Genomic DNA, 45686 nt, shown 5'->3' on the forward strand with positions numbered 1-45686 from the left:
ACGCTCTGGAAACGATCAGCGGTATCGCACTAAGCGTTGGGATTCTGGCCGGGCTGGTATCGATCTGGCTGGCCCCGATCGCCATCAGCCTGGCCCTGGCCATACCGTTGTCCGCGCTTAGCGGCGTGTCCGCAGGAACGGCCCGGCGCATGGTCGGTATGCGCGAGGACTTCGCCGAACCCGCAATCACCCGTTCGGCCCGCCGCCACCGTGACGAACTGAAACGCCTGATTGAGGGCAAGGGGACGATGACCCCGGCGGAATGATCAGCTTCCGGGCAGGCCTTCGTACCAGTCCACCATCATGTCCGCCCACCCTTTGGGAACACCGTGACCACCGGGAAACAGCGCAAACTCCAGCGCGCTGTTTTCGGCGCAGCCCGTCCAGTTTCGGCGCATGAAATTGCCCGTGATCGAAAACCCGGATGGTTTGGTATCCGGGCATTCATTGGCTTCCCGCCAGATTTCAAACCCTGCAAAGATATCCCCCTGATGGAACCGCCCCCCACCCAGTATGCGCCCCTCCAACGGGACTACATTGTCTGCCCAGCCATGGGTGTGAAACAGCTTGACCGGCCCTGCGCAGCTTTCGGGATTTGGCCGCCAAAAGCCTCCTGATACGGGCACATAGGCCGAAAACGTCTCTGGTGCATCGCAGGCCAGATAGTTCACCATGAACCCGCCTGCGGAAAACCCGCCCAGCACGACCCGGTCACTATCGATGCCAAATCGGTCGGCTGCGTCCTGCACCACTTCGGTCAGAAAGGCGGTATCGTCCCGCCCCTCCCAGCCGGGATAGAAGTTCCAGCTTTTGCGCCCGTTGCTCATTGCCCCTTCGGGTGCCATCACCGCATAGCCACGCGCGAGCAGCGGATCGACCATATTGCGGTTCTTCATCGTACCGCTGCCGCTGCCGCCATAGCCATGCAGGAACACGACCAGCGGCGGGTTTTCGACCTTTGGCAATTCGATGTGGTATTCGCCGGACGGGGTCTCGCACGTACCTTCAGATTCGGCACAAGTGGCCAAAGCCGTTTGTCCGGCGAATGAAAGGCTCAGCGCCAGCCAGAATTTCGCTTTCATCAAATGTCCTCTTTGTAAGCTTCGACCGGCAGCCCTTCGCGCAGCCAACCCGGTCCGGCGGCCGAGCCCAGCATGCCTTCGGGGACGTCGATAATATTGGTAAAACCGGCAGCCGTCAGTTGATTGCTCAGCCGCGCCGACCGGACGCCACGGGCGCAGATCAGTGCAACAGGCGCAGACCGATCGCCATCTGCAAGCTGCGTGAGCGCCTGCACGAAGTCCTCGCGGCGCATATCAAGCGGATGCGCGCCCCTGCCAATCCCGGTTGCGCGCCATTCCCGGGGGGTGCGGATATCCACCAGCAGGATGTCCCCCGAAACTGCCTGTTGATACGCGCCGGCGACCTGAACCCGTCCACCGGAATAATCCTGTGGAATCAGACGGTACTGCCGTATCGCAAAGCCGGCGGCGATGGCGGCACCAACACCCAAAACTACCCGCCTTCGCGTTAGGTTCACTTTTTCTGCCACGCCGCGCTCCCATGCCGACAAATCGGTTTTATCACAGGGCGAAGCACATTGCCGCGTCGAATTGGCATCGGCCGGATCAAGTTCGCGTCATTTTCGCCCCAAAGGAAAATCCGCGCGCCCTTCACGCCGAAACGGGCGCATAATCTTGCAATCGCTGGACAGTCAGAGAATTATCCTTACAAAATCAATACCACTTTGACCGCCCAGACCGGAGTATCGCACTTGTCCCTATTCCTTATTGCGGCCCTTCCCTTCCTCGGAGCTGTGTTCCCAGCCCTTCTGATCCGGGCGGGACGAAACGCAGCGGCCTCGGCTGCCGGACTGACCACATTTCTGGCACTGATGGGGCTGCTGATCCACATTCCGTCCGTCATGCGCGGCGAGGTGGTGACGGCCAGGTTCGACTGGATACCGGGGCTGGGACTGAACGCGAATTTCATGCTGGACGGGCTGGGGTTTCTGTTTGCCCTGCTGATCCTGGGGATCGGTTTGCTGATCATCCTCTATGCGCGGTTCTACCTGTCCCGCGAAGACCCGATGGGGCAGTTCTATACCTATCTTCTTCTGTTCCAGGGCGCGATGGTGGGCATCGTTCTGTCCGACAACATTCTGCTTTTGTTGATTTTCTGGGAACTCACGTCGCTCAGTTCTTTCCTGTTGATCGGATACTGGCGGCACCTGCCCGAGGGGCGTCAGGGCGCGCGCATGGCGCTGGCTGTCACCGGATCAGGCGGGCTGGCGATGATCGCCGGGATGCTGATCCTTGGTAATATCGTGGGGTCCTACGACCTGAGCGTTATCCTCCAGAACAAGGAGCTGATCCAGTCGTCGCCCTACTACATGCCCGCGCTGATCCTGATCCTGCTGGGCTGTTTCACCAAGTCAGCGCAATTCCCGTTCCATTTCTGGCTGCCGCACGCGATGGCCGCACCAACACCGGTTTCGGCCTACCTGCACTCGGCCACGATGGTAAAGGCCGGGCTGTTCCTGATGGCGCGGATGTGGCCGGTTCTGGCTGGGACCGAGGCCTGGTTCTACATCGTGGCAACAACCGGTCTGGTGACGATGTTGATCGGTGCCTGCATTGCGCTGTTCAAGGATGACCTCAAGGCCTTGCTGGCGTTTTCGACCGTGTCGCATCTGGGTCTTGTGACCATGCTGCTGGGTTTTGGCACCAAGATTGCCGCCGTGGCCGCCATCTTCCACATCATCAACCACGCAACATTCAAGGCCGCCCTGTTCATGACCGCAGGGATCGTCGATCACGAGACCGGAACCCGTGACGTCAAACGGCTGGGCGGGTTGCGGCACCTGATGCCGATCACCTTCACCATCGGGACGATTGCAGCCCTGTCGATGGCTGGCCTGCCACCGCTGAACGGGTTCCTTTCCAAGGAAATGATGCTTGAGGAAACAGTCCATACAACATGGCTGAACTCGCATTATCTGGTGCCCGGGCTGGCCCTGTTGGCGGCGCTTTTCTCGGCGGCCTATTCCTTCCGCTTTGTGGGCCACGTTTTTCTGGGCCCCGAGCGGGACGATTACCCGGCACATCCGCATGATCCGCCCGTCGGGCTGTGGTTGGCCCCCGCATTTCTTGTGGTTCTGGTTGTGCTGATCGGTCTGTATTCCGCCGCCATCGTTGGCCCGCTGGTCGCCGTTGTCTCCAGCGCGGTGATCGGCGGAGAGAAGCTGCCCTACTATTCGCTCAAACTGTGGCATGGCTTTACTCCGGCGCTGTACATGTCCATCGTGGCAACGCTGGGAGGTTTTTTCCTGGTGTCGCTGCACAAGCGCGGAGAACAGGTCTGGAATGCGCTGCCCCGGCCCGAGGCAAAAGACATCTTCGACGCAGTGATCGGCGCGCTGACAAAGCTCAGCCAGTGGGTCACGGACGAACTGCACAATGGCGTCATCTCGCGTTATGCCATCATCATGATCGCCTTTACCGTGGGCATGGGTTTTTACGCCTATTCGACCGGAACGATCGGGCTTGAGACCCGGGTGCCGCTGCCCGCACCAATCATACCGATTATCGGCTGGATCTGTCTGGTGGGCGCTACGCTCGCGATCATGTGGTTCCACCGCAACCGCCTGTTGTCACTGGTGCTGATCGGTGTTGTGGGTCTGATCGTGTCAATGGCGTTCAACTACCTGTCCGCCCCGGATCTGGCGCTGACGCAGATTTCGGTCGAAGTGGTCACGATGATCCTGCTGTTGCTGTCGCTGAACTTTCTGCCAACCGAAACCCCACGGGACAGCAGCGCCCAGCGCCGCTGGCGGGATGCGGCGATCTCTGTCGTGGCGGGGATCGGCAGCGGCGCCTTGATCTATGCGCTGATGCTGCGCGATTTCGCTTTTCCGACGATATCGGATTTCCATCTGGCGAACTCGTACAAGGGCGGCGGCGGCACCAACGTGGTCAACGTCATTCTCGTCGACTTCCGGGGCTTTGATACTTTTGGCGAGATCATCGTTCTGGGCATTGCCGCGCTGATCATCTTTGCCCTGACCGAGGCGGTTCTGAGCACAAATGTCCGGGCCTATCTTCTGAACCGCAAACCGCACTGGCCGCAATCGGGCGACTCGCACCCGCTTATGATGGTGGTTGCAACCCGCGTGATGATGCCGATTGCCCTGATGGTGGGCGCCTACATCTTTTTCCGCGGCCACAACCAGCCCGGCGGCGGCTTTATCGCGGGTCTGATCGTCGCGATCGCCTACCTGATGCAATACATGGCCAGCGGATACACCTGGGCCATTGAACGGCAGAGGTTCTTTTACCACGGAACAATCGGCTGGGGCGTTCTGATAGCCGCTGCGACCGGACTGGGCGCGTGGTTCAATGAAAGGCCGTTCCTGACCAGCGATTTCGGCTACATTCACTGGCCGCCGCTGGAAGAGTTCGAATGGGCCACCGCCATCCTGTTCGACACCGGCGTATTCCTCGCCGTTCTGGGTGCTGTCATGCTGGCGCTGGACAGCCTGTCACGGTTTGCTTGGCAACCGGGCATGGCGCAGGAGTTCCCGATGGATATCAACCCGCTTCGGGATGATCCGCCAGAAGAAGACCAAGAGAAGGAGCAGGCCTGATGGAAGCGCTCGTAGCCTCTGCCGTAGGCGTCATGACCGCAGCCGGGATCTTCCTGATCCTGCGTCGCAGGACTTTCCCCGTCATTCTGGGCCTGTCTTTGCTGACCTATGCAGTTAATGTGTTCCTGTTTGCCACCGGGCGGCTGGCGCTGAATGCGCCGGCGGTTCTGAACAAGTACAAGGACGTGCCCTACACCGATCCGCTGCCGCAGGCACTCGTGCTGACGGCCATCGTGATCTCGTTCGGTATGACGGCGGTGATCGTGATGATCGCCCTGTCCGCCTATCTGTCGTCCATGGATGACCACATCGACATGAGCGCGCAGGACAGCGTGGACGGCGCAGGAGAAGACGCATGAATCACTGGATCGTTGCGCCGATCGTCCTGCCCGCGATCCTGGCCCCCTTCATCATCATGGTACTGCGATTCCATCTGGACCTGCAGCGCATCTTTTCGGTCGCCGGTGTCGTAGGCCTGCTGGGTATCGCCCTGACCATCACCGCAAAAGCATCGGGCGGCGACATTCAGGTCTATGAACTGGGCAACTGGCCCGCGCCATTCGGGATCGTGCTGGTGCTGGACAAACTGTCGGCCATGATGGTGCTGCTGACGGCATTTCTGGCCCTTCCCATCGTGCTGTATTCTATTGCCTCCGGCTGGGACGACAGGGGAAAGCACTTTCACGCCCTGTTCCACTTCCAGCTTATGGGTGTTTGTGGTGCCTTTCTGACCGGAGACGCATTCAACCTGTTCGTTTTCTTCGAAGTTCTGCTGATCGCCTCTTACGGCCTGATGACGCACGGAGGTGGTTCTGTACGGCTGAAAGCCGGGGTTCAGTACGTCACCTACAACCTGCTTGGTTCGACCCTGTTCCTGTTTGCACTTGGCACCATCTATTCCGTGACCGGCACTTTGAACATGGCCGATCTGGCGCTGCGAGTGGCCGAAATTCCACCCGAAGATACAGCTTTGCTGCGGGTCGGCGCGGTACTGCTGCTGCTGGTCTTCTGCATCAAGGCCGCCGTTCTGCCGCTGCATTTCTGGTTGCCCGCCAGCTATGCCAACGCGCCTTTGCCTGTGGCCGCGCTGTTTGCGATCATGACCAAGGTGGGCGCATACTCGATCCTGCGGGTCTATACCCTGGATTTTGGTCCCGACGTCGCAGTGACAGAAGGCCTGGTCGGAGCTTGGCTGCAACCGGCTGCATTGGTCACTCTGGCGGTCGGAGCAATCGGCATTCTGGGAGCACAGCACATCGCGCGCCTGGTCGCGTTCTGCGCGATTGCGTCGATGGGCACTTTGCTGATTGCGATTTCGCTGTTCTCGCCCGGCGCAACCGCTGCCGCGCTATATTACATTTTCCACTCGACACTGGCGACGGCGCTTTTGTTCCTTGTCGCCGACCTTGTGATGCAGCGGCGCGGCGGTGCCATCGAGCCCTGTACTCCGATGCCGCAAAGCGGGTTGATTTCGGCGCTGTTCTTCGTGGGCGCAATTGCGCTGGCCGGTATGCCGCCACTGTCCGGTTTTGTCGGTAAACTGCTGGTACTGGACGCCGCGCGGGATGCCCCGGACGCCAACGCAATCTGGGCGGTGATCCTGATCGGGTCTTTTGTGACCATCGTCGGACTGGCCCGGGCCGGTTCGCTGATCTTCTGGAAAAGCCACGACGCGCAGCTTAACACCACAGCAGAGACCGAAAATGAAGATGAAGATGAAGACGTCGTTCTGCCTGCGCCCGAACCTCAACCGGCGCTGGCATTCACGGCGGTATTCGGATTGGTCCTTGGCCTGATGCTGTTGACCTTGTTCGCTGGCCCGGCGCTGACCTACGCTGAAGGCACGGCAGGACAATTGTTCTCGCCCGAAAATTACATCTCGGCCGTCATGGGAGGTGAAGAATGATCAAACTGCTACACCGGATATTTCCGCACCCGCATCTGACCATTCTGCTGACGTTTGTGTGGATGTTGCTTGCCAACCAGCCCTCACTGAACTCGCTGGTGTTTGGTCTGATGCTGGGGATCATCATCCCGTTCATAACGCAGCCCTACTGGCCGGACCGTCCCGTACTGCGCAACTGGCCGATGATCGTGGAATACATGCTTGTCGTTCTGTGGGACATTGTGATGGCCAATATCGCCGTGGCCCGGATCATCCTGTTCAAACGCGACAGTGATCGGCAACCAAACTGGGTCTGCATTCCGCTTGAACTGCGCACGCCCGAAGCGATCACGGTACTGGCCGGCACGATCACCATGACGCCCGGAACAGTCAGCTGCGATCTGTCTGCGCAGGGGCACAATCTGTTGGTCCATTGCCTTGACGCCCCGAACCCTGACGAGGTTCGGGACCAGATCAAGCAACGCTATGAACGTCGCCTCAAGGAGATTTTCGAATGATCACCTATGCCATCTACTTTACTTTTGCCTGTTTTGGCGCGGCGATCATGATGTGTCTGTGGCGGATCGTAACGGCCGACGGTGTCGGCACGCGGGTACTGGCGCTGGATACCATGGTCATCAACACCATCGCGTTGATGATCCTTTACGGTCTCAGGCTGGGAACCGAGATCTTCTTTGAATCCGCCATGATCATCGCCATGCTGGGCTTTGTTTCAACGGTGGCTTACGCACGCTTCATGCTGCGTGGCAACATTATCGAGTGAGGGCGACATGGGTTTCGTTTTCGAATTTCTCATCGCTTTCTTCCTGATCGTCTCGGGCATATTTGGTTTCGTGGGATCGTTTGGCATGATCAAGCTGAAGGATCCGATGTCCCGGCTGCACGCGCCGACCAAGGCCACAACTCTGGGCGTGGGGGGCGTTCTGCTGGCGTCGATCTTTCATTCCGTCCTGCTAGAGGATCACACGTCGCTGCACGAGCTGCTGATAACGCTGTTTTTGTTCCTGACCGCGCCGATCACGGCCCTGTTCATTGCCAAATGGCACATTCATCGCCATGAATCGCCCGGCGATCTGCCGGATGCAGGCGAGGATGAGCTTTGGGCCACCCACGCGGTCGAGCAGGTCGAAGACGTCCCGGATCACACAGCGAACTGACCCTGATGCATACTCCTACGCTGCCTTTGACCCGCGATCTGGTTCTGATCGGCGGGGGCCACACGCACGCGCTTGTGCTGCGCAAATGGGGAATGAACCCCTTGCCCGGCGCGCGACTGACCATCATCAATCCCGGCCCGACCGCGCCTTACTCCGGCATGTTGCCGGGTTATGTGGCCGGGCATTACAGGCGGGACGAGCTGGACATCGATCTTATAAAGCTGGCGCGATTTGCCGGGGCGCGCATCATTCTGGGCGCGGTAAACGGCCTAGATCCGGCAAGCCGGGTTGTTCACGTATCAGGACACCTGCCTGTTTCGTTTGATGTTGCTTCGGTCAATGTGGGCATAACTTCTGACATGCCCGCCTTGCCCGGATTTGCAGAATACGCGGTGCCGGCGAAGCCTCTGGGCCTATTTGCGGCACGCTGGGCCGACTACCTGAAGACGCCCGGGCCCGCGTCAGTCGCGGTCATTGGCGGCGGTGTTGCCGGGGTCGAATTGGTCATGGCGATGGCGCATGCGTTGCGGGCGCAGAACCGTGACGCCCGGGTCGCTCTGATCGACAACGCTACGGCTTTGGCGGCCACAAGCCCCAAGGCCGGGGAAACCATCCGACAGGCGATGGAAAGCCTGGGGATCGCGATCTTCGAAAACGCTTCCATTCGCCAGATCGGCAAAGATTATGTTGAACTGGAGGATGGCCGCCACATCCCAGCCGCGTTCGTGACCGGAGCCGCAGGTGCGCGACCCTATGACTGGATCGCTGAAACAGGGTTGGAGGTGCAGGATGGCTACATCAGCGTCAACGCGCATTTGCAGTCCAGCGACCCCTTGATCTTTGCCGCCGGTGATTGCGCACACCTGTCCGACAACCCGCGCCCCAAGGCCGGTGTCTATGCGGTCCGTGAAGCGCCGGTTCTGTTTGACAATCTGCGCGCGGCATTGGGAGCGGGACGGATGCGGCGGTACGTGCCGCAGAAAGATTATCTGAAACTGATTTCGCTGGGCAGGAAGTCCGCCCTTGCGGAAAAGTTGGGAACGTCATTCAGCGGTCCGTTGATGTGGAACTGGAAAAACCACATCGACCAGAAATTCATGAACAGATTTCGCGACCTGCCGCAGATGGCAATACCTAAACTGCCCAGGCATCATGCGGACGGTTTGCGCGAAGCATTGGGTGACAAACCGATGTGCGGCGGTTGTGGTGCCAAGGTTGGGCGTGGCGCCTTGCAGCAAGCCTTGCAGACGTTGCCTGCGCCCGAACGCACGGATGTCACCCCCCTGCCCGGCGATGATGCGGCCCTGCTGACAACGGGTGGGGCGCGTCAGGTCATCACGTCGGATCACTTGCGCAGCTTCACCGCAGACCCCGTGTTGATGACGCGCATCGCGGCCGTGCACGCGCTTGGTGATATCTGGGCGATGGGTGCGGCGCCGCAGGCGGCGACTGCAACTGTGATCCTGCCCCGCATGTCCGCTACGTTGCAGCACCGCACGATGACGGAAATCATGACAACCGCCAGCGACGTTCTGCGGCAGGCTGGTGCCGAGATTGTTGGCGGCCACAGCTCTATGGGCGATGAGATGACCATCGGTTTCACCATCACCGGTCTTTGCGCCCAGGAACCTATTACTCTGGCCGGTGGTCTGCCGGGGGATGCACTGATCCTGACCAAACCTATTGGCAGCGGTGTTTTGATGGCCGCTGAAATGGCTGGTCAGGCCGATGGCGCGTGGGTCGCGGCCGCATTTCGCCACATGACCCACCCACAGGGCACAGCCGCCGAAATCCTCAGGCACGCGCATGCGATGACGGATGTCACGGGTTTTGGTCTGGCCGGCCACCTGAAGGGAATGTGCGAAGCTTCGGATTGCGGTGCAGCACTGGATCTTGAGGCCGTGCCTGCAATGGTCGGCGCTGAAGAGTTGTATTCGAACGGCATCCGGTCGAGCATTTTCGCTGACAACAGGGCAATTGCTCCGGAACTGCCTGCGGAAGGTAAAGCAGGCCTGTTATTCGACCCCCAAACCGCCGGAGGATTGCTGGCTGCGGTCGCCCCGGACCAGGCTCAGGACCTGTGCGCGGTACTTCGTGACGCGGGATATCCGGCAGCTATTGTCGGTCGGTTAACCGAGGCCCCGGGCTTGCGTCTTTAAAGCCGGGCCAGAACCTGTTCGATCCGGGCGGCGACATCGGCAAGACTGTCGGTGTCCAGCCGGTCGGCCTGAAGCTCCGCAATGACCTGAGCGCCCCTACCTTTCTGCGACTTGGCGTAGGCCGGATCATAGTGCTGATCCATCAGCGCCCGCGTCAAACCACGTTTATCTCCGGCCTCCATCAGGGACAGCCAGTTATCGACGACGTCATGGCCGCGATGAAAGCGCAGCGGTGACAGCCGGTCACGCATCCGCTCGTGATCTGAAAGAATGTCATCATAGGCAGCGACCAGATAATCTGCCCGCGCCGCAAGCGGGGCATCAATTCGGATACGTGGAGCCGCACGCAGCCCGTTCCAAAGGCTTGGCGGCAGGATCAGACTTCCGATTTTGGACGACTCGGCCTCGACGACCACTGGCCGACTGGCGTCCATCCGACAAAGCACGGCGGATAATGCGGACTCAAACCCTTTCTGGCTGGGTTGTCCTCCGGGCATTTCACCCAGCAACGAGCCGCGATGATTGGCCAGCGCCTCAAGGTCCAGAACCTGCACGCCTCGCTTTGCGAGATGCGCGAGCAATTCGGTTTTTGCCGTTCCTGTATATCCGTCCAGCGCCACAAAGCGGTGCGGCAGGACGTCATCGTACAGATAGCGGTTCACCAGCCGGCGGTAGGTGCGGTAGCCACCTTCAACCACGTCGGCACGCCACCCGATTTGCTGCAGCATCCAAGTAAACGACCCTGACCGCTGCCCTCCGCGCCAGCAGTAGACCAGAGGCCGCCATCCTCCCTCGTGATGGCTGAGGCTGTTTTCGATATGCGCGGCAGCATTGCGAAACACCAGAGCCGCGCCCAGCTTGCGGGCCAGAAACGGGCTTTCCTGAACGTAGATCGTGCCGACTTTCGCCCGTTCTTCATTGTCCAGAACCGGCAGATTGATGGCACCCGGCAAATGATCCTCTGCGTATTCTGCAGGGCTTCGCACATCGATCACGGTATCGAAGTCGTGTGTGTAGAGGTCAGGCAGGGTGGTGAATTTCAGAACCATATCTGCGGTCTATCTTGGGCTTGGCTGAAAGAAAAGCCAGCTCACTCCTCGACTGGTTCGATCAGTTCTGCGCCGCTGGCCCGGTTCGAGTTCACCGCAGGATCAACCCGATGATAGGTCAACACATCTTCCGCACCGGGACGCATCAGCCGGGCCGCCCCTTTACCCGCTTCACCCAGCCAAAGCGCCCAGTCGTCGGGTTCAAGGATCAATGGCATCCGATGATGGATCTTGCCCAGATTTCCGTTGGCCGCAGTGGTGACGATGGCGCAGGTGCTTTGGCGTTCACCTTCAGGACCCCAGTCCTGCCAGACACCGCCGAAGGCAATCGGTTCGTTGTTGCGGCGCGAGATATACCAAGGCAACCTCTGTCCTTGGTCGGATTTGGTCCATTCATAAAAACCTGTCGCCAAAATCAGGCAACGCCGCTCGCGGCAGGCCGCGCGGAACGCGGGTTTCTGGGCCAGTGTTTCAGCGCGCGCATTGATCAGCAACGGGCCATCATTTTGCGCCTTGTACCAATGCGGCAGAAACCCCCAACGCATCGGATCAAGCTGGCGGCCTCCTTCACCGGTCCGCACGACATGCACCTGATTGGTCGGGCACACATTGAAATTGGGAACGCCCGGAAGGCTGTTCGCCGGGCGCGCAGAAAACAGCTGCGCCATTGCGTCGTTGGGAAGAGTTATTGCAAACCGTCCGCACATAGGTAATGAACCACTGACATTTTTTTCTCCAGGCTCAAGTTCACACGAGGTCACATGGCAAATCAAACAGCTAAATCCCTGAAGGGCAAAGCGCTTGGTGATCTCGAGGCAGGTAAGTTGCCGCAGGCACTTAAAAAAGCGCAGTTGGGGATCAAGAAGTTTCCAAAGGATACGGACTTTCAAGCCATTGCGGGTTTTGTTTTCACCGAATTGAAACAGTACAAGAAGTCCATTCCCCATTTCGTCGAAGCCGCGCGTCGCAAACCCGATGACCCTCAGTTTGCTGAAAACCTTGCAAACGCTCTGATGCAGACAGGCCAGATCCCGCGCGCACTGGCTTATGCCGAGAAAATGCTGGAGCAGTTTCCCAACAACGCAGAGCTTGTTCGCGTTGTGGATGAGATCCAACTCAAAGGATCCAACTGGCGCGAGATTGTTGAGCATGCGACCGAAAAACTCAAAAAATCTCCGGACGATGTCACGCTGTTGACGACCCGAGCCCGCGCTTACGACAGAATTGGGTTCAGCGACAACTGCAGGCAGGACGCCTATCGCGCTTATGAACTGGCGCCAGACGACAACGCAGTCGCATTCCAAAAAGCATCGATTCTTCATCAGGAGGGCAAGAAAAAGGATGCCGCCGAGATTCTCGACCGGATCATCACCAATGATCCCGCTCATGTGGCGTCACTATTGCAGTTGTCCAACATGGCCGACGAGGACCGCGCGCGCGACCTGGAACCGCTTGTCGCTGCTGCCATCGAAAACAGCGATCATCCTGTCTCGCAGCTTGAGTTCGCCAAGGCGCAAATCACATCCGTTCTGCATGGGCTGACTGCTGCAATGCCCGGGTTCGCGCGGGCCAACGAACTGCAACACGAGTTGAATCCGTACAAATTCGGCGACGAAAGCCAGAAACTTCGGCGCATTGTGCAGTTGTTCCCCGAAATTGACACTCCGATCTCCTCCGAGGTGGTCGATGGGCCGACCCCGATTTTTGTCATCGGCCAACCGCGCTCCGGGACGACGCTCATGGAAATGATGCTGAGTTCGATTCCGGATGTCGCAGGGTGTGGGGAACTGACTGTAGGGCCGGACTTGTCCTACGACTTTATCCATGAAGGCAAAGCCTATGACGCGAAAGACGCGGAGGAGTTTGCCCGAGATTTCCGCCGCCTGATGCCACCGGTCCCGGAGACATCAATCGCGTTTGTCGACAAGTTGCCTCATAACTACCAGCAGGTAGGATTCTTACTTTCCGCATTCCCGAATGCGAAAGTTATCAATATGATGCGCGATCCGCGCGATGTCGGTTTGTCGAAATGGATCAGGCGCTTCCCGGCACCGGGTATGAGATATGCGTCCAATCTGGAAGCAATCGGGCATTCCGCAAACATTTACCGCAAGTACATCGCCCATTGGGAAACCATCTTCGGCGACCGGATTCTGACCGTGCCGTATGAAAAACTTGTCGCTGACCCCGAAACCTATAGCCGGCAGGTTGCGGACTTCCTTGGCCTCGAATGGCACGAGACGATGATGCACCCGGAAAAAAACAAAAAGCAGGTGCGCACCGCCAGCATCGATCAGGTTCGAAAGAAGATTTCGACCAAATCAATCGGCGGCTGGCGTCAGGTCGCAGACCATATCCAACCGATGCTGAGCGGCTTCGATCCCGAGCTTTGGCCGGAATACGATCTCAGCTGACACAAAACACACCGAATAGAAAAGGCCGCATCTGGGATGCGGCCTTTGTCATTGGTGCCGGGATGCTTACTTCTGCTTGATGCGTCCGTCCAGATAGGGCTGATACGGCGCGTTCGCGGCCAGATATTCAGCGGTGACATCCGCCAGATCCGGCCCGAAGTCATACGCTTTCTTGTCGTCGCCTTCGAACATGGAATAGCCGTCACCGCCGTTGCGGACATAGTTGTTGGTCACGACCAGATATGTCGCCGCCGGGTCAATCGGCACGAAGCCATCGCCTTCGGCCACCATCACCTCGGTTACGCGTCCCTCGTTCGGGGCAACCGACGGATCCCATGTGAAGGCCAGACCGGCCACTTGTGGGAAGCGGCCTTTGACTTCTTCAACCTGGCTCACGCCGTTTTCCAGGGCGTCGATGACCCCCTGACCGCTGATCTGGAATGTCGACAATGTGTTCTGGAACGGCAACACCGTCAGAACCTCGCCCATGGTCACCTCGCCCGGATCGATCGAGGCCCGCAAACCACCGGAATTGGCGATGGCGATCTGAACGCCCTGATCCGCCACACGGGCCAGCATTGCATCGGCAACCAGATTGCCCATCTGGCATTCCTGCACGCGGCAGATCGCGCGGTCGCCTTCAATCGCATCGGCAGCATTGGCCACAACCTTGTTGCGGATTTCATCCAGGGGAACCGCCAACTCAGCGATCCGGTCCAGCGCGGACTGATCCTCGGTCACGGTGTTGTCCATGATCAGCGGCTCACCAACGGCCTCGATCACATTTCCGTCGTCGTCGAATGTCACATTCAACTCGCCCAGGAATTTACCATAGGCGTAGGCCTGAACGATCTGAACGTCATTCACGACGGTCGGGTAAGGCCCGACGGCCCTGTCGGACACGTTCGACAGGTACGTGTTGGAATGCCCCCCTACGATCACGTCAACGCCGGTGGTTTCCTGCGCCACGCGCTGGTCCACACCATAGCCCGAGTGGCTTAGAACAACGATCTTGTTGACGCCTTCGCCGGTCAGCTTGTCCACTTCTCCCTGCACGGCCGGAACCGGGTCGGAAAATGTAACGTTTGGCCCGGGTGAGGCCAGTTCGTCCGTATCCTGAGGCGTCAGGCCGATCAGGCCGATCTTTTCACCGCCAACCTCGATAACCGTCGACTTCGCGATCTTGTCGGTCAGCAGTTCTTCGTCAGCAATGTTCGCGTTGGACATCAGAACCGGAAAATCGACGGAGTCGACGAAACCGCGCAGCACTTCGGGGCCGTCGTCAAATTCGTGGTTGCCCACGGTCATCGCGTCATAACCCAGCCGGTTCATGAACTCGGCCGCGACTTTGCCCTTGTAGTAGGTATAAAACAACGAACCCTGAAACTGATCTCCGCCATCCACCAGAATCGAATTCTCAGCGCGGCCGCGGGCTTCTTCCACTGCGGTCACAAGGCGCGCAGAACCGCCGAAACACTTGCCTTCGGCATTGTCTTCGGCGTCGCAGCCGCTGTCATATTTGTTGATCGGCTCAAACCGGGAATGGAAGTCATTGGTGTGCAGAATGGTCAGTTTGTAGTCGGCGGCCGCAACACCTGCGGTCAGGCCCACAATGGCAGTAGATGCCAGAAAACGGATCAACATTAATGAAACTCCCTGTCGTTGATTGCAGGGATCGTGCGCCGACTGAAACAAAGAGTCAAAGGGGGAAATCCGCCTTGATTCCCCACGCCGTGCAAGGCATCACCACCTCATGCTGATTTACAAGATTTTCAGGTCCGATGAATGGGCCACGCTGCAGGATCAGGGCGCGTCAGACGGCGCGCCGATTGACGTTACCGACGGATTTGTCCATTTCTCGACGTCCAAACAGGCCGCCGAAACCGCCGCCAAGCATTTTGCCGGAGTTGATGGCCTTGTCCTCTTGGCCTGCGATGCCGACGCCATGGGCGATGATCTGAGATGGGAAGTTTCGCGCGGGGGCGCCTTGTTTCCCCACCTTTACCGGCAGATCCGGATGACCGATGTGATCTGGACCCGCGCCCTGCCCTTTGACGGAGCGCTACACCAGTTCCCCAAGGAGATGGTATGATCGGCTTCATCGATCCTGATCGTGAGCAGTTCGAGGCGTTCAAGGCACTGGATCGCGATCAACCGATCGAGATGCTCAACCTGGTCAGGTTTCGCGCGCAGGCTGAATACCCTTCCGGACACGCGCTGGCAGATGCCGGCCTGACCGGCGCTGAGGCCTACCAGAACTACGGATTGGAAACCGCGCCCATTGTCGCCCGCATCGGAGCGTCCATTTTGTGGCGCGGTAGATTTGAAACCACTTTGATAGGCCCCGCCGACGAAATCTGGGATGCCGTGTTCATCGCCCGATATCCCAGCGCGCACGCCTTCCTTGAGATGGTAACCGACCCCGTTTATCGCACCGCCGTGGTGCATCGTCAGGCGGCTGTTTCGACCTCGCGGCTGATCCGTTGTTCGCCAGCACAGATCGGAGGGACCTTCGGATGAAACTGATCGAAAAGCTTGGGCTGTCAGCCCTGCACCGGCTGGACCCCGAAACTGCCCATGGGATGTCGATCCGGGCCTTGAAAGCCGGATTGGTCCCGGCTGCCGGCCCTGTCACGTCACCACGCCTGCGCACGCAAGTCGCCGGTCTGACGCTGGCCAATCCGGTCGGCCTGGCCGCTGGATTCGACAAGAATGGCGAGGTTCTGGGCCCTTTATCGCGGGCCGGGTTCGGATTTATTGAAGTCGGTGCGGTGACACCGCGTCCACAACCGGGCAACCCGAAACCGCGCCTGTTTCGCCTGACCGAAGACATGGCGGCCATCAACCGTTTCGGCTTCAACAACGAAGGAATGGACGTCATGGTTCGCCGTCTCGCGAGCCGTCCCAGCGATGCGGTTATCGGATTGAACCTTGGCGCCAACAAGGACAGCGACGACCGCCCCGGTGATTTTGCCAAAGTACTGGCCCATTGTGCCGCCCATCTGGATTTTGCCACGGTCAACGTGTCGTCCCCCAACACCGAGAAACTGCGGGACCTGCAGGGTAAGGCCGCGCTTGGCGCTTTGCTGGCGGGTGTTGTCAAAACGCGCGACGCGCTGCCGACACCGATTCCCGTATTCCTGAAAATTGCTCCGGACCTGACGGCACCAGAGATACAAGATATCGCCGATATCGCGCTGGAAACCGGAATTGACGCGGTCATTGCCACGAATACCACCCTGTCTCGCGACGGGCTGAGAAGCGCACACAAGGTTGAGGCTGGTGGCCTGTCTGGCGCGCCTTTGTTCGAAAAATCGACCCGCGTTCTTGCGCAGCTCAGCCAACTGACCGAAGGACGCATTCCCTTGATTGGCGTGGGCGGCATCAGCAGCGCGGAACAGGCCTATGCCAAGATTTGCGCCGGAGCCTCGGCCGTCCAGTTCTATACGGCCATGGTTTACGGCGGCATGTCGCTGGCATCGGAAATCGCCCGGGGTCTGGACGAACTTCTGGCCCGGGACGGGTTTGAAAATGTCGCACAGGCGGTTGGCAGCAAACGAGAGGATTGGGTGTGATGGAATACTGGCACAACCCGCGGTGTTCGAAATCGCGTTCGGGGCTTGCACTGCTTGAAGAAAACGGCGCAGAACCCCGTGTCCGAAAGTATCTGGAGGACGCACCGTCAGAAGACGAATTGCGGGCCGTGCAGGCGAAACTGGGCATTGCTGCAATCGACATGATGCGCACAGGTGAAAAGCGCTTCAGGGAACTGGGGCTGAACAAAGCGACGCCGGACGATACCTTGATCCGTGCCATGGCCGAAAACCCGATCCTGATCGAACGCCCCATTGCCATTCGCGGTGACAAGGCCGCAATCGGGCGTCCGCCCGAAAACCTGCTGACCCTGCTTTAAGCGACTTGCGCCTCTAGCTTCGGATAGCGCCATCCCAGCGTGACGCCACGCGCGATGTTCAGAACCATCAACGCGGCCCACAGCCCGTGATTGCCAAATGCAGGCACCAGAATGAACAGGGACAGGACGTAGATCCCTACCGAGTGGATCATCGCCTGGCGCATGTCCCGGGTCCAAGTCGCGCCGATGTAGATACCGTCGAACATCCAGCTGGCCACGCCAATCACCGGGGCAATCGCAGCCCAGATCAGAAATTCGCGCGCGGCCTCACGCACCTCGGGCGAGGTCGACATCACATCGATCAGCGCGGGTCCTGCCAGATAGAAAACCAGGCCCAGCGCGAAAGCGCCGCCTACGCCCCATTGTGACGCCATCACGGACGCACGCCGCACCTGAAAACGGTCCTTTGCCCCGACCGCCCCGCCGACCAGCGCCTCGGCCGAAAAAGCGAAGCCGTCCAGCGCAAAGGCTGTGATTTCCAGAAACTGCAGCAGAACCTGATTGGCGGCCAGATTGACGTCGCCGAGATCTGATCCGACAAAAAGAAAAGTGGTGAACGATCCGGTCAAAAGGACGGACCGCACCATAATGTTGCCGTTCACCTGCATCATCCGCCGCAGCCGTGCGCCGTCGAAAATACGCGGCCAGTCTCTCCACTGATTACCGGCAAATGCCTGACGGCAGAGCCATAGCCCAAGGGCCAACCCGGTCCATTCGGCGATCAGTGTCGCCAGCGCGACGCCCTCGACGCCCCATCCCAGCCCAAGCACAAACCACAGATCCAGCAGGATATTCAGGCCATTCATCCAGACCTGAAGCACAAATACACCCCGCGTCCGCTCGATCGCGATCAGCCAGCCTGTAACGGCATAAAGCGCAATTGTCGCCGGGGCACCCCAGATCCGGATTTCCAGGTATTGCCGGGTCAGCGCTTCGACTTCGGGGCTTGCGGGGGACAGGGCAAATGCCCCCCACAGCACCCAGACCTGCGTCAGAATGAAAAACAGCCCCGCAGCGCCGCCCAACAGCAAACCGCGCATCAGAAGCGCGCCGGTTTCCGCCGTGTCTCCGGCCCCGCGCGCCTGTGCAGCCAATCCCGTGGTGCCCATCCGCAAAAAGCCGAATATCCAGTAGATGGCCGACAGGATGACCGCGCCCATTCCGACAGCGCCGATCGGGGCGGCCAGCCCCATCTGCCCGACAACACCAGTATCCACCGCCCCCAGTATCGGGACAGTGGCATTGGACAGAACGATAGGTGCTGCGATCTTCAGCACCCGTCTGTGCGTGATGGGTGCCGAGGCATCCCGCATCCAAGGCTATCCTTCGTCCGAATCCGGTTGCGGCATCAGGAAATGCCCAGAAGCCTGCGCGAACAGGCGCGCATGGTTGTCCTGCCACGCCTCGACCCGGACCGAAGCATAACGCCGCCCGGAACGGCTGATGTAAGCGCGGGCGTAGGCATCGCGCGGCAAGCCCGAACGCAGGTAGTCGACCGTGAAATCGATGGTTTTCGGGTATCGGAGCAAACTGGCATCCCGAATGTCTTCGGCACTCATCTCTCCGCTTTCGATGCGGTGAAACACGGTCTCCCAGCACAGGGTGATCACGCCGGTCACCTCCAAAAACGCGGCAGTGACCCCACCGTGCAGCGCGGGCAGCAGCGGATTGCCAATCAGTTTTTCGTCAAAATTCAGAACACCCGTCAGTTCATCCCCACGCCGGTCGAAGGTGATGTTGAGAAACCGGATATACGGCACCCCATCGACCATGGCGTTCAGTGCGGCGTCCCGGCGGTTCTTGACCACCTGCATCGGCTCCGGTCGATTGCGCGCCATTTACCTGCCCTCCACGGTGAAAGACCCCGATGCGGTTGCGACAGGATGTTCCTGATCGTCATCCGTTGCGGTCGCACGCACGAAGGCCACATTGCGCGTGATGTGATAGCATTTGGCGCGCGTTGTAATGTTCTGCCCCGGCGTAGCCGCCCGCATGTAGTCTATGCGCAGGTCAATTGTCGCCGTGGCACCCGGCGCGGACGGATGGCTCATGACAGCCGCACCGCTACAAGTGTCCAGCAAAGCGAACACCGCCCCACCATGAATGACGCCGGTGCGCGGATCCCCGACAAGGTCCGCGTTGTACGGCATGGTGATCTCGGCTTCTCCGGCACCGATATACGTCAGTTCCATGCCCAATGCCCTGGCATGTGGAATCGCCTCGATGAACTGGCGCGCGAAACCCAATTTTTCTACCATTCGGTCTTTTCCTTCTTCCGCGCCCTTTATGATCGTCAGTTCAGCGAAAGGGCAAGCCCGACTGTTGCGCTTGCCGCTACGACTCCATAGGTTGCAGGCAAGGAGATGAGGAATGTCCGACACCCGTTTGTCATTCAAAGAAATGTGCGCCGAGTTCGACGTAACGCCCCGTACCCTGCGCTACTACGAATATATCGAGTTGCTGCAACCTGACCGCGAGGGCCGCTCCAGGTATTACGGCCCACGCGAGCGTGCACGCATGACGCTGATCATGCGCGGACGCAAGTTCGGGTTCCCGCTTGAAGAGATCCGGCAGTGGCTGCTGATCTATGAACATCAGGGCAACCAGGCTCAGATGGCAACATTTGTGGAAATGGCTGACCGGCAAATGGAGGAGTTGCGCCAGCAAAGGCAGCAACTGGACGAAGCTATGGACGCCCTCAAGCAACTGCGCGACCAGACCGCCAATTCTCTAGGCTGACAAACTTTCAAGCGTCATTTCGGTCGAAACTGAAGCTCCCGTGGTCCTGCCGCGGGATTTTTCTTGTGGAGAACGTCGATACACGCAGCGTGGAATCGCAGGACCGCCCCTTACCCAAGGGAAAGAAGATTACCGAAACACGGATTTACGCGAACGGATGTTACGTCAACTTTTTTGTGACGTAGCGTTCGCATTACGTAAACGTCATCTGCATGTTGTAAGAAGCCCATCAACTGCGCAAATCTTTTTCACGACGCCAGTGATGAGAGTTTGAACCATGACCGAAGACCTGATGACCATCCGCGAAATGTGCGAGACCTATGATGTCACACCACGTACCTTGCGGTTCTACGAGGCCAAGGAACTTTTGTTTCCTATCCGTGAAGGCCAGAAACGTCTGTTCACCAAACGCGATCGTGCCCGTCTGAAATTGATCCTGCGTGGCAAGCGCTTTGGCTTCAGCCTGGAAGAAATCCGGCAGCTTCTGGACCTGTATCACGTCGGTGATCAGCAACTGACACAGATGTCCCGCACCTACGAGATCGCGTGCGAACGTCTGGCAGACATGGAAGCACGCCGTGAAGAACTGACACAGGCCATCGACGATCTGAAAGAGCAGTTGCGCTGGGGCGAAAAGGTCATCGTCTCGATGAAACAGGAAAAGAAGGCGGCCGAATAATCTCGCCCGCCCCCGGACATCTGAATTAAGGGAGCTTCACATGCCCGTCTACAACGCGCCAATCAAAGACGCACAGTTCATTTTGCATGATGTACTGAAAGTCTCGACCTCGGACATTCCGGGATATTCCGATCTGGAGGCCGAGTTCACCGGCGCCGTGCTGGAGGAAGCGGGCAAGATCGCCACAAATGTTCTGCACCCGCTGAACGTGGTTGGCGATACCGAAGGATGTCGGCTGGAAAACGGTATCGTTTATACACCAAGCGGGTTCAAGGATGCCTTCGAGAAGATGAAGGAAGGCGGCTGGACGGGCCTCGACATGCCGGAAGAATATGGCGGTCAGAATATGCCCTATGTTCTCGGAACTGCCGTGGGCGAGATGTTCTCGGGCTCCAACCAGGCGTTCACCATGTATCAGGGCCTGACGCACGGCGCGGCGTCTGCGATCTTGGCGCACGGAACCGACGAGCAGAAGAACAAGTACCTGCCCAACATGGTCAGCTGTGAATGGACTGGCACCATGAACCTGACGGAACCGCATTGCGGCACCGATCTGGGTCTGATGCGCACCAAGGCGGAACCGCAGGGCGACGGCAGCTATAAAATCTCGGGTCAGAAGATCTTTATCTCGGCCGGCGATCACGACATGGCCGACAACATCATCCACCTGGTGCTGGCCAAAATCCCCGGCGGCCCCGAAGGGATCAAGGGCGTGTCGCTTTTCATCGTGCCCAAGTTCATCGTGAATGAAGACGGCACCCCGGGTGAGCGCAACGGCGTTTCGGTCGGCAAGATCGAAGAGAAGATGGGCATCCATGGCAACTCGACCTGCGTCATGAACTATGACGAGGCCACCGGCTGGCTGCTGGGAGATGAACACAAAGGCATGCGCGCCATGTTCACCATGATGAACGAAGCGCGTCTGGGTGTGGGCATGCAAGGCCTGTCTCAGGCCGAAGCTGCGTATCAGAATGCTGTCGAATATGCCAAAGACCGCCTGCAGGGCCGCGACGTAACAGGTGTGAAGAACCCGGACGGCCCCGCCGATCCGCTGATCGTGCACCCGGACATCCGCCGCAACCTGATGGATCAGAAAAGCTTCACCGAGGGTGCACGTGCGTTCATCCTGTGGGGCGCGACCATGATCGACAAGGCGCACCGCTCGGGTGACAAGGACGCAGACGGGCTGATCTCGCTGCTGACTCCGGTCATCAAGGGCTTCCTGACGGACGAAGGCTACGACATGACCGTTCAGGCCCAGCAAGTCTATGGCGGCCACGGCTACATCGAAGAATGGGGCATGTCGCAATACACCCGCGACGCCCGCATCGCGATGATCTACGAAGGTGCTAATGGCGTTCAAGCGCTCGACCTTGTAGGCCGCAAGCTGGCACAGGATGGCGGCAAGCATGTCATGGCCTTCTTTGAAATGGTCAAATCTTTCTGCAAGGAAAACGGTGGCAGGGACGAAGCTTATGACAAAGCCTTCATCGAACCGCTGAAAGCTGCGTCGAAAGACCTGCAAGCCGCTGGCATGTACTTCATGCAGGAGGGCATGAAGAATCCGAACAACGCGCTGTCCGGGTCATATGACTTCATGCACATGTTCGGCCATGTCTGCCTGGGCCTGATGTGGGCGAAAATGGCAAAGGTTGCACAGGAAACCCTAGACAGTGGCGCATCGGACAAGAACTTCTACGAGACAAAGATCAACACCGGTCGCTTCTATATGGCGCGCCGTCTGCCTGCCACATCCATGCATCTGGCCCGGATACAAACCGGCGCGGATACTGTAATGGCGCTGGACGCGGCAAATTTCTGAACTCAGTCTGGTTCCGGGTACTTTCGCCCGGAACCAGGTCCCCGGAGGACAAGACATGCCGAAACGCTTTCGCTTAACCCGCCGCTTTCCGGTTGCAATGACCGAAGACGGGTATCGCCGTCTCAAGGGTTTCGCCCGCGAAGCGGGGCTGGACGAGGGTGAAGCGCTGTCTTTTCTGTTCGAGAATTTCAACAGTGTCATAGATGAGGAGAACCTGACTCACCGGCTACGCATATTCAATTCCGAACTGGAAGCGCGAAAGCGGTGAGGCAATACGCCAATTCTTCGCCTGCGATCGCATCGAGGCCGGACGCCTCCGGCGGGAGTATTTTTGAAAAGATGAAGGCCTGATGCGCCCCTGCCACTGGGCGCACTCGCCATCAGGACAGGGACGACTTCACCTTTTGCGGTCATCGGCTCTCCAGCCTGTACCGCATGTTGATTGAAACAGACCAAGGTTGATCAATGGTAAATGTCGGCTCTTCATCTTTTCCAAAATACTCAATTCCAACCTGACCACATGCGCCTTGGGAGGGGTAATCGCATGACTATCAAACTGCATTGTTTCGGAGAAAGCGGGAACTCCTACAAAGCGGCGCTGGCCTTGGAGATGTCGGGGCTGGAGTGGGAGCCGGTCTTTGTCGATTTCTTCAATGGCGAGACCCGCACGCCAGAATTTCGCGCGGAGGCCAACGAAATGGGCGAAGCGCCCTTTCTGATCGATGGCGATTTCCGCACCAGTCAGTCCGGCGCCATTCAGGCGTATGTGACTGAGAAATCAGGGAAGTTCGGCGGCAGGAACCGGGAAGAGAACTACGAGATTTTCCGTTGGGTTTTGTGGGACAATCACAAACTCAGTTCAATGGCTGGCCTCACTCGATTTCTGATCAATTTCCTGCCGGAAAAGCACCGCAACCCGGATGTGATCGCGTTCAATCAAGGTCGGCTTAAGGCGGCATACGAGATTCTGAACCAGCATCTGGCCGGTCGTGACTGGATCGTCGGCGACGGCGTGACGAATGCAGATCTCAGTTGCTGCGGCTACCTGTATTATCCGGAACCATTCGGTTTCGACCGCGCCGACTGGCCAAATATCGACGCCTGGCTGACACGCCTCAGCAAACAGCCCGGCTGGAAACACCCCTATGACCTGATGCCCGGCAACCCGTCGGATCGAGCTTGAGGAGAAGACCCATGACCGAAGCCTATATCTATGACGCTCTGCGCACCCCGCGCGGCAAGGGCCGCAAGGATGGCAGCCTGCACGAGGTAACCTCGGTGCGCCTGTCCGCCCTGACCCTGAACGCGATGAAAGAGCGCAACAACCTCGAAGGCCACGCCGTAGAGGACGTGATCTGGGGCAATGTCACGCAGGTGATGGAACAGGGCGGCTGTCTGGCACGCTCGGCCGTGCTGGCGTCCGATCTGGATCAGTCGATCCCCGGCCTGGCGATCAACCGTTTCTGCGCCTCTGGCATGGAAGCGGTAAACCTGGCGGCGAACCAGGTGAAAGGCGGTGCTGGCGACGCGTACATCGCTGGCGGCGTCGAAATGATGGGTCGCGTGCCCATGGGCAGCGATGGCGCCGCCATCGCCGTTGATCCGTCTCTGGCGATGAGCACGTACTTCGTCCCACAGGGCATTTCGGCCGACATCATCGCGACGGAATATGGCTTCAGCCGGGATGATGCAGATTCGCTGGCGGTTGAATCGCAAAAGCGCGCAGCAGAAGCATGGGCAGACAACCGTTTCGAAAAGTCGGTAATCACCGTAAAGGACCAGAATGGGCTGACCATTCTAGACCGCGACGAATACATGCGCCCCGGCACGGACATGCAGAGCCTTGGCGCGCTGAACCCCTCATTTGCGATGATGGGTGAGCAGATGCCCGGCTTCGACAAGGTGGCCATGCTCAAATACCCGCATCTGGAAAAAATTAATCACATTCATCATGCGGGTAACAGCTCGGGCATTGTGGACGGTGCGGCCGCGGTTCTGATCGGCAACAAGGAATTTGGGGAGAAATACGGCCTGAAACCACGTGCGCGCATCAAGGCAACCGCGAAGATCGGCACCGACCCGACCATCATGCTGACCGGCCCGGTTCCGGTGACCGAAAAAATCCTGGCCGACAACGGCATGAAGATCAGCGATCTGGACCTGTTCGAAGTGAACGAAGCCTTTGCCTCAGTCGTGCTGCGCTTCCAGCAGGCGTTCGACGTCGACCCGGCGTTGGTCAACGTCAATGGCGGCTCGATCGCGATGGGTCACCCACTGGGTGCAACCGGCGCAATGATCATCGGCACGCTTCTGGATGAGCTGGAGCGTCAGGACAAGGAAACCGGTCTGGCAACGCTCTGCATTGCATCCGGCATGGGTGCGGCAACGATTATCGAGCGTGTCTGATGCCCAAGCTGGATCTCTCTCAAATCCCTTTCCGGGGCGGTTCGGGTTACCCCGGCAAGCTGGCCAAAGCTGGCGATGGCCGCTTTGTTCAACCGGTCGGAGATGCCGTCGGGCTGTCCCAATACGGGGTCAACATCGTGCGGCTTGAACCGCAGGGCATGTCCTCGCTGCGCCATTATCATATGGAGCAGGACGAGTTTGCCATCATGCTCACTGGCACCTGCGTGCTGATCGATGACGATGGCGAGCATGAGATGCAGCCCGGCGATTGCGCCGCTTGGCCCGCAGGTGAGGCCAATGGCCATCACCTTGTAAACAAAACCGATGCGCCCGCGACCTTTCTGGTGGTGGGCACGCGGACCCCGACCGAGACCGGGTATTATAGCGACATAGACATGATGGTGAAGTTCGATGCCCACGGCTTTCGCTTCACCCGCAAAGACGGCAGCCCGCTGACGGCTGACCAGATCGGAGACGAGACATGACTGATTTCACCATGAAAGTGGACGCCGACGGCGTTGCCATCATCACCTGGGACGTACCCGAGAAAAGCATGAACATCCTGCGCGTCGAGGCGCTGGCCCTGATCGAAGAGATGATCGATCAGGTTCTGTCAGATGACAACATCAAGGGTGCGGTCATCACCTCGGCCAAGGACAGTTTTGCCGCCGGTATGGACCTGAACGTGCTGGGATCGATCCGCGAGAAGTCGGGCGATGAACCGGCGCAGGCCATGTTCGATTTCACCATGAACGGACATCGCATTCTACGTAAGATCGAACTGGCGGGAATGGACCCGAAGACCAAAAAGGGCGGCAAACCGATTGCCGCCGCCCTGCCCGGCACCGCGCTTGGGATCGGGCTTGAGGTACCGCTGGCCTGCCATCGCATTTTCTGTGCCGACAACCCGAAGGCCAAGATCGGCCTGCCCGAAATCATGATCGGCATCTTCCCGGGCATGGGCGGGACCACCCGCATGGTCCGCAAGCTGGGTGCCGTTGGTGCGGCTCCGCTATTGCTGGAAGGCAAAACACTGGAGCCGAACAAGGCCAAGGGTGCAGGAATGGTCGATGAGGTCGTCGAAGACCCGCTGGCCGCCGCGAAGGAATGGGTGCTGAACGCCAGCGATGCGGATCTGGTCAAGCCTTGGGATGCAAAGGGGTACAAGATGCCCGGTGGCGCGCCGTACCATCCGGCTGGCTTCATGAACTACGTTGGCGCTTCGGCGATGGTCAACGGCAAGACACAAGGCGCGTTCCCGGCCGCTCAGGCCCTGCTGAGCGCGGTCTACGAGGGTGCTCTGGTCGATTTCGACACAGCCCTGAGGATCGAGGCGCGCTGGTTCACTTCGATCCTGATGAACCCGTCCTCGTCAGCGATGATCCGCAGCCTGTTCCTGAACAAGGAAGCGCTGGAGAAAGGCGCAGTGCGACCTCAGGGTGTGCCGGACCAGTCGGTCAAGAAGATCGGTGTTCTGGGCGCGGGCATGATGGGCGCGGGCATCGCGCTGGTGTCCGCTCAGGCCGGGATGGAAGTCGTTCTCATCGACCGCGATCAGGAGGCCGCCAACAAGGGTAAGGCCTATACCGAAGCGTACCTGAACAAAGGTATCAAGCGCGGCAAGGTCACGGCTGAAAAGAAAGAAGCCATGCTGGCTCGCATCACCGCGACGCCCGATCTGGAGCATCTGAAAGGCTGCGACCTGATAATTGAAGCGGTATTCGAAGACCCCGCAGTCAAGGCCGACATGACCAAAAAGGTCGAAGCGATCATTCCCGAAGATTGCATCTTTGCCTCCAACACCTCGACCCTGCCGATCACCGATCTGGCCAAGGCCAGCGTGAGGCCGGATCAGTTCATCGGCATCCATTTCTTTTCGCCGGTCGAGAAGATGTTCCTTGTCGAGATCATCAAAGGCAAGGAAACCGGGGATCGTGCGGTTGCCAAGGCGCTGGATTACGTGCGTCAGATCCGGAAGACACCGATCGTCGTCAACGACGCGCGGTTCTTCTACTGCAACCGCTGCATCATCCCGTACATCAACGAAGGTGCGCGCATGATTACCGAGGGCGTCAGCCCTGCATTGGTTGACAACGCCGCACGTCAACTGGGTTTCCCGGTCGGGCCGGTACAGCTGACCGATGAGACCTCGATTGATCTGGGCGCCAAGATTGCCCGCGCAACCAAGGCGGCGATGGGCGATGCCTATCCCGAAAGCCCCTCGGACGATCTGATCTTCTGGATGGAAGAACAGGGACGTCTGGGCCGCAAGGCAAATGCAGGCTTCTTCGACTATGACGAAAAGGGCAAGCGCGTCGGGTATTGGAAAGGTCTGCAGGACAAATACCCGCTGGCCGAAGATCAGCCCGACCTGATCGAGGTGCAGGAACGCCTGATGTTCGCACAGGTTCTGGAAGCGGTCCGCGCGCTGGAAGAAGGCGTTCTCGAGGATATCCGCGAAGGTGACGTGGGTGCCATTCTGGCGTGGGGTTTTGCCCCGTGGTCCGGTGGCCCACTAAGCTGGCTGGACATCATTGGCGCACCTTACGCCGCCGAACGCTGCGACCAGCTGGCAACGCAATACGGCGAACGGTTCGCCTGCCCGCCGCTGCTGCGTGAGATGGCCGATAAGGGCCAGACGTTCTATGGCCGCTTCGCGCCCGAGGCCAAGGCCGCCTGAACAAGTGATGCAGGCGCGTAATACGCGCCTGCATCGTTTTCTTAGTGTTTGGTTAGGTCTGCCATTCAGGCCGCAAGAACAGGGCTGGCACATTCGGCCTGCCGGGTCTTCCCGGGCGGCGCACTCCCAACTGTGGCCTGACGGGAAAAATCGGTTCTTGCGGGATGGGCGCGGGCAGCGCACCCAACGGGTTTGCAAGGGCTGATAGTTCGCCCTTGTATGCGATCAGATCGACAAGGTGGTCGGCGTCTTGCGCCTCGGCGATCTGGTATGAAGACTGATCCGAGGACCCGCGCGATCCAAAGCGACTTGCGGGGCAATAGGTCTGCAACCCGCCTTCAAGGAAGACCACCTCGTCACAATCGAAAAACAACGTGCTGACATCGAGGGTTGTGGACGGTGCTTGCGAGGTCATCCGGCACATCCCGCTGAGCATCCGGGCCGGGATCACAGACACGCCTTCGGTGCCCGGTTCAATCCGGCTTATGTCCAGCGCGACCCCCTGTTCTGGCATCAGCCAGACAGGACGTCCATTATATGCCGCACGCGACGGCACGTAGACAGGCAGATATTCTGCGCGCGTTTCACCCGTTGCGATGCTCACCCTGTCAGTCGCAATCCGGCGTACTTCCTTGAAACCATGGTCCAATGTTCGGACAAGATCACCTGCCGCGACGCGCTCCACCGGCTTCCAGCCTCGGGTCGTCGCAATCTTGGTGCCGTGGACAAACCCGCCCCGGCGCGACAACGTTGCATTGCGCGACAGGACGTCGTCCATCTTCCGCGCATGATCTGATAAATCAGTAACACTCACTACTTCAAACACGTGCCCAGCCCCCCTTGGCACAGATAAACATTGAAACGTGGGTATCATGTGATCCGGCGCGCTGTCTTAGTTTTGACATATTTTAGCCCGAATTGAGCCTGTTACGGCCCAATTGACCCACAATCAGCAAACAATGCGATTGTTTTTCACAGGCTTGCCGGAAATTCGGAAACGGTGACGGGATCAGGAGTGGAACCGGTAGTCGAATCTTGCGATATCTTCCGCGCAGGCATCCGCCACCGCATTTCGGGTTCGCGTGGAATAGTACTGCCGATAATCCACCTCTCTTTCGGACCCGTTGAGATGCGGAAGGGTCAGCCTGAAACCGAGATGCGCGAACAACGGTTCAGCATCCTCCTCGAACTTCTCAAGCCGAATAAAGGCTCGGCACTGCTCGTGCCCATCTGCCCGCGTCATGTAGCGCCGCGCGGGATGCGCCTGAATTGACCTAAGCGTGGCCGGGTTCAGCAAGAATTCTTCAAATGATGATACCTTTGCCAGCGACACTGCGGGGTGGTCAAATTTCTGGTCCCGCAGCCAGTGGTAGTAACTGACAAGCCGATCCCATGGATTGCGGACCAGTGTGAAGGTGAACATGCGTTCCAACGCCTCGGGCGAAACAAGTCCGTCGATATCCGCCAGGGTGGAGTGTTTCCACAACCGGCCCCTGGCCTGTAAGCCCTTTTGCCGTCGATGACGGTTCCGCGCCTTGGGCGTGTCTCCGATCAGGATGTCATCCTTCGTTGCCCTCTGTTCCAGCGCCGATGCAAGCGACGTGCCCCCCGTTTTGGGGATGTGGACAAACACATACGACCTGCGCCGGGAAACGATCACGCCACGGCCTGTTCCGCCGACGCGCGCATCGAACGCCAGCCCAGCAGGGCTCCGGCCAGCACGATCAGCCCGATGCCGACGATCTGGATGCCATCGATTGATTGGCCGAAGGCCGCCCACGCAAACGCAGGACCGAAGATCATCACAGAGTATTCGAAGATTGCGACATAGGATGGCTCACCAACCTGATACGCCTTGATCAGCATGAAAACAGCAATGGTTGACCCAACGGCCTGGACCACCACCCAAAGAAGCGAGGGTTGTATCTGCCAGACCACGCCCCGGGTCACAAACCCTTCCGGGCCCGGTTCCGCACCGACCGGAAAGATCGAAAACCCCGTCAGCCCCAGCGCGCCAGCAATACCAAGTGTAATTACCATCCCCCCCAGCATGACGACCGTACTTTCCTGCGCGCAGTGGGACCGTGTCAGGATCGCCCCAAGCGCATAGAAAAACCCGCCTGCGACCGGCAACAGGGTTCTGGCATCGAAATCCGCCGGATTGAGTTGCAGAACCAGAAGCAACCCCAGAAACCCGAGCAGCGCAGCCAGAATGCGCCAGGGCCCGATTTTCTGCCGCAGACCAAAGGCCGAAATCAGCAACACGAAAATCGGGGACGTAAACAACCCCGCCAACGCTTGTGCAACCGGCATCAAAGCAAGCGACGAGAAATAAAACAGCATGGCCAGCGTCATCAGGACGCTTCGCAAAAGAACAATGCCCGGGCGGATCGGGCGCAATCCGCCCAACCCAAGCAGTGACAACAGAAGCACCAGCGGCAGCATCAATAATGCGCGGCTCAGGTGGAATTGCCACAGGCCGATGGTCTCGGCCACCAGAACCACGACATTGTCGATCACCCCGATGATGGCCATTGCGCCGATCATGAGGCCAGAGGCCAAAACGGGTGAAGATGGGTTGCCTGCCTGCATTCTGTTCAATTTTCGCCTTCGCTGCCGGACCCGCGTATTTCCCCGTATCCGGGTACCGGGCGCAAGTGCCAAATACGGTTCAACAGGTTTGCGCCGCGTAAATTTATCATGCTAAGCTGGATCAAAATAATTTTGAGCAGACCTCGCCCCGATGACGGCCTTAAAACAGTACCAGCGGATCGAAGCCACCGGTCTGTGGCGGCCCTCGCCCGATATGCAGCGGCGCGAGGTGGTCGTCTCGATTGGCGAGGCCACGCTGACGATATCGGATTTCAATGACCGTGCGCTGACCCACTGGTCCCTGGCCGCGCTGGAGCGGCAAAATCCGGGCGGCTACCCGGCCATTTTCAACCCTGACGGCGATCCGGATGAAACGCTGGAACTGGCCGAATCCGAAACCACGATGATCGAAGCGATCGACAGGCTGCAACGTGCAATCGACCGGTCACGTCCGCACCCTGGCCGACTGCGCTGGCTGAGTGTCGGCGGGGTAGTCGCCGCCGTGGCGGCCCTGCTGTTGCTCTGGTTGCCGGTTGCCTTGCAAAGCCACGTTGTTTCAGTCGTTCCCAAGATCAAGCGGCAGGACATCGGCGATACCATCCTGCAACGCATCGAAAGGGTCTCCGGGCGCGCCTGTGCATCGGAAGACGCCAAGGCCGCGCTGGATATGCTGGCAAAAAGGACCGGTGTACGGCAGATCGTGATCCTGCCTGCCGGGGTACAGAACAGCCTCAGCCTGCCGGGCGGCACGGTGCTGCTGAGCCGAACGCTGGTCGAGGATCATGAAGACCCGGCCGTGGCGGCAGGATATGTCATCGCCGAACGTGCCCGGGCCGAGGCACATGACCCGCTTGACGACCTGCTGGACCGCACCGGCCCGACAACCGCATTCCGGTTGCTGACGACCGGTGAACTGACACCGCAAATCATCGACAGTTATACCGAGCAGGTCCTTTCGGAACCGCGTCCATCCCTGCCCGATCAGGAACTGCTGGCCGTGTTTGCTCAGGCGGCCCTGCCCTCGACACCTTACGCCTACGCGCGTGATATCACTGGCGAAACGGTTCTGGGCCTGATCGAGGCCGACCCGATGGCGGGCCGATCCCAGGAACAAGTTCTGCCGGACCGTGACTGGGTCCGGCTGCAAAACATCTGTGGTGAATAAAGCGTTCGGGATTTACCTGAACACTCTCCGACACGAATACCCCAAGAACGCCGTGGGCGTGGCAGGGAATTCGTGCCTCGCCTTACACCCGAAGCGCCGCAGACAGCTTACTTGGTGCCAAACATCCGGTCGCCGGCGTCGCCCAGTCCGGGCATGATATAGCCCTTGGAATTCAGTTCGCGATCCAGCGCGGCCGTCACGATATGCACATCCGGATGGGCCTCTTTCATTCGCGCGACGCCTTCGGGCGCGGCCAGCAGACAGAGGAAACGGATATCGGTCGCGCCTGCCTCTTTCAGCAGATCAATCGCGGCGGCCGAACTGTTGCCTGTGGCCAGCATCGGATCCACAGCAATGACCAGGCGGTCTTTCAGTCCTTCGGGCGCTTTGAAGTAATACTGAACCGGTTTCAGCGTTTCTTCATCGCGATACAATCCGACAAAGCCCACCCGCGCCGACGGGATCAATTCAAGCACACCGTCCAGCATCCCGTTGCCAGCACGCAGAATCGACACCAATGCCAGTTTCTTACCGGCCAGAATGGGCGCGTCCATCTCCTCCATCGGGGTTTCGATGTTGCGGGTCGTCAGCTTTAGTTCTCGCGTGACCTCATAGGCCAGCAAAAGGGTGATTTCCCGCAGCAACTGCCGGAAAACGGCGGTCGATGTGCCCTTGTCCCGCATGAGCGTCAATTTGTGCTGCACCAGCGGATGATCAACGACGGTCAGATGTTCGCTCATGTTTTCTCCAGTCTTTTTTGGACCCGCATAAGGGTGTCTTCATCACAGAAGGCCGCATTGAGGGCCGTGTCATTCATTGCGCTGAAATCCTCGGCCTGCCAGCCGAAAGCTGTGTTCAGCATCTCATATTCACGCCGCATGGTGGTATGAAAAAACGGCGGATCGTCGGTTGAGACGGTGACCTTGACGCCCGCATCGCGCAACTTTGCGATCGGATGGGCGCTGAAATCCGGATACAGGCCCAGCACCACATTGGACCCCGGACAAACCTCAAGCGTGATGTCCCGGTCGACCAGTTCATGCATCAGGTCGGGGTCTTCGATGGCGCGCACACCATGTCCGATCCGCTCGACCCCCAGGGCGCGCACCGCATCGCGCACGCTGTCCGGTCCGCCAAACTCACCCGCATGGGTGGTCAGCCGCAATCCTGCCTCGCGGGCGCAATCAAACGCCCACTTGAAATCGCCTTGCGCGCCGACCCCTTCGTTGCCGCCCATGCCGAAGCCCGTGATCCAATCGCCTGAGGTTTCGGCCGCGCAACGGGCGCTGAGTTTCGCCTTGTCCGGGCCAAAATGGCGAACACAAGTGACGACGCCGCGCAGGGTGATGTCGAACTTGCGCTCAGCCTCATCCGCGGCGTCCTGAATGGCATTCAGGTAATCGCGCCAGGCGTGCACATCACCACCGCCGCAGAAATCGGGGCTCAGGAAGGTTTCCGAATACACCACACCATTGGCAGCGCTTTCCTCCAGAATTGCCAGGGTCAGTCGACGGAAATCCTCGGGCGATTTCAGCACTTCGCAAGCGGCCTCATAAACGCTCAGGAAATGGGCGAAATCGCGGAAGTCATAGGAGCCGTCGGGCTTGAAAATACCGCTCAGATCAATGCGTTTTTCATACGCAAGCTGGCGAATGAAGGCGGGCGGAGCCGCGCCTTCGTGATGCAGATGCAACTCGATCTTAGGCAGGTCTGCGACAGTCATAGAAAACTCCGTCCCGGTCCATGTGCCGGAATGTTCAGGTGATGCGCGATGCTGGCGGCGACATCGGCGAAATTGACCGCACCGATCTGCCCTGCGCCCCGCCCTGCGATCAGCACCGGCACCTTTTCGCGTGTGTGGTCTGTGCCGGTCCAGCTAGGATCATTTCCATGATCGGCGGTCAGCACCATAAGGTCACCCGGGCGCAGTTTTATCAGGATCGCGCCGATTTCGCGGTCGAACCATTCCAGCGCGCGGGCATAGCCGCTGATGTCGCGGCGATGTCCATAGAGACTGTCAAACTCGACAAAATTGGCAAAGGTCAGACTGCCGTCTTCAGCTTCGTCCACCAGATCAGACAGGTGCCCCATCAGTTCGGAGTCCGAGCCCTTGCGCAAAGTATCAATCCCCTGCATCGAGAAAATGTCGCCGATCTTGCCCACAGCGTGAACGCGACGTCCGGCATCCTGCGCCCAGTTGGTCAAAACCGGCGCGGGCGGCAGAATGGAAAAATCCTTGCGGTTGGTGGTTCGGGTGAACCCGCCCTCGGGCGAGCCGATAAACGGGCGCGCGATAACGCGGCCGATCTTCATGTCATGCAGCATCGGGGCCAGCGTCCGGCACATCTGCAGCAGACGGTCGAGGCCAAAGCTTTCCTCATGCGCGGCAATCTGGAACACGCTGTCTGCCGAGGTGTAGCAGATCGGCCAGCCCGTCCGCATGTGTTCGGCTCCCAGTTCGGCAATGATTTTCGTGCCCGAGGCGTGGCAATCGCCCAGTATCCCGTCTGTTCCAGCTGCCTCTGCCGCCGCGCGGCTCAGATCAGCGGGGAATGCGGGCGTAGTGTCCGGGAAATAGTGCCAGTCCCACGGCACCGGCAGTCCGGCCAGTTCCCAGTGGCCCGAAGGCGTGTCCTTGCCCAGCGAATGTTCGTGCGCGCAGCCCCAGAGGCCGGTTGGTTCGACCTCGAGCCCCGGTGTTTCATCGCCCGAGGCCAGACGCACAGACGCTCCCAACCCCAGCGCGTCGAGGTTGGGCAGGTGCAGCGGACCCGATCGACCATCTTCGGCGCGCCCTTCCGCGCAGGCCTGCGCGATATGGGCCACGGTGTTGGCGCCCGTATCCGGGACCTCGCCGTTAAAAAACTGATCCGCATCCGGTGCGCCGCCAATACCGACAGAGTCCATGACGACAAGGAAAGCCCGTCTCATGCGGTAATCCTTTCATGGACGAGATCGGGGGCCGGTACGGGCGCTTCGCTGATCGTGATGGCCTGCAAAATCGCCTCTGCGGCTTGCCGGGCCGCGTCTTCGCGTGCGGCGTGCACCACGGCCAGTGGCTCGCGCTGTGATACCTGCTGCCCCAATCGCACGATGTCAGAAATGCCCACTGCCGGGTCAATGACGTCGGCTTCGACCTGCCGCCCGCCACCCAGCGCGACGACGGCCAGACCCAGCGCCTCGCCGTCTATGCTTGTGATATAGCCGCTGTGTTGGGCCGCAACTTCCTGAATGACATTCGCTTCGGGCAGAAAGCGTTCCCAGTTTTCGACAAGATGGACCGGACCGCCCACCGCCGCCATCATGCGGCCAAATCGATCCGCCGCCCGACCATCCCTGATCACATCGGCGATTTGCCTGCGCCCCTCGTCAATCGAGGCAAACATCCCTGCATCTTTAAGCAGCACACCGCCCAGTTCGGCGGAAAGCTCGGCAAGAGGCGTCGGTTGGCCGCTGGTCATCGCCTTCATCACCTCGGCTATTTCCAGCGCATTGCCCAGCGCCGAGGCCAGAGGCTGGTTCATATCGGTGATCACTGCCGAAGTGCGACAACCGGCGGCGTTTGCTGTTTCGGTCAAGGCCCGCGCCAGATTTCGGGCATCATCCAGCGTTTTCATGAACGCACCGGAACCGACCTTCACGTCCAGCACCAACGCATCCGGGCCCGCTGCCAGCTTTTTCGACAGGATCGACGCCGTGATCAGATCCAGGCTTTCAACTGTCGCCGTCACGTCGCGCACCGCGTAAAGGCGTTTGTCCGCAGGCGCAATCTGGCCGGTTGCGCCGACGATGGCCGCACCGGTTTCGCGCAATATCTGCTCCAACCGGTCCTGACTGATTTGGGTGCTGACCCCTGGAATGGCCTCAAGCTTGTCCAGTGTCCCGCCGGTATGGCCAAGGCCACGCCCCGAGATCATCGGAACATAGGCCCCGCATTCGGCCAGCGCCGGCGCCAGCACAAGGCTGACACAATCCCCGACCCCACCGGTCGAGTGCTTGTCGATCACCGGACCGTCCAGATCCCAGCTCAGCACCTCTCCACTGTCCCGCATCGCGACGGTCAGATCGGCGCGGCCCTGTGCGCCCAGACTGCCCATGCAAACTGCCATGGCAAACGCCCCGGCCTGCGCGTCACTGACGGCACCATCGGCCAAACCCTGGGCGAACCAGTTCAGCTCTGCACTGGTCGGAACGTCACCCCGGCGCAGTTTTGCGATGATCGAACGGGCGTCCATAGGTTCAGACATCCTCCATATGAGAGGCGTCGAACGCGCCGGGCAGAAGCTGTCCGATGGTTGTCTCAAGCTCAGTTCCGGTTGCTGTCGCAAGCGTCACTTTGACGTCCGGCTTGCCGAACTCCGCCAGCTTCTGACGGCATCCGCCACAAGGCGGTACCGGTTGCGGGCTCGAGGCGACAACATAAACCTCGGTCAGTTCCTGCTCACCCGCGGCCACCATCGCGGCAATCGCACCCGCTTCGGCACAGATGCCTTCCGGGTAGGCGACATTTTCCACGTTGCAGCCGGAAAAGATCACTCCGGACTTCGACCGGATCGCCGCGCCCACTTTGAACTTCGAATACGGCGCGTAAGCGTTTTCCCGGACGGACAGGGCGGCGTCTTTCAAAGGCATGGTGATTCCCGATTTTTGATCATCTGGTCAGAATGCCATACCCTAATGGAAAGAGCCGGGGGATTTGAAGCCCCCGGCGCATGTTTCCTGATCCGATCTTGGCTTAACCCAGCGTTGTATTGAAAGTCCCGGGCAATGTGACCTCTAACAGCTCGACATCATCGGACGGGTCCGCAAGACGCGTGCGCATCCCCGGCGGGATCACAAAGGCGTCGCCCTGTTCCAGCCGATAGGGCTCACGTCCTTCCCCTTCCAGTGTCACCCGACCGTTCATCACGAAGGTGAAGTGGATATCGGTATCATGGCTCGCCCAGACCGGCTCGCCCTGCCCCCGTTTTACCACCTGAACCCCGGCAACGCCCTTAGTGTTATCGGCAATCGTGGTGTCCCGGCAGATATATCCCGGCAAACGGAACTCCCCCCACTCGGCATCTTTGGCCTGATTGTACACAAACCGCTGCCCCTGCCATTCCCGCGCGGGCCGGTAATGAGGGGTGGGCAGATCCATGTCATGATCGATTTCCGTGACATGTTCCGCGGGTACACCGATCTCAATCACCTGCACATTGTCCGAGGCCTCAAGCACGCGGTGACGGATTTCCGGAGGCTGGATAAAGCAATCCCCCGCCGTCAGGCGCATCTTTTCGCCCTGATCCTCGTACACAACATCGACCCAGCCGTGGATGCAAAAGATCAGCTGAAACCCGACCTTGTGAAAGTGCACCATGTCGGGCACCGGGCCGCCATCGGGGATACGGATGTGGCTGGCGATGATCGACCCGCCCAGCCGATCAGGCACCAGATCGCGATAGTGCATACCCGCTCGCCCAATGATCCACGGCGCCTGGTCCTTTAGCCTGCGCACGACAAAGGAATGCACCGTTTCCGGCATCACCAGCGGCGGGTTGCGGTCGTCAATTTCTATGCGTGTTCCGTTAGGGGCGACCAGCACACGCTCGCCATCGGCAAACCGATCCGGATCCTCGGTCAGAATTCGCAAGGTCCCGGGCGCCTCGGGCGCGTCCTTTTCGATGCGCAATCGCAAGCCATGGCCCGAAAACACCGCGACACGGGGGTCATCGGCGGGATAGATCATATCCATCCGCATCCCCAGCGTTCTGGTATAAAATGGGATGTCGTCGCGCAGTTCGTTCGTGGGCAGACGGAATTCAGCGAGTGTCGGACTTTTGCTGCTGGTCATCAGGCTTCTCTTCAATATTCGATTTGGGCCATCCGATCAGAACAGAGGCCAAAATGCCAATCGAAAAGAACATCTCGAGCGTTTCTTCCAGCGCAAACAGACGGATCGCCATAATCGGGGACAGCGTCTCGTCAAAAAGTCCCGAGACCTCTTCCAGAAGCTGGGCCACCACAGCCGACAGCCCGGCAAGAACGAAGATCAGCAAAAACGGCGCGCGCTGTTTCAGCGCAAGCCGTGCGTTGGGCACCCCGTGCCAAATGGCACCGCCCAGTATGATGACTGCAAGCACGAACCGGATCAGCGTCATGTCCAGAATGTCATCCAGGCCGCTCAGTATCATAAACGGCACGGTTCCTTCGGAATAAATGTCTGCTTCCAGCTCTCGCTCGGCCAGAAGCAGGCAGGTCACACCGATGTACAGACGTTTCAATCCGGGAAACCGCACCAGTGCCGCCAGCCCGGCAGCAAGCAGCGCGGCGGCCGAAATCGTTTCGAACGGCCCCCCTTCCTGGTTGAGCTGCTCGGCCTGCAGGGGCCAAATCACAACGGCGCACAGGATCAGGGCCATCAGCGCGATTGCCACGCGGAATCCGGACTTTTCCATTCCAAATGAAGATTGGTTGCCTGAAACGGCCTTCTCCGGCCGTGTGTTGTCTTTTATGCTCATGCCTGATTTTGCGCTTCGCTGCAGTGAAAGTCCACTCCGTGTAAAAGAACCACGAACAATTTCAACCAGCCTGTCACTCTCGGCCAATTCCGGCCTACGCATTAGACCGCATAGCCAAGTCAGAAAATATAGTTTAACACTAAACCAAATTTCGGGAAGGAGCTTGTTCACCGATGTCCGACACACCCAGCCTGCGGCAGGCCGCGCTTGACTATCACGCCCACCCGAAGCCCGGAAAACTTGAGATAAAAGCGACCAAACCGCTGGCCAATGGCCGCGATCTGGCGCGTGCCTATTCGCCCGGTGTGGCCGAGGCCAGCCTTGAGATCAAATCGGATGCCGCCAATGCCGAGCTTTACACATCGCGCGGGAACCTGGTGGGTGTCGTGTCAAACGGCACCGCGGTTCTGGGTCTTGGCAATATCGGCGCACTGGCCTCAAAACCGGTGATGGAAGGCAAGGCGGTTCTGTTCAAGAAATTCGCTGGTATCGACTGTTTCGATATCGAAGTGGACCAGCCCGACCCGGAAAAGCTGGCGGATATCGTCTGCGCACTGGAACCGACCTTTGGCGCCATCAATCTGGAGGACATCAAGGCACCGGATTGTTTTGTTGTCGAAAAACTGTGCCGTGAGCGAATGAACATCCCGGTATTTCACGATGACCAACACGGAACGGCCATCGTCGTTGGCGCCGCGGCCAAGAACGCCCTGCACGTTGCCGGTAAGAAGTTCGGAGACATCAAGGTGGTGTCAACTGGCGGCGGTGCAGCGGGTATTGCCTGTCTGATGATGCTGGTCAAACTGGGGGTCAAGCGTGAGAACATCTGGCTGTGCGATATTCACGGGCTGGTCTACGAAGGCCGGGCCGAAGATATGAACCCGCACAAAGATCAGTTCGCGCAGAAATCGGACCTGCGCACACTGGATGATGTAATTGGCGATGCAGATCTGTTTCTGGGACTCAGCGGCCCGAATGTCCTGAAGCCCGAGATGGTCGCAAAGATGGCCAAGCGCCCGATCATTTTTGCCCTGGCCAATCCGACCCCTGAGATACTGCCGGATGCCGCCCGAGAGGTTGCTCCGGACGCGATCATCGCAACGGGCCGCAGCGATTTTCCCAACCAGGTCAACAACGTGCTGTGCTTTCCCTTCATTTTTCGCGGTGCCCTGGACGTCGGCGCGACCGAGATCAACGATGACATGCAGATTGCCTGCGTCGATGGCATCGCCGAACTCGCCCGCGCCACCACCAGCGCCGAGGCCGCAGCCGCCTATCAGGGAGAACAACTGACGTTCGGGCCGGATTATCTGATTCCGAAACCATTCGATCCGCGTCTGGTGGGCGTTGTATCGTCATCGGTTGCCAAGGCGGCAATGGCCAGTGGCGTGGCCAAACGGCCGATCTCGGATATCGAGGCTTATAAGGAAAGCCTGAACCAGACCGTTTTCAAATCGGCCCTGCTGATGCGTCCGGTTTTCGAGGCCGCAGCCGCAGCGTCGCGCAGAATTGTCTTTGCCGAAGGCGAAGACGAACGGGTTCTGCGCGCGGCACAGGCGATCCTGGAAGAAACTACGGAAACTCCGATCTTGATTGGCCGACCCGAGGTGATCGATGCACGCTGCGAAAAGCTGGGCCTGACTGTCCGGCCGGGGCAGGATTTTCAGATCGTGAACCCGGAAAACGACCCGCGTTACTACGATTACTGGAACTCTTACCATCAGGTCATGCAGCGCCGGGGCGTTACACCGGATCTGGCCAAGGCGATCATGCGCACCAACACGACCGCGATTGCCGCCATCATGGTCCAGCGTGAAGAAGCCGACAGCATGATCTGTGGCACCTTTGGCGAATACCGCTGGCATCTGAACTATGTCGAACAGGTTCTGGACGACGGAAATCTTCGTGCGCAGGGCGCGCTGTCCCTGATGATTCTGGAAGACGGTCCCCTTTTCATTGCCGACACACATGTTCGGCAACTGCCCACACCTGAAGAACTTGCCGAAACGACAATCGGGGCGGCCCGCCACGTGCGGCGGTTCGGGCTTGAGCCGAAAATCGCGTTCTGCTCGCAATCTCAATTCGGCAATCAGGCCGAAGGTTCTGGCAAGCGTCTGCGCGCCGCGCTGGATATTCTGGACTCCAAACCTCGGGACTTCACCTATGAAGGTGAAATGAACCTGGATGTTGCGCTGGACCCCGAGCTTCGCTCGCGTATCTTCCCAAATTCGCGCCTTCAGGGCGCCGCCAACGTATTGATCTTTGCCCACGCGGATGCCGCCAGCGGGGTGCGAAACATTCTGAAGATGAAAGCGGACGGAATCGAGGTCGGCCCCATTCTGATGGGCATGGGCAACAAGGCGCATATCGTGACGCCCTCGATCACGGCGCGCGGCTTGTTGAACATGGCGGCCATTGCCGGAACTCCGGTTGCGCATTACGGTTAATGGGGTGGCTCTGACATAGGCCGCCGTTTTCGGGAGGGGGCACCATGAAGGGGCATTGTCACTGCAAGGCCGTTCGTTGGGAAAGTGACGGCAACATAGCGTGGAGTTGCTATTGCCACTGCACAGATTGCCGCCGCAACTGCGCCGCCCCTGTTACCGCATTTTTCGGATTGCCGCATGAATCGGTGACCTGGTCTGGCGATCCACCTGCGGTCTATCGTTCATCTCCGGATGTCGAGCGGCTGTTCTGCGCGGCCTGTGGAACTCAGATGGCGTACCGCAATGCAGGGGACACGGTGAACATCCACCTTTACATCGCGACGCTGGAAAACCCGGAAACAGTTTCGCCCCGGTTTCACGTGTTCCATACAGATCACCTGCCGTGGCTGGATATTCAGGACAGCTTGCCCCGATACGCCAAGACCGGAAACTGAACGCTCCGTGATTCCGCGGCCATTTGCAACTAATAATTTGCAGTTTTGCAAAACAAAGGCTTTGTTGCGAATTCACCTTGATCGGGAAGGCGATTTGCAAAACTTTGCAGCCCATTTTCCCGGTATCTGCAAATAATTCGCGGTAAACTGACGCGTCGTCATTTCAGCCGCTTGTCCGACAGGCGGCAGATGCCTAACACACTGGCAAGGGATTTTGAGGAGGACGATGCCGTGGCTTATCAGGACATCTATGAGAGTTGGAAATCCGATCCGGAGGCGTTCTGGATGGACGCCGCCAAGGGGATCGACTGGGTACAGCCGCCAAGCAAAGCGCTGTTTGACGACAATGCCCCGCTCTATGAATGGTTCTGTGACGCCAAGGTCAACACCTGCTGGAATGCGGTGGACCGGCATGTCGAAAACGGTCGGGGTGAGCAGACGGCCATAATCTACGACAGCCCGATCACCCATACGAAACGCGAAATCTCATATGTCGAACTGCGCAACCGCGTTGCAACGCTGGCCGGGGCGCTGCGGGCCAAGGGGATCGAGAAAGGCGACCGGGTCATCATTTACATGCCCATGATCCCCGAAGCGCTTGAGGCGATGCTGGCCTGCGCGCGGTTGGGGGCTGTTCACTCGGTCGTGTTTGGCGGTTTTGCCAGCAATGAACTGGCCGTTCGGATCGACGACGCGAAACCAAAGGCGATCATTGCGGCGTCTTGCGGGCTGGAACCCGGTCGGGTGGTGCACTACAAGCCGCTACTGGACGGCGCCATCGAGATGGCGAGTCACAAGCCCGAATTCTGCGTCATCTTCCAGCGCGAACAGGAAGTGGCGCAGCTGATCGAAGGGCGCGATTTCAACTGGCATGGCTTCCAATACGGCGTTGAACCGGCGGAATGTGTGCCGGTTGATGGCAACGATCCAGCCTATATCCTTTACACCTCGGGGACGACCGGCGCGCCCAAAGGTGTTGTGCGCCCTACCGCAGGGCATCTTGTAGCGCTGAACTGGTCGATGAAGAACATCTACAACGTTGATCCGGGCGATGTGTTCTGGGCCGCCTCGGACGTGGGCTGGGTCGTCGGTCATTCTTATATCTGTTACGCGCCGCTGATCCACGGCAACACGACGATCGTGTTCGAAGGTAAACCGGTCGGCACCCCGGATGCGGGCACTTTCTGGCGGGTGATTTCTGAACACAACGTGCGCAGCTTCTTCACCGCCCCAACGGCCATCCGCGCTGTTAAGCGCGAAGACCCTTCGGGCGACATGCTTAAGAATTACGACCTGTCCTGCCTGAGGGCACTGTTCCTGGCAGGTGAACGTGCAGACCCGGACACGATCACATGGGCGCAGAACGCACTGAAAGTTCCGGTGATCGACCATTGGTGGCAGACCGAAACGGGCTGGACCATTGCCGGCAACCCGCTGGGGATCGAGGAACTGCCGGTCAAGCTGGGATCACCCGCCAAGCCGATGCCAGGATATGACGTGCAGATTCTGGATGAGGCAGGCCACCCGGTTCAGGCGGGCGAGCTTGGGGCCATCGCGGTCAAACTCCCCCTGCCGCCCGGCACTCTGCCGACCCTTTGGAACGCCGAGGACCGGTTCCGCAAATCCTATTTGGATCAGTTCCCCGGTTATTACGAAACCGGTGACGCGGGGATGATCGACGAGGACGGCTATCTCTATATCATGGCGCGCACCGACGACGTGATCAACGTGGCCGGCCACCGCCTGTCCACAGGCGGGATGGAAGAGGTCCTGGCCGCCCATCCAGACGTCGCTGAATGCGCGGTCATCGGCGTCTCGGACCAGCTGAAAGGGCAGATGCCAGTTGGCTTTTTGTGCCTGAACGCCGGCTGCGACAAAGATCACGCCGAGGTCGTGCAGGATGTCGTCAAAATGGTGCGCGATAAGATCGGGCCTGTTGCGGCGTTCAAGCTTGCTGTCGTGGTCGACCGCTTGCCCAAGACGCGGTCGGGCAAGATCCTTAGGGGTACCATGGTCTCGATTGCAGATGGCAAGGACTACAAGATGCCCGCAACCATCGACGATCCGGCCATTCTGGATGAGATCGCCGAGGCCCTGAAAACCATCGGTTACGCTCAGTAACCCAGAAACGGGCGACAAACCGTCGCCCGCTTTTCGCCTTTCGCTTGCAACCTGTTACCGGCCCCCTACTGTCACTCTGAGACAGAGAGGGCCCATGACAGATCAAGAACTCTGGCGACTAACCGCCACCGAATTGTCCAGCCAAACCCGCAGCGGCGCACTGAGCGCCGAGGCCGCCGTGCAAGGCGCGCTGGACCGGATGCACGAGATCAACCCGGACCTGAATGCGGTCGTAGACGACCTGAGTGTGCAAGCCCTTGAACGCGCACGAGAACTGGACAAGGCGCGCGCCAAAGGCGCGTCTGCAGGCCCGCTGCACGGTGTTCCCGTAACCATCAAGGTCAATGTGGACCAGAAGTACCACGCGACAACAAACGGCGTTTCTGCCCTGAAGGATGTTATCGCACCCGACGACGCCCCGGTGGTTGCCAATCTGTTGAAGGCAGGCGCGGTCGTGATCGGCCGGACGAATACACCTGAATTCTCGTTCCGCGCGGACACCGACAATCCGCTTTATGGTCGCACGCACAACCCCTGGGGCAGGCACATCTCGCCCGGCGGGTCGTCTGGCGGTGCAGGCGCTGCAGTGATGGCCGGTATAGGCGCACTGGGCCATGGCAACGACATCGGTGGCAGCCTGAGATTTCCGGCCGCTGCCAACGGCGCGGTGACTGTCAAACCCGGTCTGGGCCGGGTACCAGCCTGGAACCCCAGTCAACAGGCGGAACGCGGGTTACTGGCACAGTCCATGTCGGTGCAGGGGCTGATCGCACGTTCTGCTGCCGACCTGCACCTGTCCATGCCTTGTCTGATTACCCCTGACCCGCGGGATCCGTTCCACGTTCCCCTGCCCTGGCGGACCGAGAACCCGGATACCCCGATCAGGGTTGCATTTACGAAGAACACATACGGCTACGACCTGCACCCCGAAGTTGAAAAGGCGCTGGAAACCGCACGCGATGCGCTGACGGACGCGGGCTATCAGGTAGACGAAGTCGAAACGCCGGATGTGTTCGACTGCGGACGCAATGGGTATCGCGCACTGATGGGCGAGGTTCTGACCCTGATGAAAAGCGACATCGAAGCGGTCGGGTCGCAGACCATCCGGGATGTCTTTGAAGTGTATTTCCAGGAATTTCCGCCGATCGTGGGAACCGAGTTGATCCGCATGCTGGCGGAACGCAGCCACTATGCAAGGCAATGGTCACTGTTCATGGAGGACTATGCGCTGGTTCTGTCCCCATTTCTGCCGCAACCCTTCTTTGGACCCGATCGTGACACAGAGGGGGCCGAAGGTGTTCACGAGGTTCTCGGCTGCGCCGTCTACTCGTACGCGATGAACTTTCTGGGTCTGCCGGCCGCATGCGTTCCCGCCCGGCTTGCCAGCCTGCCTAAAGGCCCTCAGCCGATCAATGTGCAGATCGCTGCGCGGCGGTGGCGTGAAGACCTGGCGGTTGATGCCGCGGCCGCGATCGAAGCCCGCGTCGGGCAGATGTGTTTTCCGCTGTGGGACAGAATGGAATCAGGGGCACGCTGAGCCTCGGCCTAAACCCTGACAACGCAGCTGACAAAAATAGACCCCGGGTTTTTGTGCCCGGGGTCCGCGTACTAAAATATGCCCGAATTTCTGATGACGAGCGTAGCACCACCCACCCTCGCCAGCGCGAAAACTGCGCAATCATTTCGAATACGCTGTTGGCGGCCACTCACTCCCGCCTTAGCGTGTTCTCCGGGCAAGTTCAGATTAACGAATGATAAAGCACTTTCCTGTGAACTGGTTCACACAAACCGAAAAAATGTTCAAACTGGACAGCTTAGGTAAACTGCTCAGAAATCAGACGCTCCTCAAGACCATGGCCGGGATCGAACAGAATTCGGTGTGTGATTGACGGCTCGGACCGGATTTCAACCCAATCTATGTCAGGGAATGAGTTCGAATCCGCATCCGCCATGACCGGGCGTTTATCCGCTTCGATCACATCAAACCTGACATGCGCGATCTTGGGCAACAGAGCGCCGCGCCAGCGGCGCGGGCGAAATGCGGCAATCGCGGTCAGCGCCAGAACATCCGACCCGATCGGCAGAATCGGGCCGTGGGCCGAGTAGTTGTAGGCGGTAGATCCGGCAGGCGTGGACAACAATGCACCGTCGCACATGAGTTCAGCCATGCGAACCCTGCCATCCACGCTGATCTTCAGACGCGCGGCCTGCGGTCCGGCGCGCAGCAACGACACTTCGTTGATTGCAAGCGCTTCGTGCATCTTGCCGGACTGATCCATGGCGCGCATGGCCAGCGGGTTGATTACCTCCTCCTCGGCGGCGGCCAGCCGCTCCATCAGGTCACCTTCACTGAACTCGTTCATCAGAAAGCCGATGGTTCCGCGGTTCATGCCATAAACCGGCGTATCCAGATGTTGCATGTTGTGCAGGGTGTGCAACATGAACCCGTCGCCCCCAAGCGCGACCACAACATCTGCGTCCCGAGGCGCGGCATTGCCGTATCGGGCGACCAGCGCATCCCGCGCAATCTGGGCCACCTTGGCGTCGCTGGCAAGAAAGGCGATTCTCTGAATCATGTAAACGGGTTTCCGGTGCTGCACATTTGGTTCCGAAACAAACATACCTTTCCCCGATAGGCCAGACTTGACGCCATAACGGGCCAATTCGTCGCTTTACGACTTTTGCATGTATGTCGTTTCCGATAGGAAATCCGCAAGATTATTCCCAGCCATGTGGAGCCCCCATGAACGCCAATCTTCGTGACACCGGTTTTTTCACCCAGTCTCTTTCGGATCGTGATCCTGAGCTTTTCGGCTCGATCCGGTCCGAGTTGGGCCGCCAGCGCGACGAGATCGAGC

The 45686-nt window shown here is 59.2% G+C and carries 45 protein-coding genes (1 of these 45 only partly in view); 26 read left to right on the forward strand and 19 right to left on the reverse strand.

All coding sequences use genetic code 11. The features are described 5' to 3' along the window. Positions 1–266, forward strand: partial view of a glucans biosynthesis glucosyltransferase MdoH gene (mdoH, locus tag ACR1XU_RS19645; RefSeq protein ID WP_480908133.1) — the 3' portion only. The gene continues 1606 nt to the left of window position 1, outside the view; 266 of the gene's 1872 nt are visible here — the last part of the coding sequence; its start codon lies beyond the left edge, outside the window; it ends in the stop codon at positions 264–266. Here mdoH and ACR1XU_RS19650 read toward each other — a convergent pair whose 3' ends face one another. Next, positions 267–1082 carry a CE1 family esterase gene (locus tag ACR1XU_RS19650; protein WP_480908131.1) on the reverse strand — a complete coding sequence of 272 codons (816 nt, stop codon included), beginning with the start codon at positions 1080–1082 and terminating at the stop codon, positions 267–269. It lies immediately after the preceding gene. Further along, the gene (locus ACR1XU_RS19655) at positions 1082–1552 is read right to left on the reverse strand and encodes a rhodanese-like domain-containing protein (protein ID WP_480811991.1); all 471 of its coding nucleotides are present in this window, start codon (positions 1550–1552) and stop codon (positions 1082–1084) included. The genes ACR1XU_RS19650 and ACR1XU_RS19655 overlap by 1 nt, the downstream gene beginning before the upstream one ends. A gap of 222 nt (positions 1553–1774) precedes the next feature. On the opposite strand from ACR1XU_RS19655, the gene ACR1XU_RS19660 reads away from it, so the two are divergent. Genes ACR1XU_RS19660 through selD form a run of 7 tightly spaced genes read left to right on the forward strand, consistent with a single transcriptional unit; the run spans position 1775 to position 9867 of the window. Next, complete coding sequence (locus ACR1XU_RS19660) at positions 1775–4645, forward strand: monovalent cation/H+ antiporter subunit A (protein WP_170609580.1); 2871 nt, start codon at positions 1775–1777, stop codon at positions 4643–4645. Beyond that, entirely contained in the window at positions 4645–5004 is a 360-nt protein-coding gene (locus ACR1XU_RS19665) for a Na+/H+ antiporter subunit C (protein ID WP_170609578.1), read from the forward strand. Before ACR1XU_RS19660 ends, ACR1XU_RS19665 begins: the two co-directional genes overlap by 1 nt. Continuing rightward, positions 5001–6551 (forward strand): monovalent cation/H+ antiporter subunit D, encoded by a 1551-nt coding sequence (locus tag ACR1XU_RS19670; protein WP_480908129.1) that lies wholly within the window; start codon positions 5001–5003, stop codon positions 6549–6551. Before ACR1XU_RS19665 ends, ACR1XU_RS19670 begins: the two co-directional genes overlap by 4 nt. Further along, positions 6551–7048, forward strand: a complete 498-nt coding sequence (locus ACR1XU_RS19675; RefSeq protein ID WP_480908174.1) for a Na+/H+ antiporter subunit E — start codon at positions 6551–6553, stop codon at positions 7046–7048. The genes ACR1XU_RS19670 and ACR1XU_RS19675 overlap by 1 nt, the downstream gene beginning before the upstream one ends. Continuing rightward, entirely contained in the window at positions 7045–7314 is a 270-nt protein-coding gene (locus tag ACR1XU_RS19680; RefSeq protein WP_170609575.1) for a K+/H+ antiporter subunit F, read from the forward strand. The genes ACR1XU_RS19675 and ACR1XU_RS19680 overlap by 4 nt, the downstream gene beginning before the upstream one ends. Before the next feature lie 7 nt (positions 7315–7321). Further along, positions 7322–7708, forward strand: coding sequence for a Na+/H+ antiporter subunit G (locus tag ACR1XU_RS19685; protein ID WP_480908127.1), 387 nt, complete (start codon positions 7322–7324; stop codon positions 7706–7708). Between the two features lie 5 nt (positions 7709–7713). Beyond that, the gene (gene selD / locus ACR1XU_RS19690; protein WP_480908125.1) at positions 7714–9867 is read left to right on the forward strand and encodes a selenide, water dikinase SelD; all 2154 of its coding nucleotides are present in this window, start codon (positions 7714–7716) and stop codon (positions 9865–9867) included. Here selD and mnmH read toward each other — a convergent pair. Both mnmH and ACR1XU_RS19700 read right to left on the reverse strand, forming a co-directional pair. Then, positions 9864–10916, reverse strand: coding sequence for a tRNA 2-selenouridine(34) synthase MnmH (mnmH, locus tag ACR1XU_RS19695; protein WP_480908123.1), 1053 nt, complete (start codon positions 10914–10916; stop codon positions 9864–9866). The two genes, selD and mnmH, sit on opposite strands and share 4 nt — an antisense overlap. A 41-nt stretch (positions 10917–10957) precedes the next feature. Next, positions 10958–11623 carry an SOS response-associated peptidase gene (locus ACR1XU_RS19700; protein WP_170825344.1) on the reverse strand — a complete coding sequence of 222 codons (666 nt, stop codon included), beginning with the start codon at positions 11621–11623 and terminating at the stop codon, positions 10958–10960. Between the two features lie 54 nt (positions 11624–11677). On the opposite strand from ACR1XU_RS19700, the gene ACR1XU_RS19705 reads away from it, so the two are divergent. Next, positions 11678–13330 (forward strand): tetratricopeptide repeat-containing sulfotransferase family protein, encoded by a 1653-nt coding sequence (locus ACR1XU_RS19705; RefSeq protein WP_480908121.1) that lies wholly within the window; start codon positions 11678–11680, stop codon positions 13328–13330. A gap of 66 nt (positions 13331–13396) precedes the next feature. On the opposite strand, the gene ACR1XU_RS19710 is transcribed toward ACR1XU_RS19705, so the two are convergent. Continuing rightward, positions 13397–14974, reverse strand: coding sequence for a bifunctional metallophosphatase/5'-nucleotidase (locus tag ACR1XU_RS19710; RefSeq protein WP_480811998.1), 1578 nt, complete (start codon positions 14972–14974; stop codon positions 13397–13399). A gap of 109 nt (positions 14975–15083) precedes the next feature. Here ACR1XU_RS19710 and ACR1XU_RS19715 point away from each other — a divergent pair, with 109 nt between their 5' ends. Genes ACR1XU_RS19715 through arsC form a run of 4 tightly spaced genes read left to right on the forward strand, consistent with a single transcriptional unit; the run spans position 15084 to position 17243 of the window. Further along, positions 15084–15422, forward strand: coding sequence for a DUF952 domain-containing protein (locus tag ACR1XU_RS19715; RefSeq protein ID WP_480908117.1), 339 nt, complete (start codon positions 15084–15086; stop codon positions 15420–15422). After that, complete coding sequence (locus ACR1XU_RS19720) at positions 15419–15850, forward strand: DUF1330 domain-containing protein (protein ID WP_480908115.1); 432 nt, start codon at positions 15419–15421, stop codon at positions 15848–15850. Before ACR1XU_RS19715 ends, ACR1XU_RS19720 begins: the two co-directional genes overlap by 4 nt. Then, positions 15847–16905, forward strand: coding sequence for a quinone-dependent dihydroorotate dehydrogenase (locus ACR1XU_RS19725; RefSeq protein ID WP_480908113.1), 1059 nt, complete (start codon positions 15847–15849; stop codon positions 16903–16905). The genes ACR1XU_RS19720 and ACR1XU_RS19725 overlap by 4 nt, the downstream gene beginning before the upstream one ends. Further along, positions 16902–17243, forward strand: coding sequence for an arsenate reductase (glutaredoxin) (arsC, locus tag ACR1XU_RS19730; protein ID WP_170609562.1), 342 nt, complete (start codon positions 16902–16904; stop codon positions 17241–17243). The genes ACR1XU_RS19725 and arsC overlap by 4 nt, the downstream gene beginning before the upstream one ends. Here the strand turns inward: arsC and ACR1XU_RS19735 are convergent. From ACR1XU_RS19735 to ACR1XU_RS19745, 3 genes are read right to left on the reverse strand one after another with little or no spacing between them, the layout of a single operon-like run. Continuing rightward, on the reverse strand, positions 17240–18556 hold the full coding sequence (locus ACR1XU_RS19735; RefSeq protein ID WP_480908111.1) for an MATE family efflux transporter: 1317 nt from the start codon (positions 18554–18556) through the stop codon (positions 17240–17242). The genes arsC and ACR1XU_RS19735 overlap by 4 nt on opposite strands. Positions 18557–18562: 6 nt before the next feature. After that, complete coding sequence (locus tag ACR1XU_RS19740; protein WP_480812003.1) at positions 18563–19081, reverse strand: PaaI family thioesterase; 519 nt, start codon at positions 19079–19081, stop codon at positions 18563–18565. Further along, a complete protein-coding gene (locus ACR1XU_RS19745; RefSeq protein ID WP_170808242.1) occupies positions 19082–19501 on the reverse strand; it encodes a PaaI family thioesterase in 420 nt (139 codons plus the stop codon). Between the two features lie 112 nt (positions 19502–19613). On the opposite strand from ACR1XU_RS19745, the gene ACR1XU_RS19750 reads away from it, so the two are divergent. The 8 genes from ACR1XU_RS19750 (at position 19614) to ACR1XU_RS19785 (ending at position 27569) form a co-directional block, all read left to right on the forward strand. Continuing rightward, a complete protein-coding gene (locus ACR1XU_RS19750) occupies positions 19614–19982 on the forward strand; it encodes a MerR family transcriptional regulator (RefSeq protein WP_170619491.1) in 369 nt (122 codons plus the stop codon). Between the two features lie 277 nt (positions 19983–20259). Continuing rightward, on the forward strand, positions 20260–20661 hold the full coding sequence (locus ACR1XU_RS19755; protein ID WP_170609557.1) for a MerR family transcriptional regulator: 402 nt from the start codon (positions 20260–20262) through the stop codon (positions 20659–20661). A 40-nt stretch (positions 20662–20701) separates the two neighbouring features. Next, on the forward strand, positions 20702–22483 hold the full coding sequence (locus ACR1XU_RS19760) for an acyl-CoA dehydrogenase C-terminal domain-containing protein (protein ID WP_480908108.1): 1782 nt from the start codon (positions 20702–20704) through the stop codon (positions 22481–22483). A gap of 55 nt (positions 22484–22538) precedes the next feature. Next, complete coding sequence (locus ACR1XU_RS19765) at positions 22539–22751, forward strand: hypothetical protein (RefSeq protein WP_170609554.1); 213 nt, start codon at positions 22539–22541, stop codon at positions 22749–22751. A 276-nt stretch (positions 22752–23027) separates the two neighbouring features. After that, entirely contained in the window at positions 23028–23666 is a 639-nt protein-coding gene (locus tag ACR1XU_RS19770; protein WP_480908106.1) for a glutathione S-transferase family protein, read from the forward strand. 11 nt (positions 23667–23677) lie between these two features. Next, a complete protein-coding gene (locus ACR1XU_RS19775; protein ID WP_480526949.1) occupies positions 23678–24889 on the forward strand; it encodes an acetyl-CoA C-acetyltransferase in 1212 nt (403 codons plus the stop codon). Beyond that, on the forward strand, positions 24889–25374 hold the full coding sequence (locus ACR1XU_RS19780; RefSeq protein ID WP_480908104.1) for a cupin domain-containing protein: 486 nt from the start codon (positions 24889–24891) through the stop codon (positions 25372–25374). Before ACR1XU_RS19775 ends, ACR1XU_RS19780 begins: the two co-directional genes overlap by 1 nt. Further along, complete coding sequence (locus ACR1XU_RS19785; protein ID WP_480908102.1) at positions 25371–27569, forward strand: 3-hydroxyacyl-CoA dehydrogenase NAD-binding domain-containing protein; 2199 nt, start codon at positions 25371–25373, stop codon at positions 27567–27569. The genes ACR1XU_RS19780 and ACR1XU_RS19785 overlap by 4 nt, the downstream gene beginning before the upstream one ends. 52 nt (positions 27570–27621) lie before the next feature. Here ACR1XU_RS19785 and ACR1XU_RS19790 read toward each other — a convergent pair whose 3' ends face one another. The 3 genes from ACR1XU_RS19790 to ACR1XU_RS19800 form a co-directional block, all read right to left on the reverse strand. After that, positions 27622–28347, reverse strand: a complete 726-nt coding sequence (locus ACR1XU_RS19790) for a Hint domain-containing protein (protein ID WP_480908100.1) — start codon at positions 28345–28347, stop codon at positions 27622–27624. A gap of 231 nt (positions 28348–28578) precedes the next feature. Further along, a complete protein-coding gene (locus tag ACR1XU_RS19795; RefSeq protein WP_480908098.1) occupies positions 28579–29229 on the reverse strand; it encodes a sulfotransferase family 2 domain-containing protein in 651 nt (216 codons plus the stop codon). Next, the gene (locus tag ACR1XU_RS19800; protein WP_480526957.1) at positions 29226–30161 is read right to left on the reverse strand and encodes a DMT family transporter; all 936 of its coding nucleotides are present in this window, start codon (positions 30159–30161) and stop codon (positions 29226–29228) included. Before ACR1XU_RS19800 ends, ACR1XU_RS19795 begins: the two co-directional genes overlap by 4 nt. 151 nt (positions 30162–30312) lie before the next feature. On the opposite strand from ACR1XU_RS19800, the gene ACR1XU_RS19805 reads away from it, so the two are divergent. Beyond that, positions 30313–31326, forward strand: a complete 1014-nt coding sequence (locus ACR1XU_RS19805) for a hypothetical protein (protein ID WP_321251776.1) — start codon at positions 30313–30315, stop codon at positions 31324–31326. A gap of 107 nt (positions 31327–31433) precedes the next feature. Here the strand turns inward: ACR1XU_RS19805 and upp are convergent, their stop codons facing one another. From upp to ACR1XU_RS19840, 7 genes are all read right to left on the reverse strand, one after another. Beyond that, positions 31434–32066 (reverse strand): uracil phosphoribosyltransferase, encoded by a 633-nt coding sequence (gene upp / locus ACR1XU_RS19810; protein ID WP_170682358.1) that lies wholly within the window; start codon positions 32064–32066, stop codon positions 31434–31436. Beyond that, positions 32063–33049: an adenosine deaminase gene (locus tag ACR1XU_RS19815; RefSeq protein WP_480909382.1), complete on the reverse strand. Its 987-nt coding sequence runs from the start codon at positions 33047–33049 to the stop codon at positions 32063–32065. The genes upp and ACR1XU_RS19815 overlap by 4 nt, the downstream gene beginning before the upstream one ends. Further along, complete coding sequence (locus ACR1XU_RS19820; protein ID WP_480909379.1) at positions 33046–34257, reverse strand: phosphopentomutase; 1212 nt, start codon at positions 34255–34257, stop codon at positions 33046–33048. Before ACR1XU_RS19820 ends, ACR1XU_RS19815 begins: the two co-directional genes overlap by 4 nt. Beyond that, positions 34254–35561: a thymidine phosphorylase gene (locus ACR1XU_RS19825; RefSeq protein WP_170815567.1), complete on the reverse strand. Its 1308-nt coding sequence runs from the start codon at positions 35559–35561 to the stop codon at positions 34254–34256. Before ACR1XU_RS19825 ends, ACR1XU_RS19820 begins: the two co-directional genes overlap by 4 nt. Positions 35562–35565: 4 nt before the next feature. Continuing rightward, a complete protein-coding gene (locus ACR1XU_RS19830) occupies positions 35566–35958 on the reverse strand; it encodes a cytidine deaminase (protein ID WP_480909376.1) in 393 nt (130 codons plus the stop codon). A gap of 103 nt (positions 35959–36061) precedes the next feature. After that, a complete protein-coding gene (locus ACR1XU_RS19835) occupies positions 36062–37159 on the reverse strand; it encodes a cupin domain-containing protein (protein ID WP_480909374.1) in 1098 nt (365 codons plus the stop codon). Beyond that, on the reverse strand, positions 37128–37826 hold the full coding sequence (locus ACR1XU_RS19840; protein ID WP_170808226.1) for a hypothetical protein: 699 nt from the start codon (positions 37824–37826) through the stop codon (positions 37128–37130). Before ACR1XU_RS19840 ends, ACR1XU_RS19835 begins: the two co-directional genes overlap by 32 nt. A 173-nt stretch (positions 37827–37999) precedes the next feature. Here ACR1XU_RS19840 and ACR1XU_RS19845 point away from each other — a divergent pair, with 173 nt between their 5' ends. From ACR1XU_RS19845 to ACR1XU_RS19860, 4 genes are all read left to right on the forward strand, one after another. Beyond that, entirely contained in the window at positions 38000–40273 is a 2274-nt protein-coding gene (locus tag ACR1XU_RS19845) for an NADP-dependent malic enzyme (RefSeq protein ID WP_170825339.1), read from the forward strand. A 44-nt stretch (positions 40274–40317) separates the two neighbouring features. Beyond that, positions 40318–40707: a GFA family protein gene (locus ACR1XU_RS19850; protein ID WP_170609522.1), complete on the forward strand. Its 390-nt coding sequence runs from the start codon at positions 40318–40320 to the stop codon at positions 40705–40707. Positions 40708–40938: 231 nt separating this feature from the next. Further along, on the forward strand, positions 40939–42828 hold the full coding sequence (gene prpE / locus ACR1XU_RS19855; RefSeq protein WP_480909385.1) for a propionate-CoA ligase PrpE: 1890 nt from the start codon (positions 40939–40941) through the stop codon (positions 42826–42828). A 94-nt stretch (positions 42829–42922) separates the two neighbouring features. Beyond that, positions 42923–44365: an amidase family protein gene (locus tag ACR1XU_RS19860; protein ID WP_480909371.1), complete on the forward strand. Its 1443-nt coding sequence runs from the start codon at positions 42923–42925 to the stop codon at positions 44363–44365. Positions 44366–44642: 277 nt separating this feature from the next. Here ACR1XU_RS19860 and ACR1XU_RS19865 read toward each other — a convergent pair whose 3' ends face one another. Next, positions 44643–45404 (reverse strand): NAD kinase, encoded by a 762-nt coding sequence (locus ACR1XU_RS19865; protein ID WP_170609519.1) that lies wholly within the window; start codon positions 45402–45404, stop codon positions 44643–44645. Positions 45405–45686 lie beyond the last annotated feature (282 nt).

The sequence above is a fragment of the Ruegeria sp. D1(2025) genome, from assembly GCF_056536425.1.

What these genes read in the sequence shown, in the direction of transcription:
- ACR1XU_RS19650 (WP_480908131.1), bottom strand. Translation starts at nt 1,082, where the DNA reads ATGAAAGCGAAATTCTGGCTGGCGCTGAGCCTTTCATTCGCCGGACAA.
- ACR1XU_RS19665 (WP_170609578.1), top strand. Translation starts at nt 4,645, where the DNA reads ATGGAAGCGCTCGTAGCCTCTGCCGTAGGCGTCATGACCGCAGCCGGG.
- ACR1XU_RS19670 (WP_480908129.1), top strand. Translation starts at nt 5,001, where the DNA reads ATGAATCACTGGATCGTTGCGCCGATCGTCCTGCCCGCGATCCTGGCC.
- ACR1XU_RS19680 (WP_170609575.1), top strand. Translation starts at nt 7,045, where the DNA reads ATGATCACCTATGCCATCTACTTTACTTTTGCCTGTTTTGGCGCGGCG.
- ACR1XU_RS19685 (WP_480908127.1), top strand. Translation starts at nt 7,322, where the DNA reads ATGGGTTTCGTTTTCGAATTTCTCATCGCTTTCTTCCTGATCGTCTCG.
- selD (WP_480908125.1), top strand. Translation starts at nt 7,714, where the DNA reads ATGCATACTCCTACGCTGCCTTTGACCCGCGATCTGGTTCTGATCGGC.
- mnmH (WP_480908123.1), bottom strand. Translation starts at nt 10,916, where the DNA reads ATGGTTCTGAAATTCACCACCCTGCCTGACCTCTACACACACGACTTC.
- ACR1XU_RS19700 (WP_170825344.1), bottom strand. Translation starts at nt 11,623, where the DNA reads ATGTGCGGACGGTTTGCAATAACTCTTCCCAACGACGCAATGGCGCAG.
- ACR1XU_RS19705 (WP_480908121.1), top strand. Translation starts at nt 11,678, where the DNA reads ATGGCAAATCAAACAGCTAAATCCCTGAAGGGCAAAGCGCTTGGTGAT.
- ACR1XU_RS19710 (WP_480811998.1), bottom strand. Translation starts at nt 14,974, where the DNA reads ATGTTGATCCGTTTTCTGGCATCTACTGCCATTGTGGGCCTGACCGCA.
- ACR1XU_RS19715 (WP_480908117.1), top strand. Translation starts at nt 15,084, where the DNA reads ATGCTGATTTACAAGATTTTCAGGTCCGATGAATGGGCCACGCTGCAG.
- ACR1XU_RS19720 (WP_480908115.1), top strand. Translation starts at nt 15,419, where the DNA reads ATGATCGGCTTCATCGATCCTGATCGTGAGCAGTTCGAGGCGTTCAAG.
- ACR1XU_RS19725 (WP_480908113.1), top strand. Translation starts at nt 15,847, where the DNA reads ATGAAACTGATCGAAAAGCTTGGGCTGTCAGCCCTGCACCGGCTGGAC.
- ACR1XU_RS19735 (WP_480908111.1), bottom strand. Translation starts at nt 18,556, where the DNA reads ATGCGGGATGCCTCGGCACCCATCACGCACAGACGGGTGCTGAAGATC.
- ACR1XU_RS19740 (WP_480812003.1), bottom strand. Translation starts at nt 19,081, where the DNA reads ATGGCGCGCAATCGACCGGAGCCGATGCAGGTGGTCAAGAACCGCCGG.
- ACR1XU_RS19745 (WP_170808242.1), bottom strand. Translation starts at nt 19,501, where the DNA reads ATGGTAGAAAAATTGGGTTTCGCGCGCCAGTTCATCGAGGCGATTCCA.
- ACR1XU_RS19750 (WP_170619491.1), top strand. Translation starts at nt 19,614, where the DNA reads ATGTCCGACACCCGTTTGTCATTCAAAGAAATGTGCGCCGAGTTCGAC.
- ACR1XU_RS19755 (WP_170609557.1), top strand. Translation starts at nt 20,260, where the DNA reads ATGACCGAAGACCTGATGACCATCCGCGAAATGTGCGAGACCTATGAT.
- ACR1XU_RS19760 (WP_480908108.1), top strand. Translation starts at nt 20,702, where the DNA reads ATGCCCGTCTACAACGCGCCAATCAAAGACGCACAGTTCATTTTGCAT.
- ACR1XU_RS19765 (WP_170609554.1), top strand. Translation starts at nt 22,539, where the DNA reads ATGCCGAAACGCTTTCGCTTAACCCGCCGCTTTCCGGTTGCAATGACC.
- ACR1XU_RS19770 (WP_480908106.1), top strand. Translation starts at nt 23,028, where the DNA reads ATGACTATCAAACTGCATTGTTTCGGAGAAAGCGGGAACTCCTACAAA.
- ACR1XU_RS19775 (WP_480526949.1), top strand. Translation starts at nt 23,678, where the DNA reads ATGACCGAAGCCTATATCTATGACGCTCTGCGCACCCCGCGCGGCAAG.
- ACR1XU_RS19780 (WP_480908104.1), top strand. Translation starts at nt 24,889, where the DNA reads ATGCCCAAGCTGGATCTCTCTCAAATCCCTTTCCGGGGCGGTTCGGGT.
- ACR1XU_RS19785 (WP_480908102.1), top strand. Translation starts at nt 25,371, where the DNA reads ATGACTGATTTCACCATGAAAGTGGACGCCGACGGCGTTGCCATCATC.
- ACR1XU_RS19790 (WP_480908100.1), bottom strand. Translation starts at nt 28,347, where the DNA reads ATGGACGACGTCCTGTCGCGCAATGCAACGTTGTCGCGCCGGGGCGGG.
- ACR1XU_RS19800 (WP_480526957.1), bottom strand. Translation starts at nt 30,161, where the DNA reads ATGCAGGCAGGCAACCCATCTTCACCCGTTTTGGCCTCTGGCCTCATG.
- ACR1XU_RS19805 (WP_321251776.1), top strand. Translation starts at nt 30,313, where the DNA reads ATGACGGCCTTAAAACAGTACCAGCGGATCGAAGCCACCGGTCTGTGG.
- upp (WP_170682358.1), bottom strand. Translation starts at nt 32,066, where the DNA reads ATGAGCGAACATCTGACCGTCGTTGATCATCCGCTGGTGCAGCACAAA.
- ACR1XU_RS19815 (WP_480909382.1), bottom strand. Translation starts at nt 33,049, where the DNA reads ATGACTGTCGCAGACCTGCCTAAGATCGAGTTGCATCTGCATCACGAA.
- ACR1XU_RS19820 (WP_480909379.1), bottom strand. Translation starts at nt 34,257, where the DNA reads ATGAGACGGGCTTTCCTTGTCGTCATGGACTCTGTCGGTATTGGCGGC.
- ACR1XU_RS19825 (WP_170815567.1), bottom strand. Translation starts at nt 35,561, where the DNA reads ATGGACGCCCGTTCGATCATCGCAAAACTGCGCCGGGGTGACGTTCCG.
- ACR1XU_RS19830 (WP_480909376.1), bottom strand. Translation starts at nt 35,958, where the DNA reads ATGCCTTTGAAAGACGCCGCCCTGTCCGTCCGGGAAAACGCTTACGCG.
- ACR1XU_RS19835 (WP_480909374.1), bottom strand. Translation starts at nt 37,159, where the DNA reads ATGACCAGCAGCAAAAGTCCGACACTCGCTGAATTCCGTCTGCCCACG.
- ACR1XU_RS19840 (WP_170808226.1), bottom strand. Translation starts at nt 37,826, where the DNA reads ATGAGCATAAAAGACAACACACGGCCGGAGAAGGCCGTTTCAGGCAAC.
- ACR1XU_RS19845 (WP_170825339.1), top strand. Translation starts at nt 38,000, where the DNA reads ATGTCCGACACACCCAGCCTGCGGCAGGCCGCGCTTGACTATCACGCC.
- ACR1XU_RS19850 (WP_170609522.1), top strand. Translation starts at nt 40,318, where the DNA reads ATGAAGGGGCATTGTCACTGCAAGGCCGTTCGTTGGGAAAGTGACGGC.
- ACR1XU_RS19860 (WP_480909371.1), top strand. Translation starts at nt 42,923, where the DNA reads ATGACAGATCAAGAACTCTGGCGACTAACCGCCACCGAATTGTCCAGC.
- ACR1XU_RS19865 (WP_170609519.1), bottom strand. Translation starts at nt 45,404, where the DNA reads ATGATTCAGAGAATCGCCTTTCTTGCCAGCGACGCCAAGGTGGCCCAG.